At 60.3% G+C, this 56,710-nt stretch carries 49 protein-coding genes, 1 tRNA gene and 1 pseudogene (2 of these 51 only partly in view); 36 read left to right on the top strand and 15 right to left on the bottom strand.

What is annotated here, in order from left to right; all coding sequences use genetic code 11:
- The 3 genes from AC0J6G_RS14215 to AC0J6G_RS14205 form a co-directional block, all read left to right on the top strand.
- On the top strand, positions 1-226 hold the final stretch of the coding sequence (locus AC0J6G_RS14215) for a retropepsin-like aspartic protease family protein (RefSeq protein ID WP_475248734.1). 299 nt of this gene lie to the left of the window's left edge; the window shows 226 of its 525 coding nt (coding positions 300-525); the start codon falls outside the window, past its left edge; its stop codon occupies positions 224-226.
- Positions 227-233: 7 nt separating this feature from the next.
- Complete coding sequence (gene parC, locus AC0J6G_RS14210; RefSeq protein WP_475248732.1) at positions 234-2,492, top strand: DNA topoisomerase IV subunit A; 2,259 nt, start codon at positions 234-236, stop codon at positions 2,490-2,492.
- Between the two features lie 159 nt (positions 2,493-2,651).
- Positions 2,652-3,350 carry a PqiC family protein gene (locus AC0J6G_RS14205; protein WP_475248730.1) on the top strand — a complete coding sequence of 233 codons (699 nt, stop codon included), beginning with the start codon at positions 2,652-2,654 and terminating at the stop codon, positions 3,348-3,350.
- Positions 3,351-3,398: 48 nt separating this feature from the next.
- Here AC0J6G_RS14205 and AC0J6G_RS14200 read toward each other — a convergent pair whose 3' ends face one another.
- A complete protein-coding gene (locus tag AC0J6G_RS14200) occupies positions 3,399-4,946 on the bottom strand; it encodes an AhpA/YtjB family protein (protein WP_475248728.1) in 1,548 nt (515 codons plus the stop codon).
- A gap of 174 nt (positions 4,947-5,120) precedes the next feature.
- Between AC0J6G_RS14200 and serB the strand changes: the two genes are divergently transcribed.
- Positions 5,121-6,335: a phosphoserine phosphatase SerB gene (gene serB, locus AC0J6G_RS14195; protein WP_475248727.1), complete on the top strand. Its 1,215-nt coding sequence runs from the start codon at positions 5,121-5,123 to the stop codon at positions 6,333-6,335.
- Between the two features lie 53 nt (positions 6,336-6,388).
- Here serB and AC0J6G_RS14190 read toward each other — a convergent pair whose 3' ends face one another.
- The 5 genes from AC0J6G_RS14190 to AC0J6G_RS14170 form a co-directional block, all read right to left on the bottom strand.
- Positions 6,389-8,458: an EAL domain-containing protein gene (locus AC0J6G_RS14190; RefSeq protein ID WP_475248725.1), complete on the bottom strand. Its 2,070-nt coding sequence runs from the start codon at positions 8,456-8,458 to the stop codon at positions 6,389-6,391.
- A 64-nt stretch (positions 8,459-8,522) separates the two neighbouring features.
- Entirely contained in the window at positions 8,523-10,328 is a 1,806-nt protein-coding gene (locus AC0J6G_RS14185) for a molecular chaperone (protein WP_475248724.1), read from the bottom strand.
- Positions 10,329-10,559: 231 nt separating this feature from the next.
- The gene (gene asd / locus AC0J6G_RS14180) at positions 10,560-11,426 is read right to left on the bottom strand and encodes an archaetidylserine decarboxylase (RefSeq protein WP_475253768.1); all 867 of its coding nucleotides are present in this window, start codon (positions 11,424-11,426) and stop codon (positions 10,560-10,562) included.
- Between the two features lie 32 nt (positions 11,427-11,458).
- Positions 11,459-12,274 (bottom strand): rhodanese-like domain-containing protein, encoded by an 816-nt coding sequence (locus AC0J6G_RS14175; RefSeq protein ID WP_475248722.1) that lies wholly within the window; start codon positions 12,272-12,274, stop codon positions 11,459-11,461.
- Positions 12,275-12,319: 45 nt separating this feature from the next.
- Positions 12,320-13,834, bottom strand: a complete 1,515-nt coding sequence (locus tag AC0J6G_RS14170) for an HDOD domain-containing protein (RefSeq protein ID WP_475248720.1) — start codon at positions 13,832-13,834, stop codon at positions 12,320-12,322.
- A gap of 119 nt (positions 13,835-13,953) precedes the next feature.
- Here AC0J6G_RS14170 and motA point away from each other — a divergent pair, with 119 nt between their 5' ends.
- Positions 13,954-14,805 (top strand): flagellar motor stator protein MotA, encoded by an 852-nt coding sequence (gene motA / locus AC0J6G_RS14165; protein ID WP_475248718.1) that lies wholly within the window; start codon positions 13,954-13,956, stop codon positions 14,803-14,805.
- A gap of 8 nt (positions 14,806-14,813) precedes the next feature.
- Positions 14,814-15,818, top strand: a complete 1,005-nt coding sequence (gene motB / locus AC0J6G_RS14160; protein WP_475248716.1) for a flagellar motor protein MotB — start codon at positions 14,814-14,816, stop codon at positions 15,816-15,818.
- A gap of 107 nt (positions 15,819-15,925) precedes the next feature.
- On the opposite strand, the gene rsgA is transcribed toward motB, so the two are convergent.
- Positions 15,926-16,957: a small ribosomal subunit biogenesis GTPase RsgA gene (gene rsgA / locus AC0J6G_RS14155; protein ID WP_475248714.1), complete on the bottom strand. Its 1,032-nt coding sequence runs from the start codon at positions 16,955-16,957 to the stop codon at positions 15,926-15,928.
- Positions 16,958-17,076: 119 nt separating this feature from the next.
- Between rsgA and AC0J6G_RS14150 the strand changes: the two genes are divergently transcribed.
- Together AC0J6G_RS14150 and orn are read left to right on the top strand one after the other, a co-directional pair.
- A complete protein-coding gene (locus AC0J6G_RS14150; RefSeq protein WP_475248712.1) occupies positions 17,077-17,850 on the top strand; it encodes a methyltransferase domain-containing protein in 774 nt (257 codons plus the stop codon).
- Positions 17,851-18,070: 220 nt separating this feature from the next.
- Entirely contained in the window at positions 18,071-18,613 is a 543-nt protein-coding gene (orn, locus tag AC0J6G_RS14145) for an oligoribonuclease (RefSeq protein ID WP_475248710.1), read from the top strand.
- Between the two features lie 54 nt (positions 18,614-18,667).
- Here the strand turns inward: orn and queG are convergent, their stop codons facing one another.
- Positions 18,668-19,729, bottom strand: coding sequence for a tRNA epoxyqueuosine(34) reductase QueG (queG, locus tag AC0J6G_RS14140; protein WP_475248708.1), 1,062 nt, complete (start codon positions 19,727-19,729; stop codon positions 18,668-18,670).
- Between the two features lie 60 nt (positions 19,730-19,789).
- Between queG and AC0J6G_RS14135 the strand changes: the two genes are divergently transcribed.
- From AC0J6G_RS14135 to AC0J6G_RS14075, 13 genes and pseudogenes are all read left to right on the top strand, one after another.
- Positions 19,790-21,289, top strand: coding sequence for an NAD(P)H-hydrate dehydratase (locus AC0J6G_RS14135; protein ID WP_475248706.1), 1,500 nt, complete (start codon positions 19,790-19,792; stop codon positions 21,287-21,289).
- Positions 21,277-21,744 carry a tRNA (adenosine(37)-N6)-threonylcarbamoyltransferase complex ATPase subunit type 1 TsaE gene (tsaE, locus tag AC0J6G_RS14130; RefSeq protein WP_475248704.1) on the top strand — a complete coding sequence of 156 codons (468 nt, stop codon included), beginning with the start codon at positions 21,277-21,279 and terminating at the stop codon, positions 21,742-21,744. The genes AC0J6G_RS14135 and tsaE overlap by 13 nt, the downstream gene beginning before the upstream one ends.
- 7 nt (positions 21,745-21,751) lie before the next feature.
- Complete coding sequence (locus AC0J6G_RS14125; protein WP_475248702.1) at positions 21,752-23,182, top strand: N-acetylmuramoyl-L-alanine amidase; 1,431 nt, start codon at positions 21,752-21,754, stop codon at positions 23,180-23,182.
- The gene (gene mutL, locus AC0J6G_RS14120) at positions 23,179-25,056 is read left to right on the top strand and encodes a DNA mismatch repair endonuclease MutL (protein ID WP_475248700.1); all 1,878 of its coding nucleotides are present in this window, start codon (positions 23,179-23,181) and stop codon (positions 25,054-25,056) included. The genes AC0J6G_RS14125 and mutL overlap by 4 nt, the downstream gene beginning before the upstream one ends.
- 28 nt (positions 25,057-25,084) lie before the next feature.
- Complete coding sequence (gene miaA / locus AC0J6G_RS14115) at positions 25,085-26,062, top strand: tRNA (adenosine(37)-N6)-dimethylallyltransferase MiaA (RefSeq protein WP_475248698.1); 978 nt, start codon at positions 25,085-25,087, stop codon at positions 26,060-26,062.
- 101 nt (positions 26,063-26,163) lie between these two features.
- On the top strand, positions 26,164-26,424 hold the full coding sequence (gene hfq, locus AC0J6G_RS14110; RefSeq protein WP_274087234.1) for an RNA chaperone Hfq: 261 nt from the start codon (positions 26,164-26,166) through the stop codon (positions 26,422-26,424).
- A gap of 14 nt (positions 26,425-26,438) precedes the next feature.
- Positions 26,439-27,740, top strand: coding sequence for a ribosome rescue GTPase HflX (gene hflX, locus AC0J6G_RS14105; protein ID WP_475248695.1), 1,302 nt, complete (start codon positions 26,439-26,441; stop codon positions 27,738-27,740).
- A 96-nt stretch (positions 27,741-27,836) separates the two neighbouring features.
- Entirely contained in the window at positions 27,837-28,994 is a 1,158-nt protein-coding gene (gene hflK, locus AC0J6G_RS14100) for an FtsH protease activity modulator HflK (RefSeq protein WP_475248693.1), read from the top strand.
- Positions 28,994-29,863 carry a protease modulator HflC gene (gene hflC / locus AC0J6G_RS14095; RefSeq protein WP_475248691.1) on the top strand — a complete coding sequence of 290 codons (870 nt, stop codon included), beginning with the start codon at positions 28,994-28,996 and terminating at the stop codon, positions 29,861-29,863. The genes hflK and hflC overlap by 1 nt, the downstream gene beginning before the upstream one ends.
- A gap of 319 nt (positions 29,864-30,182) precedes the next feature.
- Positions 30,183-31,370: an ATP phosphoribosyltransferase regulatory subunit gene (locus AC0J6G_RS14090; RefSeq protein WP_475248689.1), complete on the top strand. Its 1,188-nt coding sequence runs from the start codon at positions 30,183-30,185 to the stop codon at positions 31,368-31,370.
- A gap of 64 nt (positions 31,371-31,434) precedes the next feature.
- A complete protein-coding gene (locus AC0J6G_RS14085; protein WP_090249662.1) occupies positions 31,435-32,730 on the top strand; it encodes an adenylosuccinate synthase in 1,296 nt (431 codons plus the stop codon).
- A 284-nt stretch (positions 32,731-33,014) separates the two neighbouring features.
- A pseudogene (locus AC0J6G_RS14080) lies at positions 33,015-33,944 on the top strand (HAMP domain-containing protein); the annotation flags it as partial.
- Positions 33,918-34,802, top strand: coding sequence for a methyl-accepting chemotaxis protein (locus AC0J6G_RS14075; RefSeq protein WP_475253766.1), 885 nt, complete (start codon positions 33,918-33,920; stop codon positions 34,800-34,802). The pseudogene AC0J6G_RS14080 and the gene AC0J6G_RS14075, both read left to right, overlap by 27 nt.
- Before the next feature lie 104 nt (positions 34,803-34,906).
- Here the strand turns inward: AC0J6G_RS14075 and AC0J6G_RS14070 are convergent.
- Positions 34,907-34,993, bottom strand: a tRNA-Leu gene (locus tag AC0J6G_RS14070).
- 215 nt (positions 34,994-35,208) lie between these two features.
- On the opposite strand from AC0J6G_RS14070, the gene rnr reads away from it, so the two are divergent.
- The 9 genes from rnr (at position 35,209) to AC0J6G_RS14025 (ending at position 46,010) form a co-directional block, all read left to right on the top strand.
- Positions 35,209-37,746, top strand: a complete 2,538-nt coding sequence (rnr, locus tag AC0J6G_RS14065; protein ID WP_475248687.1) for a ribonuclease R — start codon at positions 35,209-35,211, stop codon at positions 37,744-37,746.
- On the top strand, positions 37,743-38,498 hold the full coding sequence (rlmB, locus tag AC0J6G_RS14060) for a 23S rRNA (guanosine(2251)-2'-O)-methyltransferase RlmB (protein ID WP_475248685.1): 756 nt from the start codon (positions 37,743-37,745) through the stop codon (positions 38,496-38,498). The genes rnr and rlmB overlap by 4 nt, the downstream gene beginning before the upstream one ends.
- Positions 38,499-38,746: 248 nt before the next feature.
- Entirely contained in the window at positions 38,747-39,169 is a 423-nt protein-coding gene (rpsF, locus tag AC0J6G_RS14055) for a 30S ribosomal protein S6 (protein WP_475248683.1), read from the top strand.
- A gap of 28 nt (positions 39,170-39,197) precedes the next feature.
- Entirely contained in the window at positions 39,198-39,428 is a 231-nt protein-coding gene (rpsR, locus tag AC0J6G_RS14050) for a 30S ribosomal protein S18 (RefSeq protein WP_069519637.1), read from the top strand.
- A 36-nt stretch (positions 39,429-39,464) separates the two neighbouring features.
- The gene (locus AC0J6G_RS14045) at positions 39,465-40,358 is read left to right on the top strand and encodes a hypothetical protein (protein ID WP_475248681.1); all 894 of its coding nucleotides are present in this window, start codon (positions 39,465-39,467) and stop codon (positions 40,356-40,358) included.
- A gap of 21 nt (positions 40,359-40,379) precedes the next feature.
- Positions 40,380-40,826 carry a 50S ribosomal protein L9 gene (rplI, locus tag AC0J6G_RS14040; protein ID WP_475248679.1) on the top strand — a complete coding sequence of 149 codons (447 nt, stop codon included), beginning with the start codon at positions 40,380-40,382 and terminating at the stop codon, positions 40,824-40,826.
- A 112-nt stretch (positions 40,827-40,938) separates the two neighbouring features.
- Complete coding sequence (gene dnaB / locus AC0J6G_RS14035; protein WP_475248677.1) at positions 40,939-42,333, top strand: replicative DNA helicase; 1,395 nt, start codon at positions 40,939-40,941, stop codon at positions 42,331-42,333.
- 102 nt (positions 42,334-42,435) lie between these two features.
- Positions 42,436-43,515, top strand: a complete 1,080-nt coding sequence (gene alr / locus AC0J6G_RS14030; RefSeq protein ID WP_475248676.1) for an alanine racemase — start codon at positions 42,436-42,438, stop codon at positions 43,513-43,515.
- Between the two features lie 179 nt (positions 43,516-43,694).
- Complete coding sequence (locus AC0J6G_RS14025) at positions 43,695-46,010, top strand: YgiQ family radical SAM protein (protein WP_475253764.1); 2,316 nt, start codon at positions 43,695-43,697, stop codon at positions 46,008-46,010.
- Between the two features lie 207 nt (positions 46,011-46,217).
- On the opposite strand, the gene AC0J6G_RS14020 is transcribed toward AC0J6G_RS14025, so the two are convergent.
- The 4 genes from AC0J6G_RS14020 to AC0J6G_RS14005 form a co-directional block, all read right to left on the bottom strand.
- Positions 46,218-47,483: an Hsp70 family protein gene (locus tag AC0J6G_RS14020; protein WP_475248674.1), complete on the bottom strand. Its 1,266-nt coding sequence runs from the start codon at positions 47,481-47,483 to the stop codon at positions 46,218-46,220.
- A gap of 159 nt (positions 47,484-47,642) precedes the next feature.
- Positions 47,643-48,584, bottom strand: coding sequence for a lysylphosphatidylglycerol synthase transmembrane domain-containing protein (locus tag AC0J6G_RS14015; RefSeq protein WP_475248672.1), 942 nt, complete (start codon positions 48,582-48,584; stop codon positions 47,643-47,645).
- Positions 48,585-48,740: 156 nt separating this feature from the next.
- Positions 48,741-49,178 (bottom strand): YqaA family protein, encoded by a 438-nt coding sequence (locus tag AC0J6G_RS14010; protein ID WP_475248670.1) that lies wholly within the window; start codon positions 49,176-49,178, stop codon positions 48,741-48,743.
- A 43-nt stretch (positions 49,179-49,221) separates the two neighbouring features.
- Positions 49,222-49,950, bottom strand: coding sequence for a VC0807 family protein (locus tag AC0J6G_RS14005; RefSeq protein WP_475253762.1), 729 nt, complete (start codon positions 49,948-49,950; stop codon positions 49,222-49,224).
- A gap of 327 nt (positions 49,951-50,277) precedes the next feature.
- Here AC0J6G_RS14005 and AC0J6G_RS14000 point away from each other — a divergent pair, with 327 nt between their 5' ends.
- The 5 genes from AC0J6G_RS14000 (at position 50,278) to AC0J6G_RS13980 (ending at position 54,491) form a co-directional block, all read left to right on the top strand.
- A complete protein-coding gene (locus AC0J6G_RS14000) occupies positions 50,278-51,222 on the top strand; it encodes a substrate-binding domain-containing protein (RefSeq protein ID WP_475248668.1) in 945 nt (314 codons plus the stop codon).
- A gap of 104 nt (positions 51,223-51,326) precedes the next feature.
- The gene (locus AC0J6G_RS13995; protein ID WP_475248666.1) at positions 51,327-52,088 is read left to right on the top strand and encodes a substrate-binding periplasmic protein; all 762 of its coding nucleotides are present in this window, start codon (positions 51,327-51,329) and stop codon (positions 52,086-52,088) included.
- A 63-nt stretch (positions 52,089-52,151) separates the two neighbouring features.
- The gene (locus tag AC0J6G_RS13990; RefSeq protein WP_475248664.1) at positions 52,152-53,147 is read left to right on the top strand and encodes a type II secretion system F family protein; all 996 of its coding nucleotides are present in this window, start codon (positions 52,152-52,154) and stop codon (positions 53,145-53,147) included.
- 134 nt (positions 53,148-53,281) lie between these two features.
- On the top strand, positions 53,282-54,145 hold the full coding sequence (locus AC0J6G_RS13985) for an isocitrate lyase/PEP mutase family protein (RefSeq protein WP_475248663.1): 864 nt from the start codon (positions 53,282-53,284) through the stop codon (positions 54,143-54,145).
- Positions 54,146-54,224: 79 nt separating this feature from the next.
- Complete coding sequence (locus AC0J6G_RS13980) at positions 54,225-54,491, top strand: DksA/TraR family C4-type zinc finger protein (RefSeq protein WP_475248661.1); 267 nt, start codon at positions 54,225-54,227, stop codon at positions 54,489-54,491.
- A gap of 31 nt (positions 54,492-54,522) precedes the next feature.
- On the opposite strand, the gene AC0J6G_RS13975 is transcribed toward AC0J6G_RS13980, so the two are convergent.
- Positions 54,523-55,260: a hypothetical protein gene (locus AC0J6G_RS13975; protein WP_475248659.1), complete on the bottom strand. Its 738-nt coding sequence runs from the start codon at positions 55,258-55,260 to the stop codon at positions 54,523-54,525.
- 209 nt (positions 55,261-55,469) lie between these two features.
- On the opposite strand from AC0J6G_RS13975, the gene AC0J6G_RS13970 reads away from it, so the two are divergent.
- Positions 55,470-56,303: a substrate-binding periplasmic protein gene (locus AC0J6G_RS13970; protein ID WP_475248658.1), complete on the top strand. Its 834-nt coding sequence runs from the start codon at positions 55,470-55,472 to the stop codon at positions 56,301-56,303.
- A gap of 1 nt (position 56,304) precedes the next feature.
- Here AC0J6G_RS13970 and ureC read toward each other — a convergent pair whose 3' ends face one another.
- Positions 56,305-56,710: the end of an urease subunit alpha gene (gene ureC / locus AC0J6G_RS13965; RefSeq protein ID WP_475248656.1), read on the bottom strand. 1,295 nt of this gene lie beyond the right edge of the window; the window shows 406 of its 1,701 coding nt (coding positions 1,296-1,701); the start codon falls outside the window, past its right edge; its stop codon occupies positions 56,305-56,307.

The following is a 56,710-nucleotide window of genomic DNA, read 5'->3' as shown; positions in this document are numbered from 1 at the left end:
GGCTGGCGCAGCGATCACCATCAGCACCGCCAATGGCCGCGCTACGGCCCATCGCACCCGGCTTGAGCGTTTGCAGCTGGGCGATATTGTGCTAACCGACGTAGAGGCTTTGATCGCCCCCGGCATGGGCGGCGATGACGTATTGCTGGGCATGAGTGCCCTGAAACAACTCGAATTTACCCAGCGCGGCGGCACCTTGATGCTGCGCCAATCCACCTTGCAATGAGGCACGCATGAGCGAATCCCTCGATTTGAGCCTGGACGGTGTTGAACGCCGTTCCCTTGCCGATTTTACCGAGCAGGCTTACCTCAATTACTCCATGTACGTGATCATGGACCGCGCGCTGCCGCATATCGGCGACGGCCTCAAGCCCGTGCAGCGGCGCATTATCTACGCCATGAGCGAGCTGGGCCTGGACGCCGACTCCAAGCATAAGAAGTCGGCGCGTACCGTTGGTGACGTGCTCGGTAAGTTCCACCCGCACGGTGACAGCGCCTGCTACGAAGCCATGGTGTTGATGGCGCAGCCGTTCAGCTACCGCTACACCCTGGTCGACGGCCAGGGCAACTGGGGTGCGCCGGATGATCCCAAGTCCTTCGCCGCCATGCGTTACACCGAAGCGCGGCTGTCGCGGTATGCCGAGGTGCTGCTGACCGAGTTGGGCCAGGGCACAGTCGACTGGGTGCCGAACTTCGACGGCACCCTGAACGAGCCAGCCACGCTGCCGGCGCGCCTGCCCAATTTGCTGCTCAATGGCACCACCGGCATTGCCGTGGGCATGGCCACCGACGTGCCGCCGCATAACCTGCGCGAAGTGGCAGCGGCCTGTATTCGCCTGCTGGATGAGCCGAGTGCCACCGTCGAGCAGCTCTGTGAGCACATTATCGGCCCGGATTACCCGACCGAGGCGGAGATCATCACCCCGCGCAGCGATCTGCTGAAGATTTACCAAACCGGCAAGGGCTCAGTACGCATGCGTGCCGTGTACCGCGTTGAGGATGGCGATGTGGTGGTCACCGCGCTGCCGCATCAAGTTTCCGGGGCCAAGGTGCTGGAGCAAATTGCCGCGCAGATGCAGGCGAAGAAGCTGCCAATGGTCGCCGACCTGCGCGACGAGTCTGACCACGAGCACCCGTGCCGCATCGTCATCATTCCGCGTTCCAATCGGGTGGATGCCGACGAACTGATGCAGCACCTGTTTGCCACCACCGAGCTGGAATCCAGCTACCGGGTCAACACCAATGTCATCGGCCTGGACGGCAAACCGTCGGTAAAAGACCTGCGCACGTTGCTCACGGAGTGGTTGGTATTCCGGGTCAACACTGTGCGCCGCCGCCTGCAGTACCGCCTGGATAAAGTCGAGAAGCGCCTACACCTGTTGGACGGTTTGCTCACTGCGTTTCTCAACCTGGATGAAGTGATCCACATTATCCGCACCGAGGATCAGCCCAAGCCGGTGTTGATGGCGCGCTTTGGCCTGACCGATGTGCAGGCCGATTACATCCTCGACACCCGCCTGCGTCAGCTCGCGCGCCTTGAAGAGATGAAAATCCGTGGCGAGCAAGACGAGCTGGCCAAGGAGCGTGACAAGCTGCAGGCCTTGCTCGGCAGCGAAGCCAAGCTGAAGAAGCTGGTGCGCAAGGAAATCCTTGAGGACGCCGAAAGGTACGGTGACGACCGCCGTTCGCCCATCGTCGCCCGCGCCGAAGCCCGCGCGCTCAGTGAAACCGAGCTGCTGCCAACTGAACCGGTGACCGTGGTGATTTCGGAAAAAGGCTGGGTGCGCTGCGCTAAGGGCCACGACATCGACGCCACCGGCCTCTCATACAAGGCCGGCGATGGCTTCAAGACGTCCGCACCGGGCCGCTCTAATCAATACGCCGTATTTATCGACTCCACCGGACGCAGCTACTCGCTGGCCGCGCATTCGCTGCCATCCGCTCGTGGCCAGGGCGAACCGTTGACCGGCCGCCTGACGCCACCGCCGGGGGCGACTTTCGAGTGCGTGCTGCTGCCGGATGACAATGCGTTGTATGTGATTGCCTCCGATGCCGGCTACGGCTTTGTGGTTAAAGGTGAGGACCTGCAAGCGAAGAACAAGGCCGGCAAGGCACTGCTTAGCCTGCCTGCGGGTGCGCGCGTGGTGCCGCCCAAACCCTTGGCCAATCGCGAAGATGACTGGCTGGCCGCCGTGACCACCGAGGGGCGCTTGCTGGTATTCCCGGTGCGCGATCTGCCGCAACTGGGCAAAGGCAAAGGCAACAAGATCATCGGCATCCCGGGTGAGCGGGTCGCCTCGCGCGAGGAATACCTCACCGACTTGGCGGTGCTACCCGTGGGCAGCACCCTGGTGTTGCAGGCAGGCAAGCGCACTCTGTCGCTCAAAGCGGATGACCTGGAACACTACAAGGGCGAGCGCGGCCGGCGTGGTAACAAACTGCCGCGCGGCTTCCAGCGTGTGGATAGCCTGGTGGTTGAGGCCCAAGGCTAAGCATCAAGCCCGGTCTCGGATACAGGCCGCCGCCGCGCTACGCTGGAGTCACGCGCGCCTTTCAAGGATGATACGCGGCCGCAAGGCGGATCGATTGATGCGATCCGCCTGCACCTCCTTGGTATGCACGCCGGCAGACTCGCCGGTTGGATGAGTAAGATGACCGTACTGCGTTTCCCCGGTGCTCTGCTGCTGGCCGGCGTGCTCGGCTTGTCAGGTTGCGCCCACTATCAGCAAGTGCCGCTGTACCAGCTCGACAGTGGCGATCTGCACCTGCCCACCGCTGAGCAGGGCATTGCCGTGTTAATTGGGCCGGTACAAATTGCCGATTACCTGCAGCGTGAGGTGCTTCTGCAGCGTCAGGCCGATGGCAGCCTGACCTCAGCCGAGGAGGGGCGTTGGGCAGGTAGCTTGGCGGCGGATATTGATCAGCAGGTGTTGCGTCAGCTGGCGTCGCACCTGGACAGCCAGCGCTTGGTGCTGGCGCCTGCGACGGCCGGGTTTGTACCGCAGATGCGCGTGAGCCTGTCGATTAGCCGCCTGGATTCCGGCCCGCAGCGCCCAGCTGTGCTGGAAGCGCAGTGGCGCCTGGCTGGGGCTGACGGCAAGCTGCTTGACGGGCGTTTGGTGCACCTGGAAGAGGCGCACAACGGCAGTGTCGTCGATCAAGTGCGCGCGCAGAGTCTGGTGCTGCAGCAGTTGGTTGAGCAATTGGCCGTCGCCGTTAAAACGCAGGCCAAGCCCGTAACTCCTGCACCCGCTCGTAAACCAGCGCCGATAAAGCCTGCGCCGTCCAGCGCGCCGCGTATCCCGGTGGTTGAGCCGTTACGTAACGAGGGTGAAGTATTCCGCTTCTAGTGCTTAAGCCGTAGCGCCTTCTGGAGCAATGCCATCAGGCGCGGGTGCTCAATGACTGTCGTGCATATGCGCCAGTTGGCGCTCCAGCAATGACGGGTACGGCTCCAGCAAGCGTTCTACGCAGCAGGCGCCCTGTGGGCTGGCGATGGCGCGGATGCGAGCGCGCTGGCGGATCAGCGGGTCGTCCGCAATGCTGCGCTCGACCAGTAGCAAGTTGCGACTGTGCAGTGACAGCGCCAGGGCGCTTTGCGCCGTCTCACTGAGCAGCAGGTCTCCCTGGCTGAGGTTGCTGAGGTTCTCACCCAGCGTTAGGCCCAGCTGCAGTTGCAGGGTGATGCCGCTGTCCGCCACTTCAATTTGCAGGGCATGACCGAGTGCACGCATCAGCTCACCGCAGCAAATGGCGTGGGTCAGGTAGTCCTCGCCGCATTCAAGCTGATGGAACAGCATCAGGCTGCTGCCATCACTGAGGGTATGCAGCTCACCTTGGTACAGGCTGGCAGCGCGGTCGAGGCAGCCGCGGTAGCGCTGCAGTAATTCCATCAGGCGCGCGCGGGGCAGACGGCGCAGTTGCTCTTGTGCACCCAGCTGGATCGCCAGAACGGCGCTAGGCAATGGCCGTTGGACGACCGGCGCCGCGACTGGAGCTGGCGCGGGTTCGTGTTCCTGCTCGGTGTTGTCGCGCAGTTCGGAAAACGGATCATCCAGTGCGCTGTCTGCATCGTGTTCGGTGTTGCTGTACAGGGGCTCAGGCGCGACTTCATCTGCATCGAAGCGTTCATCGTGCAGGTTACGCACCGTGAAGTCTGGCTCTGTGTCGAGCGGCTCATCGAAGTAATCGCCGGTGTCTTCTGCTGCCGGTTCATCTTCGTAGAGCGGTTCTTCTTCCGGCTGGGGCGGTTTTTCTGGGACCAGGCGAGCTTGTAGCTGGCGCGCTAAGTCGCCAATTTCGTCTTGGCGGGCAACGCCAGGCGCAGGGTCGTCCGGGTCGCGCAGCCAGACCCGCAGCTGCAGCAGCGGGGTGGAGATATGCCGCCCCAAGCGCATGCTGAGGGACAGGGCCAGCGCCAGCAAAATCAGGCTGAGAATGCCCATGCTCTGCAGGCTGATGGTCATCGGCTGCTGAAACTGCTGCATATCCAGGCTGATGCGCAACTGCCCGGCAATCACCTCCTGAAAGGTGATTGGGGTGGAATACAGCCCTTCGGTTTCCCCGAGCATGCTTTGGCTGGGCCGTGAGCCCGCCTCGGCGAGGATGCGATTGTCCACGCTGTAGATGGCCGCGTGGGCCACCAGCGGGTTTTTCACCAGGTTGTTCAGCAGCACGTTGAGGCTGAGGATGTCATTGGACACCAACAGCTCGGTGGCCGAGCTGGCGGTCTGGGTAATCAGGCTGGTGCCCAGGGCTTCGGCCTGCTGCTGCATCGCATGCTTGAACTGCATGCCAATCACCCAGCCATAGATGACCAGGGCCAGGGCTACCAGCAACAGGCTGTGGCTGACGATGCGCAGCGCCAGCGGAATGCGCCGTTGACGCAGGGCCTGGAACAGCAGCAGGAAGAAATTATCGGGCTTTACGGGGGCGGGCCGGTTCACAGAGCTCGGCTCATGTCGACTGTAGGTGGCGCGCAGTATAGCGGCGCCTCCGCGGTGGGCAAAGCGCTGTGCGTGGCTGTTTGCCGTTGAAAATGGGTAGAATGTGCGCCTTTTCTACGGCCTGTGATCTGTTCAGCAGGCCGCTGCCCCTGACACTGTCCCGGAGAGTGAGCCTTGCGCGAAATCGTCCTGATCAATATCACCGGCGAAGACCGTCCCGGTTTAACGGCCGCCATCACTGGGGTACTGGCCCAGGGCGGGGTGAATATCCTCGATATTGGCCAGGCGGTGATCCATGACACCTTGTCATTCGGCATTCTGGTCGAGATTCCCGATACCGAGCGCGCCTCCTCGGTGCTCAAGGACATCCTCTTTACCGCCTACAAGCTCGATCAGCAGGTGCGCTTTACTCCGGTCTCCGAGGCGGATTACCAGCAGTGGGTCAGCGGCCAGGGCAAAGCCCGCCATATTGTCACCCTGTTGACGCGCAAGGTCACGGCCGAACAGCTGCAGCGGGTCAGTGCGATTACCGCGCGGTATGAGCTGAATATCGACCATATCGACCGCCTCTCCGGGCGCATGCCGCTCGATATGCCGGCCGAGCAGGGCAAGGGCTGCATCGAGTTCTCGGTGCGCGGTGAGCCGGCCGATCCGGCGGCCTTGCGCGCCGAATTCCTCAGCGTGGCGCAGGAGTTGAATGTCGACATCGCTTTCCAGCGCGATTCGCTGTTCCGGCGTAATCGTCGCCTGGCGGTGTTCGACATGGATTCGACGCTGATTGAGGCCGAAGTGATCGATGAGCTGGCCAAGGCGGCGGGCGTCGGTGAGCAGGTGTCGGCAATTACCGAGCGGGCGATGCGCGGTGAGCTAGATTTTGCCGCCAGCTTCCGCGAGCGTCTGGCGCTGCTCAAGGGGCTGCCGGAAACCGTACTGGCCGATATCGGCGCCTCGCTGCGCCTGACTGAAGGCGCGGAAACCCTGTTCAGCGAGCTGCGCCGCCTGGGCTACAAAACCGCGATCCTCTCCGGCGGCTTTACCTACTTTGCCAAGCAGTTGCAGGCCAAGCTGGGTATCGATTACGTATTTGCCAACGAACTGCAGATTGTCGATGGCCTGGTCACCGGCGTTGCAGTCGAGCCGATTGTCGATGCGCAGCGCAAAGCGGATCTGTTGCGCGAGCTGGCGGCCAAGGAAGGTTTACGTCTGGAGCAGACTATCGCCGTGGGCGATGGCGCTAATGATCTGCCGATGCTGGCGATTGCTGGGTTGGGTGTGGCCTTTCGGGCCAAGCCGCTGGTCAAGCAGTCGGCCAAACAGGCAATTTCGACCTTGGGTCTAGACGGCATCCTCTACCTGCTCGGCTTTCGAGATCGCGACGGGCAGGAGTAAACATCAGGCAAACAAAAGCCGCCCTCGGGCGGCTTTTTGCTGTCTGCGTGTCCTTACTCGTCGTCGGCTGCGAAGTCGTAATCCATCGACTGGCTCGGGCCCTGCAGGTAGTGACCTTGGATGTAGTTGACTCCGGCCTGCCAGAGCGTAGCCAGCACACTCGCGGTCTCAACGAAGGGCACGATGGTCAGCTTGGCTTGGGCATGCAGGCTGGCGAGCAGGGTTTTCAGCGCTTCCTGGTTCTCCGCACTGCTTAGGTCCTGGGAGAAGGAGCTGTCGACTTTGACGAAGTCGACATGCAGGTGCTTGAGCGTATTGAACGGGTTGAGTGAGCAGCCGAATTGCGTCAGCGCAGTTTTGCAATGCAGCTCGTTGAGACCCTGAGTGATCGCCTTGGCCTGTTTCAAGTAGGCAATCGCATCCGGCTCGTTGAACTGGAACACCAGCGAGTCAGAGGGCAGGCGTGCCGCTTTGAGGGCGACGCTGAGCCACGGCAGCAGGGTTTGATCCTGCAGGCTGGCGCTGGACAGGTGCACGAACAGGCGGGTGTTGTGGCCTTTGCTGCGGTGGTCGGCGAGTAATTTGATCGAGTTGAGAATCACCCAGCGGTCAATCTTCTCGGCCAGCCCTGCATCTTTGGCGGCACTGAACAGCTCTTTCGGTGGAATTTCCTCACCCTGCGGGCTGATCAGGCGCAGCAGCGCCTCATAGTGTTCAAAGTTGTCGCCGCGCAGGCTGATGATCGGTTGGAACAGCAGGCGGAAGCTGTTTTTCTCCAGCGCTTGTTGGATCATCGCCGCGATGTTGCCGCGGCTTGCGGCAGCGGCCAGCTCATCGGCGGGGTTGAACAGCTTGATGGCGTTGCCGTCACTCAGTTCGTCTGCGCAGCGGTGGGCGCGGTCAACCACGTCCTGAGCCTTGGTGGTTTTCTCGTTGAGTCCGGCAACCCCAATCGATAGGGTGCTTTGTACGGTGCGGCCGCTGACATCGAACAGGTAGCCGTCGACCTTCTTCAGCAGGCTTTCCAGCTGCTCGACGGTGCTTTCAGGGCTGACGCCGGCTTTTAATACGGTAAAGACATCATCACCAAAGCGTGCCAGCTGTGCGTCGGCGCCGAAATGCGCGCGCAGCAGGTTGGCCAGGTCGGTGAGGAGGATGTCGATGCCTGCCAGGCCAATGTCGGCAAGCAGGCTGGCATAGCGGTCGACGCGGATATAAGCCAGCGTGGAGGGTTGCCCCGCGTTCACTGCGCGCTCGGCGGCGCTGTCCATCAACTCAAGAAAATGGGTGCGGTTAAACAGGCCGGTGACCAGGTCCTGGCTGCTGATTTCGCGCAGTTTTTCTTCCAGTTCGGCGTTGCCTGTTTCGGCACGAATCACCACCTGGATGCACGGTTCGCTGTCGTAGGTGGCTGGGGAGAAGCTCATTTGCGCGGGGAAACTCTGACCGTTGGCCTTGACCCCTCTGCAGTTCAGTTCGGCGTGGCCTTCGGCGCTATGGTAATGCTTCAGGAAGTCCTTGAAGCTGGCCTGATCGGCGCTGCTGATCAGGTCGATCATCGGCATGCCTTCCAGCTCGTCGGCATCCACGTAGGCGAACAGCTCAAGGTAGGCACGGTTGGCATAGATGTGCATGCCGTCGTGGACGTAGGTGATGGCGTCAACGGAGCTTTCGAGGAGCAGTTGGCAGCGTTTTTCTGCTTCACGCAGCGCTACTTCACAGGCGCGGCGGGCGCGGCGTTCTTCCAGGTTGGCCAGTTCGCGTTTGGCCACCAGCACCAGGCGCTCGTCTTCACCTTGCGGCAATGCATCCTGGGCGCCGAGCATCAGCGCTTCGGTGATGCTGTCGGAGTCGTTGTCAGCGAGCAGCTGAATAACCGGAATGTCTTTGGCCTGGCGCCGGATCGCTCCAATCGCTTCGCTGGGCGCGAGCTGTTCGCTGCTCGGTGCGCAGATCAGCAGATCCCAGCTTTGTTGTAAGGCTTCGTTGAGGTCGTCGCTGGAGCTTAGGCGATGTACGCGGGTGGCCCGGCCCGCATTACGGAACAGGCTGACCAGGCGCTCGGCCTCGTTTTGTGAGTCTTCGAGTATCAGCAGCCGTATGGTTTTTTTTTCGATGGCCATGGTCTGGTATCAGAGCTGCGCCAAACGGGCGCGAAAAGGCGACAAAAGGAAGTGCGTCGGGAATCTACAGCGACTTCCAAAGTGAGTCAAAGTCTTCCTCCCCGCCTGGCATGCGGCTTTTCGGCGCTGTGACAGGTTGCTCGTGTTCACTGCCGACCTGTTCAACGCTGCGGTATTCGAACTGGTTGAAACTGCCGGTGCTGGTTTGCCGGCGGCTGAGTACCGCACGATGTTCGTTGCCATTTAGGTTGATGCTGACCTTGTTGCCTTCCTGGAACGGCAGCCGCGCGGTGATCAGGCTGGCGGGTCGCGAAATAGCGCTGATTTCCGGCAGCAGCAGCGCGCGCAGATACTGGCTGTTCTGTTCGGCTTTGCGCACCAGTTGCAAGCCGCAAGCCTGGGCGTGCGGAGCAATCAGCTCAATGCCCATTTGCGTACCGCCACCCCGTACCTGACGGATCCAGCGCACCACGGCAATGCTCCAGCCTTGTTGTGGCAGGCCTTGTACGCCGAGCAATTCGCCGGCCTGAAGTTGGCTGGGCACGTCTTTGGGCCATGACAGGCAGTAGCCGCCCGGGCTGATGTTGACGATCATCACGTCAAATACCGGGTAGCTCTCCGCACCATTACTGGCTGTATTGGCGCCTGTGGTATCAGGTTTGTTGTACTCAATTTCCTCGAAGGGCAGGCCGTTTTCCCAGAGGTTGCTCTTCTGCGCATCAAAGGCGTTCGACCAGATGTCGGGTGCGCCCGTGTCAGCCTTAAATACCGCTGTGTTGGTGGTGACGGGCAGCTGCAGCACTTCATTGAACGGGCGCTTGCCGGCGAGGTAGAAATGCAGAGCGCTCATGCCGATGCACAGGGTTAATGACCCCTGGCCCTGGCTGCGCTGGAATGTGCGCTCGGCGATGTCGCCCCAGGCCGCCGCCAGGTGCTGCAGCATGTCGTGGCTGAAATCCTCTGGGACGTTCAGGCGCGACTGGGCCAGGTCTTCGGTGGGCAGCAGCAGATGTTCCTTGATGGCGTCTACCAACTGGCTGGGGTCGATACCGACCGCATGGTGCAGCTGGTTCTGCTGGAGCAGGGAAATATAGCGGGGCGGACCATCCAGTTGCGGGGCCAGCGCGAACAGACTGGAGGGCGCATCGCCGGCTTGCAAGGTGACGAGCGCACTCCAGGGTTCGAGCGTTGCGGCCAGGCGTGCAATAGCACTCTGGCGCATCTGGTTGCAGCGCGCGCAACCGAGGAGCAGGGCGACCAAGTAGCTTTGTTCGGTGCTCAGACCTTGAGTGCGCAAGGCTTGGTCGTCACGAATAACGGTCTTGTGCAGCCCGCGCGCAAGGGCAATTTGGTAGAGCTGGTGCAGTTCCAGCCAAAGCCCTTCGGGAACCGGGCAGTACAGCTGGCTAGCGCGAATCAGCGGGCCGCACAGGCTGTGCGTGGCGCGCTGCAGGGCGATGGCCAGCAACTGCTGGCGCTCACGGGCCGGTTGGGCCGCCATGCGCGCGACTATCAGTTTGTAACCGACGGCCAGGTGGTTCTGCAGGGCCTGGCAGAGGTTGGCGACTTTACGGGGGCGCTCATCCAGCACGATGGCCTGGTTGAGGAAATGTTTTTCCAGTTGCTTGCAGACGAAATAGATTTCCGGGCGAAGGATTTCCAGCAGTTGCAGGCGATTTTCTGAAGGCGTCAGCAGCTGGTTGAGTTCGACTAACGCTTGGTACAGCTGGCGTGCCGTTTCGCCAATATTGGCCTTGGGCAGACCGTCGACCCATTTTTTCAGATCACGAGGGCTGGCTTCGCAGAATGACAGGCTTTGCTTGTCTGGCGTAGTGACGCGCAGCAGCAAGTGAGAATTCTGTTTATCCATCTAAATGGGGGGCTCCAGCACGCGGGCAATACAAATGACGATAGAAATTATGGTTCGACTCTAGCAGCATCTTACGTACCTCGCAGCCATGGTCTTGGTCGTATTGCCCCGCCAGTGCCGATACGTTAATCGGCTGGAAGTCATTGTTGTGACTGGTTTTCATGAGCAGAGGTTCACTCTGCTCAGGTGTTCCGGCACTGATCGTGGCGCGGGTAAGCCGGCTGGGGTTGTTTAGGCGCGCGGGGAGGCGAGGCACTGGCCCATTTGTACCGGGCTGTTCGCGGTCAGCGTTTCGGCCCACTGCACTTGCTCCGGGCCAAACAGCACGATGGCCGTGGAGCCCAGCTTGAATCGGCCCAATTCGGCGCCTTTTTCCAGGCTGATCGGCGCACGTGCGGCGTCGTCATACTTGAAGGTCTTCAGTGTGCGCTTGGGTGGTGTTACCAAGCCCGCCCAGACTGTTTCAATCGAGGCCACGATCATCGCGCCAACCAGCACCACGGCCATCGGGCCACGCTCGGTGTCGAACAGGCAGACCACGCGCTCGTTGCGGGCAAACAGTTCAGGCACGTTTTCTGCCGTGGTCTGGTTAACCGAGAACAGCCGGCCCGGCACGTAAACCATCTCCTTCAGGGTGCCGGCCAGCGGCATGTGCACGCGGTGGTAGTCCTTGGGCGAGAGGTAGATGGTGGCGAAGTCACCGCCCATAAAGGCCGCGGCGCGCTCAGTGTCGCCGCCCAGCAGCTCAATTACGCTGAAGCTGTGGCCCTTGGCCTGAAATACTCGGCCTTGTTCGATTTTGCCCAGCTGGCTGACCGCGCCATCGGCCGGGCTGAGCACCGCGCCAGGCGTGCTGTCGAGCGGGCGCGCGCCGTCTTTCAACGCGCGGGTGAAGAAGTCATTGAAGTGGGCAAAGGCGGTCAGGTCTTCGACCTGGGCTTCGCTCATATTGACCTGGTACTGCTTGGCGAACCAGCCGATCAGGCGATTCTTGAACCAGCCGGCGCGGCATTCGGCGGCGCAGCCGATCAGGCGCGAGAGCAGGTGGTGCGGCAGCACGTACTGGCTGAGGATAAACAGACGATCTTTCATGGGTATTCCTTAAACGTGGCAGGCGGTCTGGCGTGTGCTTAACGCTCGACCGGGGTGTCCGGGTGGTTGCCCCACTCGCCCCAGGAGCCGGCGTAGGCTTTCACCCGCGGGTAGCCGAGTATCTTGGCGACCAGGTAGGTAAAACCGGAGCGGTGATGGGTTTGGCAGTGGGTGATGATTTCTTTATCTGCGGTGATGCCGAGGCTGTTGAGTTGTGCCTGGATGTCCTGACGAATGCGCAGCGCACGCGCCGGGTCCATGCCCGCAGTCCATTCGAAGTTGATGGCGCCGGGGATGTGCCCGGCTTTTTGCGCCAGGGCTTTCTCGCCGCTGTATTCACCTGGCGCGCGGGCATCCCAGATGGCTAGGTCGGCAGCGCCGAGGCGGCTTTGCAGGTATTCGCGCGTCGCGGTCGGCGCGCTGTGCAGCTGCAACGCGATCGCTTTTACGCCCGCTTCTGGCACTGCGGTGCTGAGTTCGCGCTCCTCTGCGAGCCAGGCGTGCAGGCCACCGTCCAAGTAGTGATAGCGCCCGTGGCCGATCACATCCAGCAGCCAGATAAAACGCCCGGCCCAGCCGCCGCCTTCATCGTCATACAGCACATACACGGCGTCGGGGTTGTGCCCCAGCTCGCCGAATAGCTGTTCAAGCTGAGTCTGCTCCGGCAGCAAACCGGGGGCCGGTGGCTGGCCCCGTTGGGTGCGCTTGGGGTCGACAAAGCGGGCGCCTGGGATGTGTCCGGCGGCATAGCGGGCACTGCTGGTCAGGTCAACCAGGATGAGCTCGGGCGCATCTAGGCGGCTGGCCAGTTGGGCAGGTTCGATCAGCAAGGGCAACTCAGCGAAGGCGGTCATGCCAGGCCTCTTTTGACGGTAGGGGGACAGATTGTAGCGGAAAGCCTAGCGGCCGCGGTTGGCAAAGCTGGCCAGGGCCCGCTCAATGCATTGCACGGTTTTGCCGAAGCCCTGCACGCTGACATCGCTCAGCATGTGGCCGCCTTGGTCGGCGAAGATCAGCATGACCACGCGGTTGTTGCTGGCAATCGAGCGAATCAGCAGGTGTTCGCTGGGGAACAGGCTTTTCAGCGAGCCCGGCAGCATGGCAGAAAACTGCGCAATGTTGGCGGGGGTCAGCGTGAGCTGCGCCGGTGCACTGAGCAGGCGGCGCAGCACCTGGCTTTGTTGCGGGTCAAGGCTGAGGCTGGCGGCGGCTTTGTCCAGGCCGCTCTGCTGTTGGGCGATCAAACGGGTGTGGTTGCGATCCGCCAGCAGGATCAGTACACGCTGCATGCCGCAGGCCTGGAGTGCCTGATTGGCGCAGGCGGTGAGCTGCAGCACATTGGTGAACGCGCTGGGCTGTGCCAGCAGCTGCGCGCATTGTTGGCGCCACGCACTGACGACGGCGGGCTTGGGCGGTTCGACGACAGCTTGCAAGTGCCGCTCCTGCCACGGCCAGAGCAGCGCCTCGGCAGGATGCCAGAGGTCGGTAGCGGGCAGTTGGCGGGCGCTGCTAACAGCATTCTGGTGCAGTAACTGCTGCACGCTGTCGAGCGGCAGTTGCAGAAATAGGCCGGCCAGACGCTGCCAGCGCAGGCTATGTTGGCTGTTCCAGGCATAGTGCGCGGAGAGCGCCATGCCGTTGGCCAGCAGGATGCTATTGGCTGGCTGAGTCAACCAGCGGCGCAGGTTGCTGTCGGCGTCTAGGTATTGCTGTTGGTGCAATGGGTGCTCATTGTCGCGGGCGATATGCAGCGCTTTAACCAATAGGCGTCGGTCATTGACCAGCAAGCGGTAACCTTGGGTTATCCCTTCCGGTAAACGCCACTGCTCGCTGAGTGCGAGGCAAAGCTTGAGCAGGGGCACGCCCAGCAGTTCCTTTTCGACCTTGCCTGCTGCCTCGCCCTTGACCAGCACCCGTTGCTCCCACACCTCGAACAGCTCGGGGTGGGCTGCGAGCAGGGTCCAGATCGGCGCGAGAAACAACAGGCTGCCCCAGTGTACTTCCTGCCACAGCCGCGCCAGCCGCCCGGCAAACAGACCATTGGCCTGATGGCTGGCATGTTGGCTGATCAGCTGGATTTGCCTGAGGCCTTTGGGCAGTTCCTGTTCGGCTAAGGCGGGCAGGCGGCTGAGCAGGTCTTCGGTGCGTTTGATGCCAAGGCGACTGATCGCAGCTTCAAGGCTTTCGGCTTGTTCGCTGAGCCCGCTGCTTTTGCGGTTGGCCTCGCGCAGTACGCTGAGCGCCAGCGCCGGGCACTCCTGCATTAAATCCGCCAGCTCGCGCATTGAGCGATTACTGTCCGCGAGGGCGCGGCGCAGCTTCTGCAGGCTATCGCTGGAAGCAGGCAATAGCTGGCTGTCCAGCTGCTTGAGCCAGTCAGTCATCGTGCGCGGATAGTGGATAGGCTTTGGCATGCGGGTTGAGACAAGCTGGCTTTTGACCTTAACTGGCTATAGTCTCGCGCAAAACTTCCGATAAATAGAAGGGTTGTTTTGCAAAGCCCCTTTCTACCCTCTCTGGCAAGTCTCTTTCTATGGCAAAAATCATTGGCATCATTGTTGTATTCGCCAGCGTGTTGGGCGGTTTTATCCTCTCCGGTGGCCAGTTTATGGCGTTGGTTCACCCCTTCGAGATTCTGATTATCGGTGGCGCTGCACTCGGGGCTTTCCTCCAGGCCAACCCTGGCAGCGCGTTTATGCATGTGTTCAAGAAGTCGCTGAGCATGTTCGGCTCGCGCTTTACCCATGCCTACTATCTCGAAGTGCTCAAGCTGCTTTATGAAATTCTCAATAAAAGCCGCCGCGAAGGCATGATGGCCATCGAGGCCGATGTCGAAGACCCGGCTGCTAGCCCGATTTTCAGCAAGTACCCCGGCATCCTTAAAGATCAAAAGATGACCTCTTTCATCTGCGATTACCTGCGCATCATGTCCTCCGGCAACATGGCACCGCATGAGCTTGAAGGGCTGTTCGATATGGAAATCTCCAGCCTCAAGGAAGACATCGAACACCCGGCGCACGCCGTGGCCAAAGTGGCCGACGGCATGCCTGCGATGGGGATCGTGGCGGCGGTACTGGGTATCGTGATCACCATGTCGATTCTTGCCGAAGCGGACAACGCCGAGATTGGTCAGAAGGTGGGTACGGCGCTGGTGGGTACGTTCTTCGGGATTCTGGCGTCCTATGGCTTCTTCGGGCCGCTTGCTGCGGCACTGGAGCATGACGCCAAGGAAGAACTGAACGTGTACGAGGCGATTAAGGCCGGCCTGGTGGCCTCGGCTTCGGGCATGCCGCCGTCATTGGCCGTGGAGTTTTCTCGCAAGGTGTTATTCCCTGCGCACCGTCCGAGCTTCGCAGAGCTTGAACAGGCCATGCGCGGGAGCTAAGACACAGCATGGAAAATAACCAGCCGATCATCGTCAAGCGCGTTAAAAAGGTTGCCGGCGGCCACCACGGTGGTGCCTGGAAAATTGCCTTTGCTGACTTTGCCACGGCGATGATGGCGTTCTTTCTGGTGATGTGGCTGATGACCTCGGCCACGCCAGAGCAGAAAAAACTCATCTCCGGCTACTTCCAAGACCCCGTTGGCTTTTCCGAAAGCGCCAGTCCCTATGTGATAGACCTCGGCGGTACGCCAACACCTGCGCCTGATAAAACCCTCAACGATGTGCCGCAGGATGAGAAAACGCCGGCCGAAGATGTTCAGGCCGACGTCGATAAGTTGCAGGCTGAGTCCATTGCCGAAGAAGTTGAGCGCGAGCGCTTGGAGCTGTTGCTGCAGGAGCTGCAAAACAAAGTTGAAGACAATCCTCAACTGCAGAACTTCAAGGATCAAATTCTCTTTGAGATCACCCAGGATGGTCTGCGTATCCAGATCATGGATGCTGAAAATCGGCCGATGTTTGCCTCTGGGAGCGCGCAACTGCGCCCATATTTCGAAGATATTCTGCTGGCCTTGACCGACACCATCGCCGCGGTGCCGAACAAGATCAGCGTCAGCGGCCATACCGACGCCGCGCCCTTTGTCGGGCGTGGCGGGTATGGCAACTGGGAGCTGTCGGCTGATCGCGCCAATGCGGCGCGGCGCGTGCTGATTGCCGGTGGTTATGACGACGAGCAGGTGGCGCGCGTGGTGGGTTTTGCGTCTTCGGCGTTGTTTGACCGGGAAACACCGCTGAATCCAGTCAATCGGCGCATCGATATTGTTGTGCTGACGAAGAAAGCCCAGCGCGCCATCGAGGGCGACGCCGCTACCGGTACTGTGCCGGCAGCGTCTGAGGCTGCGCCCGGTGTGCCAGATGCCGTCGTGCCGGCTGAGCCGCTCCCCGATGCGCAACTGCGTGAGCGCCTGAATATTTTTGAGGAAGGTGTACTGCAGTTCGATCAGCCGCCGGAGTGAGTGGCTACTGGCAAAAGGCCGCGATGAGTCGCGGCCTTTTTTGTTGATGGCCTGCGATCCCTGCGGGCCGTCGTGGCGGGCCGTTAAAAATCGCTCCCGGCGTTTTTTCAGTACTCAGCTTCTGGCAGGCTGGCCAGGATTTGCCGATAACTGGCCATGCGCTGAGGGTGCAGGCGACCGTCTTCCAAGGCCTTGAGGAGGGCGCAGCCCGGCTCGCGGTCATGTTTGCAGTCGCGAAAGCGGCATTGCCCGATCAGCTCATGGAACTCGATAAAGCCCGCTTCAACATCATCACGGCTGACATGCACCAAGCCAAATTCGCGAATACCGGGTGAGTCAATCAGCTCGCCGCCGCCGGGGAAGTGGAACAGGCGTGCGGTCGTCGTGGTATGAGTGCCTAAGCCGGACTGTTCCGAAAGCGGCCCAACGCGGGTGTCAACATCGGGTAGCAGGCTGTTTACCAGCGAGGATTTACCCACGCCGGATTGCCCCACAAACACACTGACATGCCCGTCAAGCTGCTGCTTGAGCTGCTCCATGCCATCGCCCTGATGCGCCGATACTTCCAGCAGCTGATAACCCAGCTGGCGGTAAACGCCGAGCATGGCGTTAAGGGCTACGCCGTTTTGCTCATCAATCAGGTCGGCTTTATTCAACAGCAACAGCGGGCGAATGCCGGCGTGCTCAGCCGCGACCAAGTAGCGGTCAATCAGGTTGGCGTGCGGCTCGGGCAGCGGTGCAAAGACGATAACGAGCAGGTTGACGTTGGCGGCCACCGGCTTCAGCTGGCCGCGCGTGTCCGGACGGCACAGCTCGGTGCTGCGCGGCAGTTGCGCGACGATCACGCCAATGCCCTGATTGCCGGCGCGCCATACCACTTGATCGCCGGTGACCATGGTCGGCAGGTTGGCGCGCAGGTGGCAACGGAATACCTGGCCGGCCAGCTCGCCAACCAGCGCTTCAACTTCGACCTGTACGCCAAAGTGGGCGATGACCAGGCCCGTTTGCTCTGGGCCCAAATCGCCGCCTTCAAGAATTTGTACGGCCTGCGATTCGCGCTTGGCGGCGCGGGCGGCACGTTCGCCCTGGATTTTTTCGATACGCCAGTTTTGCCGGCGGTTGAGTTGGCGTTTGGCCATGAGTCTTCCGAGAGTTGAATTGCGCAATAAACGGTCGCGAGTCTAGCACGGGCTGCCAATTGAGCTGCTGGCGCAGCTAAACTGCGGCGCAACATTAATCGAACACTTCTGGAGTGTGCATGCGGCGCGTTGTCCGGCAATACCCGGCGTTATTGGCCCTGTGCGCGCAGTTCGGTGCGACGCTGTTGGTCGGCCTGGTGCTGTACATAGCCGTGCACGTGGCACCTTGGCGACCCACCTGGCTGGCTGTCGGCCTGACGCAAGGCGCGCTGGCGGCCGGCCTGGCGCGCTACCTGGGCTTGTCGCGCTGGTGGTGTTGGCTAAACCTGCTATTCGTCCCTGCGTTGCTGCTGAGTAATGGCGCGCCACTGCCGTCCTGGGTGTTTCTCGGTGGGTTCGTGCTGGTGCTCTTGCTCAACTGGAACAGTCTGGGTGAGCGGGTGCCGTTGTACCTGACGGGCACTGGCACTCGGCAATATCTGACGAGCGTGCTCAAAGAGCAGCCCGCGCATTTTCGCTTTGTGGACTTAGGCTGTGGTCCTGCTGGGATGCTGTTGAGCCTGGCCCGGCAGTTCCCGCAGGCGCAGTTTGTTGGCGTGGAGACGGCGCCACTGTCTTTTGCCATCGCGTGGCTACGGGCTTTGGGGCGGCATAACTGCCAGGTTCGTTATGAAAACCTCTGGCGCACCGACCTGTCGGCATTCGACGTGGTGTATTGCTTTCTCTCTCCTGCGCCGATGCCAGCGCTATGGGCCAAGGCCTGTACACAGATGCCGGTTGGCAGTCTGTTGATCAGCAACACCTTTGAGGTGCCCGGCCAGCCGGCGGATCAGCAGATCGAGTTGGGCGACTGGCGCAAGTCGTGCTTACTGCTGTGGCGCATGCGTGGCTGATGTATTCGCTACCGGCCATTGCAGTCTGCAGTGAGCGACGGCTGGGTGAGGCCGCGTCGCCGAGAAAGTGCAGTGTGCGAGTTGTGCGCGGGCACTACTCGGTTCACTCGCCCGCGCGGGCCGCGCCGAAGCGCGTTGGCTGCCAGCAGCTTGCTTATAGTCGAGCGCAGTAGTTTTTCGGCGGCCTGTTAAACTGTCAGCCTTAGCCGAGGAGCCGCGCATGCAGAACGCCAACAACCTGATCTGGATCGACCTGGAAATGACCGGTTTGGAGCCTGAAACTGACGTCATCATCGAGATGGCCACCATCGTTACCGACAGCAACCTCAACATCCTCGCTGAAGGTCCGGTGATTGCCGTGCACCAGAGTGACGAGCTGCTCGCCGGCATGGATGAGTGGAACACCCGTACCCACGGTGGCAGTGGCCTGACCCAGCGTGTGCGCGAAAGCACCATCGGCCCGGCCGAAGCGGAGGCTATGACCATTGCCTTTCTTGAACAGTGGGTGCCGAAAGGTACGTCGCCGATCTGCGGCAATAGCGTCGGTCAGGATCGGCGCTTTCTGTGTAAGTACATGCAGAATTTGGATGCCTACTTCCATTACCGCGTCCTGGATGTGTCGACCCTGAAGATCCTGGCTGGGCTATGGGCGCCGCAGGTCAAGGAATCGTTCAAGAAGCAAGGCACGCACCAGGCGCTGGATGATATCCGTGAGTCCATCGCCGAGTTGCAGCACTACCGCCAGCACTTTCTTAAAGTGTGAAGCTGAAAAAAGCCCGCTACTGCGGGCTTTTTTGTGCGCATTCAACTGTGTGCGCTACAAGCCGTGGCGGGCCAGCGCCCATTCGACATGCTCACGCACCAACTCGGATGGGTGTTCGCGCCGCGCCTTGAGCGCCTCCAGTACTGGGATGCTGGAGGGCGCATTACCTAGGCCCACTGCCAGGTTGCGCAGCCAGCGCTCATAACCGGCACGGCGCAGCGGCGAGCCTTCAGTGCGGCTGAGAAACGCCTCTTCACTCCAGCTAAACAGCTCAGCCAGCTCGGCGTTATCCAAGCGGTGGCGCGGCTGGAAGTCGCTCTGTTCAGTGGGTTTGGCGAAGCGGTTCCATGGGCAAACCATCTGGCAGTCATCGCAGCCGAACACTCGGTTGCCAATGGGCGCGCGCAGCTCGACGGGAATGGAGCCCTTGAGCTCGATGGTCAGGTAGGAAATGCAGCGCCGCGCATCCAGCACGTAAGGGCCGACAAACGCGGCGGTGGGGCAGATATCCATGCAGGCCGTGCAGCGCCCGCAATGTTCGCTGGCGTGGGGCGGGTCCACCGGCAGCGGCAGGTCAACGAACAGCTCGCCGAGGAAGAAGTAGCTGCCGGCTTTGCGATTGAGCACCAGGGTGTTCTTGCCGATCCAGCCGAGGCCTGCCTGTTCGGCGATGGCCTTCTCCAGCACGGGTGCGCTGTCGACAAAGGCGCGAAAGCCGAACGGGCCGATCTGCTGCTGGATGCGCTCGGCCAGCTGCTGCAGGCGTTTGCGGATCAGCTTGTGGTAGTCGCGGCCCAAGGCGTAGCGCGACACGTAGGCTTTCTCAGGCTGAGCGAGGCGCTGGGCCATCTGGGTGTCGCCGGGCAGGTAGTCCATACGCAGTGACACCACGCGCAGGGTGCCGGGCACCAGTTCGTCCGGATGTGAACGTTTGCTGCCGTGGGCGGCCATATAGTCCATCTCGCCCTGATAGCCCGCGTCCAGCCAGCGCTGCAGGTGCGCCTCATGTTCGCCCAGTTGTACATGGGTAATCCCAACCTGCTGAAAGCCCAGCTCGCGGCCCCAGTTTTTGATCGACTGGGCAAGGGCGGCAAGGTCAAGTGCATCACTGTTCATACGAAGGCGGGTAACCGGGGCGGAGGTGGGTATAATTCTGCCAGACATCGGAGCCCACGCATGCCGCATTCGCCTGACAATTTCCCCCTGCCGCTGTACAGCGCTGCGCAAATGCGTGAGCTGGACGCGCGGCTGATTGCTGCCGGCACGCCGGGTTTCGAGCTGATGAGTCGCGCCGCGCATGCCATCTGGCGGGCTTTGCGTCGACACTGGCCGGGCGCGGGCGTGCTGACAGTGTTGGCCGGGCGCGGCAACAATGCCGGTGACGGTTATCTGGTGGCGGCCCTGGCGCTGCGTGCGGGTTGGCGTGTGCAGGTGCTGGCGGTCGGTGATTTAGCGCAGTTGCAGGGCGATGCTGCCTTGGCCCGTGATCAGGCGCTGGCCGCCGGTGTGTCGGTGCAGCCCTGGGGTGAATGCGCCGAGCTGCAAGGCGTGGTGCTCGATGCCCTGCTCGGTACGGGGCTGCAAGGCCCGGTGCGCGAGCCGTATGCCCAGGCCATTCGCTTGTTAAATGCCAGTGAGCTGCCGGTGTTGGCGGTGGACATTCCGTCCGGGCTTTGTGCTGACACCGGTCAAGTGCTGGGTGTTACTGTGCGTGCGCAACTAACCGTGACCCTGATTGGTCTTAAGCTGGGCCTGTTTGCCGGGCAGTCAGCGGATTATTTGGGTGAATTGCAGTTTGACGATCTCCAGGCCGATGTGGCGCTGGTCGCGGCTCAAGCCTTTACCGCGCAGCGCCTGACCCTGGCAAGCTTGCCGCAGTTGCCGGCGCGTTCGCGCAGCGTACACAAGGGCCAGTTGGGCCATGTGCTAGTCGTGGGGGGCGATCGTGGTTTTGCCGGGGCTGGCTTGCTGGCGGCACAAAGCGCGCTGCGCGCCGGTGCTGGCTTGGTCAGCCTGGCGACCCGTGGCGAGCATCTGTCTGCGGCGCAGGCGCGTCTACCCGAGGTCATGGCTGCCGGTGTTGCGTCGGCTAATCAGCTCATGGCATTGGGTGAGGCTGCCAGCGTCTGGGTGGTGGGGCCTGGTCTCGGTCAGGATGCATGGGGGCGTAGCTTGTTATCGGCGGCGGCGGTCAGTCGCGCTGCGCAGGTGTGGGATGCTGACGCGCTCAACCTGCTGGCGCGAGGCCTGGTCCGGCTACCGCCTTCGACAGTGCTGACGCCGCATCCAGGCGAAGCGGCGCGGCTACTGGGTGTCAGTACCGCTGAGGTGCAGGCGGATCGTCCCGCCTCGGCGCGCGCCCTGGCGCAGCGCTACCAAACCGTTTGTGTGTTGAAAGGGGCGGGCACCTTGGTCGCCGAGTCGAACGGCGGCTTGTGGCTATGTGATCGCGGCCATCCGGTCATGGCAGGGGCCGGGCTGGGCGATGTGCTGGCCGGGCTTGTCGGTGCATTGTTGGCCCAGGGGCTGCCAGCGTTGGCGGCGGCTCAGCTGTCGGTCTACCTGCATGCTTGTGCCGGTGAGCGCTTGGCCTTGCAGGGCCGAGGTTTGGTAGCCAGTGAGTTGTGTGCGGTTATTCGTGAGTTATTGCAGGAGCAGTCTGCGTGTCTGAATTAAAGCTGTTTGCCGCTGATGAAGAAGCGATGCTGGCACTGGGGGCGGGTATCGCCAAGGTAACCGGCGGTGTGGGTGTGATTTATCTGCATGGCGATCTTGGGGCCGGCAAAACCACCCTCTCGCGCGGAATTATTCGTGGTCTTGGGCATGCTGGTGCAGTGAAAAGCCCGACCTTTACCCTCGTAGAGCCCTACGAAGTTGGCACTTTGCGCGCCTTCCATTTCGACCTATACCGCTTGGTGGATCCCGAAGAGCTGGAGTACATGGGGGTACGCGATTACTTCGATGGTGCGTCCTTGTGTTTAGTGGAATGGCCGGAGCGCGGCGCAGGCGTTTTGCCAAAGGCCGACATGGACATTACCATTAGCCCGCATAACGCAGGTCGGGCACTGCGTTTGCAGGCACACAGCGCGCAAGGCGCAGCTTGGTGTGCGGCCTTGGCCATCGAAGCATGAATATTAAATGGGGTTGGTTATGCGCATAGGCGCGCGTTTCATCGTAATTGGAGTGGCATTGGTGGGGTTGGTCGCCGATGTAATGGCCGCTTCGGATGTGCGCAGCGTGCGGCTGTGGCGAGCACCGGATAACACTCGTCTGGTGTTTGACTTGTCCGGCCCTGTGCAACACAGCGTTTTCCAGCTTTCTGCGCCTAATCGTATCGTTATTGATGTAAATGGCGCCAAGTTGGCCACTCAGCTTGAGCAGTTGGTTTTGAGTAATACCCCTATTACCGGGATGCGCTCGGCGCAGCGCACCCCCGAAGACCTGCGCGTGGTGATTGACCTGTCGTCAGCCGTCACGCCCAAAAGCTTTACCCTGGCGCCCAATCAGCAATACGGCCATCGACTGGTGGTTGACCTGTTTGACCAAGACGCTGGCGCCGCGCCACGCCTGCCGACCACCACGGTCGCCAGCGCGCCTCAGGTGCCGGTAACACCAACCCAGGCGCCGCCCAAGTTAACGCCTGTACCTAATGGCAAGCGCGACATCGTCATTGCCATCGATGCAGGGCACGGCGGCGAAGACCCCGGCGCACTATCGCCGGTCAAAGGTCAGTATGAAAAGCACGTGACTCTGGCGATTTCCAAAGAGCTGCAACGGCAGATCAATGCCGAAAAGGGTTTTCGCGCCGAGCTGGTGCGTACCGGCGACTATTTTATTCCGCTGCGTAAGCGCACCGAGATCGCCCGCAAAAAGGGCGCTGATCTGTTCGTTTCCATTCACGCTGATGCGGCGCCACGTGCGGCAGCCTTTGGTGCATCGGTGTATGCGCTGTCCGATCGCGGCGCCACCTCGGAAACTGCGCGCTGGTTGGCGGACTCGGAAAACCAGTCAGACCTGATCGGTGGCGCCGGTAACGTCAGCCTGGATGATAAAGACCGGATGCTCGCCGGTGTGTTGCTCGATCTTTCGATGACCGCCTCGCTGTCGTCCAGCCTGAACGTAGGTAATAAGGTGTTGGGCAATATGGGCCGGGTCACGCCGTTGCATAAACGGCGGGTGGAGCAGGCCGGCTTTATGGTGCTGAAGTCGCCAGATATTCCGTCGATCCTGGTAGAGACCGGGTTTATCTCCAACCCCAATGAAGCCCGCAAGCTGTCCAGTGCCAGCCATCAGCAGGCACTGGCGCGCTCGATTGTCACGGGTGTGCGGCAGTTCTTCCATGAAAACCCACCGCCCGGCACTCACGTCGCCTGGTTGCGTGATAACGGCAAAATTACCCTCGGCCCGCGTGAGCATGTGGTCAGTTCCGGCGAAAGCCTGGCGCTGATTGCTCAGCGTTATCAGGTCAGCCTGGTTGTACTGCGCAATGCCAATTCGCTGAAAAGCGATGTGATCAAGGTCGGCCAGCGCTTGCAGATCCCCGCGACTGCTCTGGCTGCGCAGCCATGAGTGACGCCGCACGTATCCAGCTGCTCAGCCCGCGGCTGGCGAACCAGATTGCTGCCGGTGAAGTGGTCGAACGCCCGGCCTCGGTCATCAAAGAACTGCTGGAAAATAGCCTGGACTCCGGTGCCAAGCGCATCGAAGTGGATGTTGAGCAGGGTGGTGTCAAGCTGCTCAAGGTGCGTGACAACGGCAGTGGCATCTCCTCGGATGACCTGCCGCTGGCGCTGGCGCGTCACGCCACCAGTAAAATCCGTGAACTGGAAGACCTGGAGCAGGTGATGAGCCTGGGCTTTCGTGGCGAGGCCCTGGCGTCGATCAGCTCGGTCGCTCGCCTGACCCTGACCTCACGCACCGCCGATGCTGAACAGGCTTGGCAGGTAGAGACCGAAGGTCGCGACATGCAGCCGCGCGTTCAGCCCGCTGCGCACCCTGTTGGTACCTCGGTGGAGGTGCGCGACCTGTTCTTCAACACCCCAGCACGGCGCAAGTTTCTCAAGACCGAAAAAACCGAATTCGATCACCTGCAGGAAGTGATCAAACGCCTGGCCCTGGCGCGTTTCGATGTAGCTTTCCATCTGCGTCATAACGGTAAAACCGTGCTGGGTCTGCATGAGGCGCCGGATGAGCAGAGCCGCGCACGGCGGGTGGCGTCGGTCTGCGGCCCAGCATTTCTCGAGCAGGCGTTGCCGATTGATATTGAGCGCAATGGCCTGCATCTGTGGGGCTGGGTTGGCTTGCCGACTTTTTCCCGCAGTCAGGCGGACTTGCAGTACTTCTACGTGAACGGGCGTATGGTGCGCGACAAGCTGGTCGCCCACGCAGTGCGTCAGGCTTACCGCGACGTGTTGTTCAACGGTCGTCATCCGACCTTCGTGCTGTTTTTGGAAATCGACCCCTCGGTGGTCGATGTCAACGTGCACCCGACCAAGCATGAAGTGCGCTTCCGTGACGGGCGCATGGTCCATGACTTCCTTTACGGCACCTTGCATCGCGCATTAGGCGAGGTGCGTCCGAAAGATCAGCTGGCAGCCCCAGCGACGGTCAACGAGATGCTGCGCCCCACCGGTCAGGCGGCGGGTGAGTTTGGCCCGCAGGGGGAAATCGGCCTGGCTGCCAGCTTGCTAAAGCCTGCGCCCGCCGCCTCGGTGTGGCGCTCGCCGGGTGCGGGCTATCAGGGCGCTCGTCCTGAGGCGGCCTTGTCGGCAGCAGAAGCCCAGGGCGCTTATCGTGAGTTCTTCTCACCGATGGCCACTGCGCCGGCTCCTGCAGGGCTGCCGGATGCACAGGGCGACATTCCCCCTCTGGGCTATGCCATTGCTCAGCTCAAAGGCATCTACATCCTGGCTGAGAACGTTCAAGGGCTGGTGGTGGTGGACATGCACGCCGCCCATGAACGCATCACTTACGAGCGGCTTAAGGTGGCCATGGCCAGCGAAGGCCTGCGCGGCCAGCCGTTGCTGGTGCCGGAGTCGATTGCCGTCAGCCAGCGTGAAGCGGACTGCGCCGAAGAACATGCCGAGTGGTTCCAGCGGCTTGGCTTTGAGTTGCAGCGTTTGGGCCCGGAAACCCTGGCGATTCGGCAGATCCCTGCATTGCTCAAGCAGGCCGAAGCCACTCGTCTGGTGCAGGATGTGCTTGGTGACTTACTCGAATACGGCACCACTGACCGCATTCAGGCACACCTCAACGAGCTGCTCGGCACCATGGCGTGCCACGGCGCTGTGCGCGCCAACCGACGTCTCACGCTGCCGGAAATGAATGCCTTGCTGCGTGATATGGAGCACACCGAACGCAGTGGTCAATGCAATCATGGGCGTCCAACCTGGACGCAGATGGGCATGGACGACCTCGATAAGCTGTTCCTGCGCGGCCGCTAAGCGTCGCGCCATTTAGAGGTTTTTCAGCATGTCCGAGCGCCTGCCTCCGGCGATTTTTCTGATGGGCCCAACTGCGGCCGGTAAAACCGATCTGGCTATCGAGTTGGCGCGGGTGCTGCCCTGCGAGTTGATTAGCGTGGATTCGGCGCTGATTTACCGCGGTATGGACATCGGCACGGCCAAGCCGGATAAGGCGACATTGGCCGAGTTTCCACATCGTTTGATCGATATCCGTGACCCGGCTGAGAGCTACTCGGCGGCAGAGTTTCGTAGCGACGCGTTGGCGGCGATGGCTGAGATCACAGCGCGTGGGCGCATCCCGCTGCTGGTCGGCGGCACCATGATGTATTTCAAAGCATTGCTCGAGGGCTTGGCGCAGATGCCTAGCGCTGATGCAGCGCTGCGAGCTACGCTGGAGGCGCGTGCGCAGCATGAGGGTTGGAGGGTGTTGCATGCTGAGTTGCATGCGGTCGATCCTGAGTCAGCGGCGCGTATTCACCCCAATGACCCGCAGCGTCTGATTCGCGCTCTTGAGGTCTACCATGTGAGTGGCGAAAGCATGACGGCCCATCGCCTGCGCCAGGCGGCAGAAAATACTGCGGGCGGCGCATCGGCGGGCAGTCAATTCCCCTATACTGTCGCGCAACTGGCCATTGCCCCGGCGCAAAGGCAGCTGTTGCATGAGCGAATTGCCCTGCGATTTCGTTTGATGTTGGAACAGGGGTTGGTTGCCGAGGTCGAAGGTCTGCGTCAGCGAAGTGACTTACACGTTGGCTTGCCGTCTATACGGGCGGTAGGTTACCGGCAAGTCTGGGATTACCTGGATGGCAACTTTGACGCTGAGCAGATGCAGGAGCGCGGCATTATCGCCACGCGCCAGCTGGCCAAGCGACAGTTCACCTGGTTGCGTGGCTGGCCACAGGATGTGCATTGGCTTGGCAGTGCTGACTGTGACAATCTGCCGCGTGCCTTGAAATACTTGGCAGCGGTCTCCATATTGAACTGAGACCTTGCCGTTGGCCGTCTATCCTTGGGGGTATGACGGCCTTAAGCCGTTTACTGACTTACTAAAATTACTGAAAATTGATCCTTAAAGGAGTGCGGCACATGTCAAAAGGGCATTCGCTACAAGACCCTTACCTGAATACCTTGCGTAAGGAACGCGTCCCCGTTTCTATTTATCTGGTCAACGGCATCAAGCTGCAAGGCCAGATCGAATCGTTTGACCAGTTTGTGATTCTGCTGAAAAACACCGTCAGCCAAATGGTTTACAAGCATGCAATTTCCACTGTGGTGCCTAGCCGCCCGGTGCGTTTGCCGAGTGCGAGTGAAACCGAGCAAGCTGAAGCTGAGCTGGGTAACGCTTAATTTAGGAGGCTGCATTGTTCTTCGAGCGCCATGAAGGTGGAGATCGGGCCATTTTGGTTCATCTGGACGGCCAAAATCCTGAGGTGCGCGAAGATCCGCAGGAGTTTCAGGAGCTAGCGCTTTCCGCTGGCGCTGAAACTGTCGCGTTTTTCAGTATCCCAAGCAATCGGCTTACAGCTAAGTACCTGATCGGCAGCGGCAAGGTTGAAGAGTTACGTGACCAGGTCAAAGCCTGTGAAGCTGACCTGGTTATCTTCAATCATGTGCTAACGCCCAGCCAGGAGCGCAACCTTGAGCGCGCGTTCGAGTGTCGCGTGCTCGATCGTACGGGGCTGATCCTCGATATTTTCGCCCAGCGGGCGCGTACCCATGAAGGCAAGTTGCAGGTCGAGCTGGCCCAACTCGATCACATGAGTACGCGGTTGGTGCGCGGCTGGACCCACCTTGAGCGGCAAAAAGGTGGTGTCGGCCTGCGCGGCCCGGGTGAGACGCAGTTAGAAACCGACCGTCGCCTGTTGCGCGTGCGCATTCGCCAGATCAAGCAGAAGCTTGAAAAGGTGCGTAGCCAGCGCGAGCAAGCGCGGCGCGGTCGCCAGCGTGCCGATATACCTTCGGTATCACTGGTGGGCTACACCAACGCCGGCAAATCCACCCTGTTCAACGCTTTGACCACCTCCGACGTTTACGCGGCCGACCAGTTGTTCGCCACCCTTGATCCTACTTTGCGTCGTCTGGAGCTGGATGACCTGGGGCCGATTGTCTTGGCGGATACCGTAGGGTTTATCCGGCATTTGCCGCATAAGCTGGTCGAAGCCTTTCGCGCGACGCTTGAGGAGTCGAGCAATTCCGACCTGCTGCTGCACGTGATCGATGCTCATGAGCCCGAGCGTGATCAGCAGATTGAGCAAGTGTTGGCGGTGCTGGGTGAGATTGGTGCGCAGGACCTGCCGATGCTTGAGGTGTACAACAAGCTCGATTTGCTTGAGGGCGTTGAGCCGCAAATTCAGCGCGACGCTAACGGCAAGCCGCAGCGGGTCTGGCTGTCGGCGCGTGATGGGCGTGGTTTGCCGCTGTTGCGTCAGGCCATTGCTGAGCTGTTGGGGCATGACCTGTTTGTCGGTACATTGCAGTTGCCGCAGGAGCTTGCTCGTATGCGTGCTCAGTTTTATGCGTTAGGCGTAGTGCAGGGCGAGTCTTATAGTGACGATGGCAGCAGTCTGTTGGCCGTGCGTTTGCCGCGTATTGAGTTGAATCGACTGGCCAGTCGCGAGGGGCTCAAGCCGCAGGAATTTATCGAGCAACACACTTTGCAATAAAGCCTGCGCCAGCGACTTTGCCGCTGGCAGCATGCATTCTGTAGCATTGGCGGACGCGTCGTGAGCGCGTCTTTGCTTTATCAGATGGAGAGCGCTATGGCTTGGAATGAGCCGGGTGGCAACTCGAATAATCAGGACCCATGGGGTGGCCGTAAAAACGGTGATCGCAAGGGGCCGCCGGATATCGACGAGGCCTTCCGCAAGCTGCAGGAGAGCCTGAATGGGTTGTTCGGTGGCGGTAAGAAACGAGGCAGTGATTCAAGCTCGGGCAGCGGTGGCGGCTTTGGTCTGCTGCTAGTGGGCCTTGGGCTGTTGGCTGCGGTTTGGCTGTACAGCGCGATCTACGTCGTCGACGAGCAGGAGCAAGCCGTGGTGCTGCGCTTCGGCAAGTACTACGAAACGGTCGGCCCAGGTCTGAATATTTATTTCCCGCCGATTGATCGTAAGTTCCAGGAAAACGTCACCCGCGAGCGTGCTTACAGCAAGCAGGGGCAGATGTTGACTGAAGACGAGAACATCATCGAAGTGCCGCTGACCGTGCAGTATCGGGTTAGCAACTTGCAGGATTTCGTCCTCAACGTTGATCAGCCGGAAGTCAGCCTGCAGCATGCGACCGACAGTGCTGTGCGTCACGTAGTGGGTTCGACCGAGATGGATCAGGTGCTCACCGAGGGTCGTGAGTTGATGGCCAGTGAGGTCAAGGACCGCTTGCAGCGCTTCCTCGACAACTATCGCACCGGTATCACCGTTACTCAGGTTAACCTGCAAAGTGCGGCGGCGCCGCGTGAAGTGCAGGAAGCCTTCGATGACGTGATCCGCGCCCGTGAAGACGAGCAGCGTGAGAAGAATCAGGCGGAAACCTACGCCAATGGTGTGGTGCCGGAAGCCCGTGGCCAGGCGCAGCGCCTGATTGAGGACGCCAGTGGTTACCGTGACGAAGTGGTTTCCCGCGCCCAGGGTGAGGCGGATCGCTTTACGGCCTTGGTCACTGAGTACCGCAAGGCGCCGGAAGTCACGCGTGAGCGTCTGTATCTGGACACCATGCAAGAGCTGATGAGCAATACCAGCAAGGTGTTGGTGACTGGCGACAAGGGGCAGAACAACCTGCTTTATCTGCCGCTGGATAAGATGATTGATGGTCGCAGTTCGTCTGCGTCTAGCTCGATATCGGGTACTGCGGGTACTGCAGACGCGGGTTCTCGGGTAGCCATCGATCCGCGTCAGGTTGAGCTGCGTACAAGGGAGAGCCGTTGATGAGCAATAAATCGCTGATCGCCCTTATTGTTGGCGTCGTGCTGGCGATCGTCGCCTGGAACAGCTTCTATATCGTGGCGCAAACTGAGCGTGCGGTGCTGTTGCAGTTCGGTCGTATTGTCCAGCCCGATGTGCAGCCGGGCCTGCATGTGAAAATTCCTTACGTCAATCAGGTGCGTAAATTCGACGCGCGTCTGCTGACGTTGGATTCCACCAGTTCGCGTTTCCTCACCTTGGAAAAGAAAGCGTTGATGGTTGACGCCTTTGCCAAGTGGCGAGTACTGGATGCCGAGCGTTTCTACACCGCAACCTCCGGTATGAAGCAGATTGCCGACGAGCGTCTGGCACGTCGTCTTGAAGCATCGCTGCGTGACCAGTTCGGTAAGCGCACTCTGCATGAGTCTGTGTCCGGTGAGCGCGATGCGTTGATGGCTGATGTAACCGCTTCCTTGAACCGCGCAGCACAGAAGGAGCTGGGCATCGAGGTGGTGGATGTGCGCGTTAAGGCCATCGATCTGCCGAAAGAAGTAAACCGCAGCGTGTTCGACCGTATGAGCTCTGAGCGTGAGCGTGAGGCTCGTGAGCATCGCGCCAAGGGTAAGGAGCTGGCTGAAGGTATTCGTGCCGACGCCGATCGTCAGCGTCGCGTGTTGTTGGCTGATGCCTACCGTCAGGCTGAAGAGCTGCGTGGCGCGGGTGACGCTCAGGCTGCTGCGATTTACTCCAAAGCTTACGGCATGGACCAAGAGTTCTATTCGTTCTATCGCAGCCTAAGGGCTTATCGCGAGAGCTTCGCGGATAAGCGTGACGTGCTGGTGCTGGATCCGAGTAGCGACTTCTTCCGTTATTTGGAGAAGTCCAAGCCCTAAGTCATCGCCCCGGCGGGCAGCCGTCGGGGTGATCCTTATTGAAAACGTGGTATGATGCCGCAGCCGGGATAAGCCCGGCTTTTTTGCGTCTGTGGGAAGCATGTGGCGTCGGTGAGGCATCGCGTTCCGTCTCGCGCGGGTGCCTGAAGGCTTCGTCGCATTTATTTCGCAGCATGGGCGCAAAGGTTTTGACTACTGATGCAGTTGTCTGATTGATAGCTGCGTCTGCTGGGGTTGACCGGCATGCTGCCGGGAACAACTGTCCTTTATTGGTATTACTCAAGGCTTGTGCCGCCCGGTTCAAGAGGGGAATGGCGAAATGGCAACGGTAGACCGCTGGCTTCTGCCAGATGGCATCGAAGAAGTACTGCCGCCGTACGCGGGGCGTATTGAAGTGGCGCGCCGCCAGGTGTTGGATCTGTTCCAGCGCTGGGGCTATGAATTCGTGGTCACGCCGCATATCGAATACTTGGAGTCGCTGTTGACCGGCGCAGGCCAGGATCTCGACTTGCGTACCTTTAAAGTGACTGACCCGCTGTCCGGACGGCAGATGGGCTTTCGTGCAGACATTACGCCGCAGGTGGCGCGCATCGATGCGCATACCCTGCGTCGTGAGGGGCCGAGCCGCCTGTGCTACGCCGGTAGTGTGGTGCACGCCCAGCCGCGAGCGCTGACGACTTCGCGCAGCCCGATCCAGCTGGGTGCCGAGTTGTATGGTGATGCCAGTCCGGCCAGCGATGTGGAAGTGATCAGTCTGCTGGTCAATACCCTGGAGCTGGCTGCGGTGCCGGATGTGCACATGGACCTTGGCCATGTCGGCATCTATCGTGGCCTGGCGCGTGCGGCCAAATTGTCTGGTGAGGTCGAGCAGCAGCTGTTCGATGCGCTGCAGCGCAAGGCGATGGATGAGGTCGTTGAACTGACCGAAACGCTGCCGGATGACCTGTGCAAGATGCTGCGCGCGCTCAGCGAGTTGTGTGGCGGTCGTGAAGTGCTGGACCTGGCTCAGGCCTGTTTGGTCGATGCGCCGGACGATGTGCATGCGGCGCTGGATGACTTGATGGCGATTGCCGATGCGCTGAGCTTGCGCTACCCGGAATTACCGCTGTACTTCGATCTGGGCGAGCTGCGCGGCTATCACTACCACACCGGCGTAGTGTTCGCGGCCTTTGTCCCAGGGGTGGGTTATGCCATTGCCCAAGGCGGTCGCTATGACGACATCGGCGCTGATTTTGGTCGCGCGCGTCCGGCAACAGGCTTCTCCACAGACCTGAAAACCCTGGTAAGCCTGGGGCAGATGCAGTTGGGTGACGAGCCTGCCGGTATCTGGGCCCCGGATAATCATGATGTGTTTTTGTGGCAGGCGATTGTGCGCTTGCGCCAGGACGGTCAGCGCGTGGTTCAGGCGTTGCCTGGGCAGGTCGCGGCTGACGCCGAGGCTGCAGGTTGTGATCGTCAGTTGTTGTTGCGTGATGGCCGCTGGCAGTTGGCTGCGCTGACAGCCTGAGCGGTCGTGCGAAAAGTTTCCGTCGGCTATGGCCGGCATCCAGTTTGCGAAGAGGGTTAGTGTTATGGGTAAGAATGTCGTAGTCCTGGGTACCCAGTGGGGCGATGAAGGTAAAGGCAAGATCGTCGACCTGCTCACTGAACAGGCTGCAGCTGTTGTGCGTTATCAGGGTGGCCACAATGCTGGCCACACCCTGGTAATCGACGGCGAAAAAACCGTTCTGCACCTGATCCCCTCCGGCATCCTGCGCGAAAACGTGCAGTGCCTGATCGGCAACGGCGTGGTGGTTGCGCCTGATGCGCTGATGCGTGAAATCATCAAGCTGGAAGAGAAGGGTGTGCCGGTGCGTGAGCGTCTGCGTATCAGTCCGTCCTGCCCGCTGATCCTGCCGTACCACGTGGCCCTTGATCAGGCCCGTGAGAAAGCCCGTGGCGATGCCAAGATCGGCACCACCGGCCGTGGCATTGGCCCGGCTTACGAGGACAAGGTTGCGCGCCGCGGTCTGCGCATTGGCGACCTGTTCCACCGTGAGCGTTTCGCTGCCAAGCTCGGTGAGCTGCTGGATTACCACAACTTTGTATTGGTCAATTACTACAAAGAGCCGGCCATCGACTTCCAGAAGACGCTCGACGAGTGCATGGAATACGCCGAGCTGCTCAAGCCGATGATGACCGATGTGACCGCCGTGCTCCACGATATGCGTCGTGAGGGTAAGGACATCATGTTCGAAGGCGCGCAGGGTTCGCTGTTGGATATCGACCACGGCACCTACCCCTACGTCACCAGCTCCAACACCACGGCGGGCGGTATCGCCACCGGTTCCGGTTTTGGTCCGATGTACCTGGATTACATCCTCGGTATCACCAAGGCCTACACCACTCGTGTCGGTTCGGGCCCGTTCCCGACTGAGCTGTTCGACGAAACCGGCGCGTTCCTCGCCAAGCGTGGCCACGAGTTCGGCTCCACCACCGGTCGCGCGCGTCGTTGCGGTTGGTTTGATGCGGTGATCCTGCGTCGCGCCATCGAGATCAACAGCATCTCCGGCCTGTGCCTGACCAAGCTCGATGTGCTTGACGGTCTTGAGACCATCCGTATCTGCGTGGGCTACAAAGACCAGAACGGTGATGTGCTGGTTGATGCGCCGACGGATGCCGACAGCTACCTGGGGCTGCAGCCGGTTTACGAGGAGCTGCCAGGCTGGAGCGAGTCGACCCTGGGGGCGAAAACCCTGGAAGAGCTGCCAGCTGCGGCGCGTACCTACATCAAGCGTGTGGAAGAGCTGGTCGGTGCGCCGATTGATATCGTTTCTACCGGCCCGGATCGCAACGAGACTATTGTGTTGCGTCATCCGTTTGCCTGATAGTCACAGGCAGTGCACAAAGGGTCGCCAATTGGCGGCCCTTTGTTGTTTTTGGTCCGCGTAAAAATATCCGGGCTAGCCTTTATAAATCAGTTTCCCCGCCGCTATAGGCATTACTGTTGTCAGGAGTGTCTGCCGTGTTTGCCATTATTTCTGTGCTGCGTAGTCGTTTGTTGTTGCCGGTGTTTCTCGCGCTGGGCGTGGCCTTGCTGGTGCAGGTTGTCGTGGCGGTGGCGTTAACCCGTGCCACGGTGGCAACCCTTGAGGCGGATCTGGCCAAGGGTATGCAGGCCGATACGGCGCGCCTGGTGGATGAGTTGACTAAGGCGGGTGATGAGGTGCGCGGCGGGCTTGACAGCCTGTCCGCCAGCACTGAAGCGCAGTTGGCCAAAGGCCTTTCCGCCCGGCTTGCTGAGGAGCAAGTGCAGATTCGCGGGGTGCTGGACAGCAACCTCAAGCGTTCCGCGGATGAGTTGGCGCAGCTGTTGTCGGCTGTTGCGCCCAAGGCGATCTGGGACGCCGATGTGCCGGCGCTAACAGAGTTGGCGCGCGGTGCCCATCGCAATCCTGCAGTGTTGTTTGCGGTGTACCTCGATGCGCAAGGCGCGCGGCTGACGCGTCACCTCAATCGGCAGGATTCCCGCGTGCGTACGTTGATGGCCAAAGGCGAAGGTGACGGCGCGCTGGATAAGGTCTTGCAGGCTGCCGCCAATGATCCGGGTGTGTATATCGCTGAGGCGATGATCAGTCCGATGGGCTCGGATATTGGCAAGGTTCTTTTGGGTGTTTCCACTGCGTCGGTGGATGAGGAGCTGGCGAAGCTGGATCAGCGTTTCGTCAGCCTGATCGACAGCAGTGGGCAGTTGGTTTCCGACAGTTTGAGTGGCGCGGCCACCAGCAGTGCGGACGCCCTGGCTGCGCGGTTGAGCGTGGCGCGTGAGGCGGCCGGCGGCATGGAGCAGAGCAGTCGCGAGGTGGTGCAGCAAGCCGCAGCCGGTTTGCGCTGGAACATCAGTATGGGCCTGGTGGTGGTCGCGGTTTTGATTCTGCTGGTGTTGGCGTTGGTGCTGGGGCGGCGAGTGGTCAGCAAGCTGCATACATTGATTGCGGTGCTGAATGACTGGGCAGCGGGTGAGGGTGATTTGACTCGCCGGGTCGAGCTCAATAGTCGCGATGAGATCGGCGACATGGCCGCAGCAGTCAATCGCTTCGTTGCGAAGTTGCAGCCGATTGTGCGCGAGGCGGGGGAGGTGGCATCACTCACCGGGCAGGAAATCCGCAATCTGGCTTCGCGCAGTGCGGCGGCCGAGGCGGCGGCCGAGCGTCAGCGTGATGAAGTAGCGGGCAGTTTGCAGGCGCTGGCGGAAATGGCAGGCGAGGCGCAGGCGGAAAGCCAGGCCATGCGCGAGGCATTGCAGCGCGTTGGCGCTATTCGCCAGGCAGCAGATGACAATGCCGCCATTGCGCTGCGGGTGGGTGGCTCGATTGAAGAGCTGGTGTTGCGCGTCGAGACCGGCGCGGCAGTTATTGAGCGGCTGGCCAAGCAAAGTGAGCAAATCGAAGTGGTGCTGACCGTCATTCGCTCAATCGCCGAGCAAACCAATCTTCTTGCCCTGAATGCGGCCATTGAGGCGGCGCGGGCAGGCGAGAGTGGTCGTGGTTTTGCTGTGGTAGCGGATGAGGTGCGCGCGCTGGCCAGCAAGACGCAGCAATCCACTGGAGATATCCAGACCCATATCGGCGCACTGCAGCAGGGTGCGCGCGAGGCGGTTGAGGCGATTGGGCAGGCGGGCAAGCAGGCGGATCAAGGCTTGGCTGCATTGCGTGAAAGTGCGCGCGTGCAGCAGTCGGTACGTGAGGCGGTAGAGGAGGTGCATGGTGCTATCAATGCGGCGACCGAGGCGGCGGCGCACCAGGCTGAAGGGGCGGATGCCGTACGTGGGCGCGTTGAGGTGATCCATGTCGAGGCGCAGCGGGCGGCTGAAGCTGTAGCGGCGACGGCTAACAGTGGTCGCGTGCTGGATGGCCTGGCGAAGAAACTTAAATCCAGTTTGGGGCAGTTTCGCGTTTAAGCCTGATTCGGCGGGCATGTATGCATGCCCGCTGTATTGATTGCGTGGTGATGGATTAAATCGCAGGCAATAAAAAACCGAGCCAGCGGCTCGGTTTTTTGAATTGGTGCCCAGGAGAAGACTCGAACTTCCACGACCGTAAGGTCACCAGCACCTGAAGCTGGCGTGTCTACCAATTTCACCACCTGGGCATTGATTGCAAAACTTGCTTATTTGCTATCAACTACAACTTGGTTAACTTCGTTTCCCGTCGTTGTGGCGCGCATAATACGGATCGAGTTTTTACTTGTAAACCCCTGTTGTTAAAAAATTTTATTCTGTGTGCCGGGCTGACCTGGACAGTGGTTTCGCGCTTCAATAGGCACATGGCAAACCGAATTTGTGTAGATAAGGTGAATTACCTCTAATGGCCGATTGGCAATCCCTCGATCCCGAGGCCGCTCGTGAAGCGGAAAAATACGAAAACCCCATTCCAAGTCGCGAGCTGATCCTGCAGCACTTGTCTGACCGTGGCTCCCCGGCGAGCCGTGAAGAGCTGGCCGATGAGTTTGGCATGGCCACTGAAGAGCAGCTCGAAGCGCTGCGTCGTCGTCTGCGCGCTATGGAACGCGATGGTCAACTGATCTATACCCGTCGCGGCACCTATGCCCCGGTAGACAAGCTCGACCTTATTCTGGGTCGCGTCAGCGGGCATCGTGATGGCTTTGGCTTTCTGGTGCCGGATGACGGCAGTGATGATTTGTTCCTGAGCCCTGCGCAAATGCGTCTGGTGTTCGATGGCGACCGTGCGCTGGCGCGCGTGTCTGGCCTCGATCGTCGTGGTCGCCGTGAAGGCGCCGTGGTTGAAGTAATCTCCCGTGCTCATGAAAGCATCGTTGGTCGTTATTACGAAGAAAGCGGTGTTGGCTTTGTAGTCGCCGATAACCCGAAGATTCAGCAGGAAGTGCTGGTAACACCAGGGCGCAATGCCGGCGCCAAGCAAGGTCAGTTCGTTGAGGTAAAAATCACCCACTGGCCGACCACGCGTTTCCAGCCCCAGGGTGATGTGGTTGAAGTGGTGGGTAACTATATGGCGCCGGGCATGGAAATCGACGTTGCCCTGCGCAGCTACGATATTCCACATGTCTGGCCAGAGGCTGTAGAAAAAGAGGCGCGCAAACTCAAGCCGGAAGTCGAGGAGAAGGACAAAGAGAAGCGCATCGATTTGCGCCATCTGCCGTTCGTGACCATCGACGGTGAAGACGCTCGCGACTTCGATGACGCGGTGTATTGCGAGAAAAACGGCAGTAACTGGCGCTTGTTCTCCGGTGGCTGGAAGCTCTATGTAGCCATCGCCGACGTTTCCCATTATGTGAAGATCGACTCGGCGCTCGATGCTGAAGCGCAAGTACGCGGCAACTCGGTGTACTTCCCGGAGCGGGTTATCCCGATGCTGCCGGAAGAGTTATCCAACGGCCTCTGCTCGCTGAACCCGCATGTTGATCGCCTGGCCATGGTTTGCGAGGTCAGTATCTCGAAAACCGGCAAGATGACCGATTACCAGTTTTATGAGGCGGTGATCCATTCCCATGCCCGCCTGACCTACAACAAGGTCAGTGCGATGCTTGAGCAGCCCAAGAGCAGCGAAGGCAAGGAGCTGCGCAGCGAGTACAAAGAAGTGCTGCCGCACCTCAAGCAGCTCTATTCGCTGTACCAAGTGTTGCTGGCGGCGCGTCATGAGCGCGGCGCGATTGATTTTGAAACCCAGGAAACCCGGATTATTTTCGGTGCTGGGCGCAAGATCGCAGAAATTCGCCCAACTCAGCGCAACGACGCGCACAAGTTGATCGAGGAGTGCATGTTGGCTGCCAACGTGGCCACCGCCGCCTTTATGCAGAAGCATGAAATTCCGGCGCTGTACCGCGTGCATGATTGCCCGCCGCCAGAGCGTGTGGAAAAGCTCAAGGCATTCCTCACCGAGCTGGGCTTGTCACTGCATCGCGGTAAATCCAAAGACGGTCCAGCGCCGAAGGACTACCAGCTGCTGCTCGAGAGTATTCGTGACCGGCCGGATTATCACTTGATCCAGACCGTGATGCTGCGCTCGCTGAGTCAGGCAGTTTATAGCGCGGACAATCAGGGCCACTTCGGCCTGAATTACGAGGCGTACGCGCACTTCACCTCGCCCATTCGCCGCTACCCGGATCTGCTGATTCACCGGGCTATTCGCAGCGTGATTCGCTCTAAGCTTGATACGCCGCACGTCAAGCGTGCTGGCGCGACGATCATGCCGCGTGCGCGAATTTATCCATACGACGACGCCATCCTTGAACAGCTCGGCGAGCAGTGCTCGATGTCTGAGCGTCGTGCCGATGAAGCAACCCGCGATGTGGTGAACTGGCTCAAGTGCGAGTTTATGAAGGATCGCGTTGGTGAAACCTTCCCGGGTGTGATCACGGCTGTTACGGGTTTTGGTTTGTTCGTCGAGCTGAAAGATATTTATGTCGAAGGTCTGGTGCACGTCACCGCCTTGCCGGGCGATTACTACCACTTCGACCCCGTGCATCACCGCTTGGCGGGTGAGCGCAGTGGGCGCAGCTTCCGTTTGGGCGACAGCGTTGAGGTCAAGGTTATGCGTGTCGATCTCGACGAGCGCAAGATTGACTTTGAACTGGCTGAAGGTAAAACGGCCATGCCGGTCGGTCAGCGTCGCGGCGGTTTTGAGTCGGCGGCGGGTAAAACTGGTCGTCGTGGCGAGCGTGCCGCGCCAGGCAACACCGATGTAGAAAAGAGCCGCGCGCTGAAGAAGTCGCTGCTCAGTGATTCCAAGGGCAAAACCATTAAGAGCACGGCCAAGGGTGAGTCGGCTAAGCCGGCGAGCAAGGCGGGTGCGCATCGCAAAGGCGCCTCTGCTGGCGGTGCGGCGAGCACTGCGGGTCCGCGCAAGCGTAAGGCGAAGTCATGAGTCAGCTGGAAAAGATCTACGGCGTTCACGCGGTGGAGGCGCTTCTGCGTCATCACCCGAAGCGGGTTAAGCAAATTTGGTTGGCCGAAGGGCGCAATGATCCGCGGGTTCAAGTACTGCTGGCGCTGGCGGCGGATGCGCGAGTGGCTGTCGGTCAATGCGAGCGCCGCGAGATGGATGCCTGGGTCGAAGGTGGTGTGCATCAGGGCGTAGTCGCGGATGTCAGCCCCAGCCAGGTATGGGGTGAGGCGATGCTCGATGAGCTGCTTGACCGTACCGAGGGCGCGCCCTTGTTGCTGGTGCTTGATGGCGTGACCGATCCGCACAACCTCGGGGCCTGTCTGCGGACCGCTGATGCGGCCGGGGCGCTGGCCGTGATTGTGCCGAAGGACAAGTCGGCCACGCTCAACGCTACCGTGCGTAAAGTCGCTTGCGGTGCAGCTGAGGTGATTCCGCTTGTAGCGGTGACTAACCTGGCGCGCAGTCTGGAGAAACTTCAGCAGCGCGGCTTGTGGGTCGTCGGTACGGCCGGCGAGGCGGAGCAGGAGTTGTATGAGCATGACCTGACTGGGCCGACCGTGCTGATCATGGGGGCGGAAGGCAAGGGAATGCGCCGCCTGACCCGCGAGCATTGTGATTATCTGGTGAAGTTGCCGATGGCGGGCAGCGTCAGCAGTCTCAACGTCTCGGTTGCCACCGGTGTTTGCCTGTTTGAAGCTTTGCGTCAGCGCAAGGCTGTCAGTAAGAAGTAGCGCGTGTGCCGGGCGCTCAAGGGCGCTCGGTACTGTCGAGTCGCCGGTCTGGGTGTCTTGGGTTAGTGCTTAATTGTTCAAATAATCACCAGTTAACCTTGCGTGCGCCGGGGGGCTTCACTAGAATGCGGCCCCTTGCCGTGATGGCAGGCGTTTTCGCGCCTTTCTGTTTCAGCAAGACAAACAAGTGAAATTCACTCCTTGCCTGACCGCATTTCGCGGCAGGCTACAACCCGTAAGGAGCATTTATGCGTCATTACGAAATCATCTTTCTGGTTCACCCGGACCAGAGCGAGCAAGTCGGCGGCATGGTTGAGCGTTACACCAAGCTGATCGAAGAAGACGGCGGCAAGATTCACCGCCTGGAAGATTGGGGCCGTCGCCAGCTGGCTTACGCCATCAACAACGTCCACAAAGCTCACTACGTGATGCTTAACGTTGAGTGCACCGGTAAAGCCCTGGCTGAGCTGGAAGACAACTTCCGTTACAACGATGCCGTGATCCGTAACTTGGTCATCCGCCGCGACGAGGCCGTTACTGACCAGTCCGAGATGCTCAAGGCCGAAGAAAACCGCAGTGAGCGCCGTGAGCGTCGTGACCGTCCTGAAAACGCCGATTCTGCTGATGGCGATGACAGCGACAACAACGACAGCGACAACGCTGACGAGTAATCCACGGATCTATTGAGGAGCCACTCTCATGGCACGTTTCTTCCGTCGTCGTAAATTCTGCCGTTTCACCGCAGAAGAAGTGAAAGAGATCGATTTCAAAGATCTCAACACGCTGAAAGCTTACATCTCGGAAACCGGCAAGATCGTTCCTAGCCGTATTACCGGTACTAAGGCTCGTTATCAGCGTCAGCTGGCTACCGCTATCAAGCGCGCCCGCTTCCTGGCCCTGCTGCCTTACACCGACAGCCACGGCCGCTGAGACCGGATGTTCGACAAGAAGTAAGGGATAAATTGCATGCGCGCCTTAGCTGAATTCATTATGCGCGGTCGTATGCAGGCCACTCTCGTAGTGGTGGTATCTGCGGCATTGCCGCTGCTGTTCTGGTTAAGTGCTGCCGCTGGAAGCCTGGTGCTTCTGCGGCGCGGTTGGAGTGATGCCTTTGGTATCCTCGCCTGGGCCCTGCTGCCGGCTATTGGCTGGTGGTATTTTGGTGAGCCGCGCACCCTGTTGGTGTTGCTCGGTGCGCTGGGATTAGCGTTGTTGTTGCGCGCTAATCTGTCCTGGAATCGTGTGCTGCTGTGCAGTGTGGCATTGGGTCTGGTGTATGGGCTGGTTTTAGGCGCGGTGTTCCGCGAACCCATCGAAGCAATGGCGCTTGAGCTGCAAAAGCTGATGCCGCAAATGCTCGAAGGGGTCCACCAACAAATGTCGGTGGATGAGCGAGCGCGTCTGGATAGCCTGATTGCACCGGTACTGACTGGATTGATCGCGGCATTGTTGCAAATAGTCAGCCTGTTGAGCCTGATGCTTGGGCGCTTCTGGCAGGCGCAGTTGTATAACCCGGGTGGTTTTGGCCGCGAGTTTCGCGCGTTACGCCTCCCACCACCGCTGGCGATGTTGCTGCTGGTTGGCATGCTGTTAGGGCCCAATTTGGGGCCGCAAATGGCCATGTTGACGCCGTTGTGCAGTGTGCCGCTGGCGTTTGCGGGCATCGCCCTGTTGCATGGGATGGTGGCGCAAGGTCGGTTGGGCAAGTTCTGGCTGGTTGGGTTGTACATCACGTTGTTGCTGTTTATGCAGCTGACTTATCCGTTACTGGTGGTTTTGGCCATTGTCGACAGTCTGTTTGATTTTCGTGGTCGCTTTGAGCGCAAACAAGGCTCGGGCCCCGCGAACGGTGAAGGTTAAAAGTTAAGAGGTTATTACCAAATGGAACTGATCCTGCTGGAAAAAATCGCCAACCTGGGCAACCTGGGCGATAAAGTGAATGTTAAGTCCGGTTACGGTCGTAACTTCCTGCTGCCGAAAGGCAAAGCCACCGCCGCTACTCCTGCAAACGTTGCTGCGTTTGAAGCACGTCGCGCCGAGCTGGAAAAACTGGCTGCTGAGAAGAAAGCGTACGCTGAATCTCGCTCTGCTCAGTTGGCTGAACTGGAAGTCACCATCACCGCTACTGCGGGCGATGAAGGCAAACTGTTCGGTTCTATCGGTACTCACGACATCGCTGAAGCCCTGACCGCCTCTGGCGTTGAAGTGGCCAAAGCTGAAGTGCGTCTGCCGAACGGCACTATTCGCCAGCTTGGCGAATACGACGTAGCCGTGCACCTGCACAGCGACGTTGAAGCAACCGTTAGGGTTGTTGTTGTAGCCGCCTAACGGCTGCTCAACGGGCTTGCACTTAGGTGCTGGCCCGCTAACATCGGGCACGGCATTGCGAAAGTGATGCCGTGCCCTTTGTTTTTCAAACACAGATTTTTCCCAGAGCCTTATGAACGACATCAGCTTACCCGAACAGTACGACCTGCAAACCTCCGCCCTGAAGGTGCCGCCGCACTCGATCGAGGCTGAGCAAGCCGTACTCGGCGGTTTGATGCTCGATAACAATGCCTGGGAGCGGGTGCTTGATGCGGTGTCCGATGGTGATTTCTATCGGCATGACCACCGCCTGATCTTCCGCGCAGTTTTTAAGCTGGCCGAACGCAACCACCCGTTTGACGTGGTGACCGTGTCCGAGCAACTGGACCAAGAAGGGCAGCTGTCGCAAGTCGGCGGGCTGGCCTACCTTGGCGAGTTGGCGAAGAACATTCCCTCGGTGGCCAACATCAAGGCCTATGCGCAGATCATTCGTGAGCGCGCCACGCTGCGCCAGTTGATCGGCATTAGCGGCGAGATCGCTGACAGCGCTTATATGCCGCAAGGCCGTACCGGCGCTGAGATTCTTGATGAGGCCGAGCGCCTGATTTTCCAGATCGCCGAAGCGCGGCCGAAGACCGGTGGCCCAGTTGGGATTAACGACATTCTGGTCAAAGCCATCGACCGAATCGACACCCTGTTTAACACCGGCGATGCCATCACTGGGCTGTCCACAGGCTTTAACGAGCTGGACGACCTGACCAGTGGTTTGCAGCCGGCCGACCTGATTATCGTCGCCGGCCGTCCGTCGATGGGTAAGACCACGTTCGCCATGAACCTGGTGGAAAACGCCCTGATGCGCAGCGACAAGGTGGTGATGGTGTACTCGTTGGAGATGCCTTCTGACTCCATCGTCATGCGTATGCTGGCCTCCCTCGGGCGTATCGATCAGACCAAGGTGCGTGCCGGTCGCCTGGAGGATGACGATTGGCCACGCCTGACGTCGGCGGTCAACCTGCTCAACGACCGCAAGCTGTTTATCGATGATACCGCCGGTATCTCACCCTCGGAGATGCGCGCGCGCACCCGTCGTTTGGCCCGTGAGCACGGCGAGATCGGTCTGATCATGGTCGACTACCTGCAGCTGATGCAGATTCCTGGCTCCAGCGGTGACAGCCGAGTCAACGAGATTTCCGAAATCTCCCGCTCGCTCAAAGCCTTGGCCAAGGAATTCAATTGCCCGGTTATCGCCCTGTCGCAGCTTAACCGCGGCCTGGAGCAGCGCCCGAACAAACGCCCGATCAACTCCGACTTGCGTGAGTCCGGGGCCATCGAGCAGGACGCCGACATCATCATGTTCGTCTACCGCGACGAGGTGTATCACCCCGAAACCGAATACAAAGGGGTTGCCGAGATCATCATTGGCAAGCAGCGTAACGGCCCCTTGGGCACTGCACGGCTGGCGTTCCTTGGTAAGTATTCACGCTTTGAGAATCTGGCGCCGGGCAGTTATCAGTTCGACGAGGACTGACGTTATCGCGCTGTAGTGCAGCGTCTTAACGAGCCAGATCAATAAAAACAGGCGGCCAGTGGTTAAACTGGCCGCCTGTTTTTATTTAAGGACACCGCTCTCATGCGCCCGCTTGTTGCCACCATCGACCTCTCCGCCATTGTTCATAACTATGCCGTGGCCAAACGCTGCGCGCCGGGGCGGCAAGCGTTTGCGGTGGTCAAGGCCAATGCATACGGCCACGGCGTGCGCGAGGTGGTAACGGCCCTGCACGATGTGGCGGACGGCTTTGCCGTGGCCTGCCTGGAGGAGGCCGCCGAGGTACGTGCCCTGCATGCTGAGGCGCGAATCCTGTTGTTGGAAGGCTGCTTTGCCGCCGACGACTATCAGTTCGCCGCGCAGCTGGGGTTGGATGTGGTGTTGCACAGCGAGCTGCAGGCGCAACAGCTGCTCGCGGCCACCTTAAGCCAGCCTGTGAATGTCTGGTTGAAACTCGACAGCGGCATGCATCGGCTGGGCTTTAACGCAGCCACGCTGCGTGAGTGGCACGCGCATTTGCAGGGCGCTGCGCAGGTCGGCGAGCTGAATCTTATTAGCCACTTTGCCTGTGCGGATGAGCGTGGCAACGAAATGACCGAGCAGCAGTTGGAGCAGTTTCTGGATCTGCTGGACCTGGACTTTGCCCAGCGCTCACTGGCTAATTCGGCCGCCATTCTGACGATCCCGGCAGCGCACATGGATTGGTTGCGCCCCGGCATCATGCTGTACGGCGCGACGCCATTTGCTGACCTCACGGCGATAGCGCTGGGTGTGCGCCCGGCCATGAGCCTGACAGCGCAGCTGATTGCCTGCCGGGATGTGGCGGTGGGAGAAACGGTTGGCTACGGCGGCAGCTGGCGCGCTGAGCGGCCGTCGCGTATCGGCACCGTCAGTTGTGGTTATGCTGATGGTTATCCGCGGCATGCGCCACCGGGTACGCCGCTGATTGTGCGGGGCCAGCGCGTGGCACTGGTCGGGCGAGTGTCGATGGATATGTTGGCGGTTGATCTGACAGATTTGCCCGCCGCAACTGTCGGCGATGAAGTGGAGTTGTGGGGGGCGCAGTTACCGGTCGATGACGTGGCGCAGGCTGCCGGCACCATCGGCTACGAGCTGCTCAGCAAAGTCACGGCGCGAGTGCCGCGCCGCTATCGGCAAAGCTGAGTCGGCGAACTTGCTGTGCGCCGTCCTGTCCGGCGCACGTGTTGGCGCCCATGGCGCACTAGGGCTGTGTCAACGCCATTAAACCCAGCGTTTGAGTCGGGTTTGGTTAAATTTTGTGCTATATTCCGCGGCCGCGATTTTCCATCCCTGTTCGCCTACACCGGTCACTTTCCATGTCCATGCAAACCGCCAAGCCGTTATTCGATTATCCAAAGTACTGGGCCGAGTGTTTCGGGCCTGCGCCTTTCCTGCCGATGAGTCGGGAAGAGATGGATCAGCTTGGCTGGGACAGCTGCGACATCATCATCGTCACCGGTGATGCCTACGTGGATCATCCGTCGTTCGGCATGGCGATTATCGGCCGGCTGCTGGAGTCGCAAGGCTTTCGCGTCGGCATCATCGCCCAGCCCAACTGGCAGTCGAAAGACGACTTTATGAAGCTCGGCGAGCCGAACCTGTTCTTCGGCGTCGCGGCCGGCAACATGGACTCGATGATCAACCGTTACACCGCCGACAAGAAAATCCGTTCCGACGACGCCTACACCCCCGGCGGCCTGGCCGGTAAGCGTCCGGACCGCGCCAGCCTGGTGTACAGCCAGCGCTGCAAAGAAGCCTACAAAAACGTGCCGATCGTCCTCGGCGGTATTGAAGCATCCCTGCGCCGTATTGCGCATTACGACTACTGGCAGGACCGGGTGCGTAACTCGATCCTGATCGACGCCAGCGCCGACATTCTGCTGTACGGCAACGCCGAGCGCGCCATTGTCGAAGTGGCCCAGCGCCTGTCCTACGGTCACAAGATCGAGGACATCACCGATGTGCGCGGCACCGCGTTTATACGCCGCGATACACCTCAGGGCTGGTACGAGGTGGATTCCACGCGCATCGACCGGCCGGGTAAGGTCGACAAGATCATCAACCCGTACGTGAACACCCAGGACACCGAAGCCTGCGCCATCGAGCAGAGCAAAGGGCCGCTGGAAGACCCGAACGAGCCCAAGATCGTGCAATTGCTCGCCAGCCCGCGCATGACTCGCGATAAGACGGTGATCCGCCTGCCGTCCATGGAAAAAGTGCGCAACGACCCCGTCCTGTACGCTCACGCCAACCGCGTGCTGCACCTTGAAACCAACCCGGGCAACGCCCGCGCGCTGGTGCAGAAACATGGCGAAGTGGATGTGTGGTTCAACCCGCCACCCATCCCGATGACCACCGAAGAGATGGACTACGTGTTCGGCATGCCTTATCAGCGTGTGCCGCACCCGACGTATGGCAAGGAGAAAATTCCGGCCTACGAGATGATCCGCTTCTCGGTCAACATCATGCGCGGCTGCTTCGGCGGCTGCACCTTCTGCTCGATTACCGAGCACGAAGGCCGCATCATCCAGAACCGTTCGGAAGAGTCGATCATCCGCGAGATCGAAGAAATCCGCGACAAGGTGCCGGGCTTTACCGGGGTGATTTCCGACCTCGGCGGGCCAACCGCGAACATGTACCGCATTGCCTGTAAAAGCCCGGAAATCGAATCCGCGTGCCGCAAGCCTTCGTGCGTGTTCCCCGGCATTTGTCCGAACCTGAACACCGATCACTCGGCCTTGATTCAGCTCTATCGCAGCGCCCGCGCTTTGCCTGGCGTGAAGAAGATTCTGATTGCTTCCGGCCTGCGCTATGACCTCGCCGTCGAGTCGCCGGAGTATGTGAAGGAGCTGGTCACCCACCACGTCGGTGGCTACCTGAAAATCGCCCCGGAGCACACCGAGGAAGGCCCGCTGAATCAGATGATGAAGCCGGGCATTGGCAGCTATGACAAGTTCAAGCGCATGTTCGAGAAGTACTCGAAAGAGGCGGGCAAAGAGCAGTACCTGATCCCGTACTTTATCGCTGCGCACCCCGGCACCACTGACGAAGATATGATGAACCTCGCGCTGTGGCTCAAGGGTAATGGCTTCCGCGCCGACCAGGTGCAGGCTTTCTACCCGTCGCCAATGGCCACGGCCACGGCCATGTACCACTCGGGTAAAAACCCGCTGCGCAAGGTTAGCTACAAGAGCGACGGCGTCGCCATCGTTAAAAGCGAAGAGCAGCGCCGCCTGCACAAGGCCTTCCTGCGTTACCACGACCCGAAAGGCTGGCCGATGCTGCGTGAGGCGCTGACTCGCATGGGCCGCGCCGATCTGATCGGGCCGGGCAAGAATCAGCTGATCCCGCTGCATCAGCCGGCGACTGACGGCTACCAGAGCGCACGCCGTAAGAACTCGACGCCAGCCGGTAGCCACAAAGTCGCCAAGGACGCCACCAAGAGCAAGCCAATGCTGACCCAGCACACTGGCTTGCCGCCGCGTGACACCGGCGCAGCAGGTGGCAACCCTTGGGACAAGCGCGAGCAGGCCAAAGCGGCTGCGCAGGCGCGTAACCAGCAGGCGGCCAAAGAGCGTTCCGACGCGGCCAAAGGCAAAGGTAAGAAACCGGTGAAGAAACCGGCTGTGCCGCGCTGATTGTGCGGAAATAAAAAACGCCAGCTTCGTGCTGGCGTTTTTGATGATGGCGCTTACGGTTTTGTCGCGGCTAAAGCGGAAAGTCGCCCGGTACCTCCCACAAGCGCATCGGGTCTGGTGGAAGCCCGTGTAGGGTAGATGACGCCTTTTTCATCCACCACCGTGCCGCCCGCGGTGGATGGATAAAGCGCCATTCACCCGACGGCTTCAGCCGTAGCGCTTCTGCGCCTCGATGGCCAAGCCGCTGCCGATGCTGCCAAAGGTGTTGCCTTCTACGTGTTGGGCGTTGGGTAGCATGGCCGCGACGCTCTGGCGCAGCGCCGGGATGCCGCTGGAGCCGCCGGTAAAGAACACCGTATCGACCTGCGCCACGCTGACGCCGGCATCGCTGAGCAGCTGGGTGACGCTGGCGCGCACGCGCTCCAGCAGCGGTTCGATGGCGCCTTCAAACAGCTCACGGGTCAATTCGGCGACCAGGCCATCTTCCAGGCGGCTAAGGTCGATGGGCCGCGCATCCTGCTCGGTTAGGGCAATCTTGCTTTCCTCTACCTGCATGGCCAGCCAGTGGCCGTCGCGGCGCTCAATCAGCTGCATTAGGCGATCGATCCCAGTTGGGTCGACGATGTCATAGCGCATGCTTTGCAGCTGGCGTTGCGACTGCGCCGAATAGACCGCGTTGATGGTGTGCCAGGTCGCCAGATTCAGGTGGGTGCTGGTGGGCATTGGCGCAGCGCTTTTCATTCGGCTGCCGTAGCCGAACAGCGGCATCACGCCGGCGAGCGAGAGTTGCTTGTCAAAGTCGGTACCGCCGATATGTACGCCACCGGTGGCGAGGATGTCAGTATGCCGGTCGGCGACGCTGCGGCGTTCAGGGGCCAAACGCACCAGGGAAAAGTCCGAAGTACCGCCGCCGATATCGACAATCAGCACCAGTTCTTCACGGTCGATGCCGGACTCGTAGTCGAAGGCGGCGGCAATCGGCTCGTATTGGAACGACACGTCCTTAAAGCCAAGCTTGTGCGCCACGGCCACCAGGGTGTTTTGCGCCTCCAGGTCGGCCACCGGATCGTCGTCGACGAAGAACACCGGGCGGCCCAGCACCACTTCCTCAAAGGGCCGGCCGGCGGCAGCTTCAGCGCGGTTTTTCAACTCGCCGATAAAGAAGCCGAGCAGGTCTTTGAACGGCAGGGCGCTGCCCAGCACCGTGGTTTCGCTTTTCAGCAATTTGCTGCCCAGCAAGCTTTTCAGCGAGCGCATCAGGCGACCTTCATAGCCTTCCAGGTATTCATGCAGAGCCAGGCGGCCATACACCGGTCGGCGCTCTTCCATATTGAAAAACACCACGGAGGGCAGGGTGATCTTGCCGTCTTCCAGCGGGATCAGCGTCTCGGCGTCGGGGCGTAGCCAGCCGACGGTGGAGTTGGAGGTGCCAAAGTCGATGCCGCAGGCGCGGGCGGGAGTGGAGAGAATCATGCGGCGCGCTGTTCCTGAAAAATGACCGGGAGTTTTTTGATGGCGCCTTGCGGTGCGCTCAACACAAAAAACGGCCGCGCATTCTATGCGAGTGCGCGGCGCAATGCTGCTCCGGTTATCCGGTCTTGAACGGGCTTTCTCAGGCTTGGCTTGCGGCGGCTAGTGCGAGCGGGTCTTACGGCTTTGCCACTGTGTCCACTCGAAGCCCAGTACCACCAGCAGCGACAGCGCGAATGGCAGCAACAGGTAGAAGCCGCGGAACACGATCAGCGCAGCAAGCACCTGCGCTGTCGGCAGTTCCGGCATGGCCGCGAGGAAGGTCACTTCCAGTACGCCCAGGCCACCGGGTGCGTGGGACAGCAGCGCCAGTGAGAACGAGGCGAGAAATACGCCAAACACCACCAAGTAGCCTGGGTTGTTTTCCGCTGGCAGAGCGAAATAGATAATCGCTGCGGCGCAGGCCAGCTCCAGCGGGCCGGCCAGCAGCTGCCGCCAAACAATGTGCAGGCGCGGGTATTCGACATGCAATTTGCCCCAGTGCCAGGGCTTGAACTGCCGCCATGAGCCGAGCACGTACAAGGCAACCAGTAGCAGCAGGGCGATGCCGATGATCACGGACACCAAGGGCGTTATGTCGGCCACGCGGTGGATCAGGGTCGGCTCCAGCACCAACACGCAGCCGCTGGCCAACAGGGTACCGAGGACGAAGGTGAAGGAGCAGAAGACGATCAGGATGCTGATTTCCTGCGGCGTCATGCCTTTGCTGCGGTAGGCGCGGTAGCGTACCAGGGCGCCGGAGAACACCGATGCCCCAATGTTGTGGGCCAGGGCATAGGTGGTGAAGGAGCACAGGCTGATAAAGCGCCAGTGGATATGTTTGCCCAAGTGAGTGAGGGCGATGCGGTCATACCAGGCCAGAGCGCTGTAAGCACCGAGGGTGGCGCCCGCTGCCAGCAGCCAGTCCAGGTGTGGAATGGCGCGCAGGCTGTCGGTGATTTCAGCCAGCGAGATGTTCTGCACCTGGTGATAAAGCAGGTAGCACGACAGCAGCACAGCTCCGAGACCCACCAGAGTCCAGATCAGATCGCTCCTTCTCATCACGGGTGACGCTCCACTGAAATCACTCCTTTAGTGCTTCACTCTGCACGGCGCATCACGCACGGTCAGGGTGAAGGTTGCGCAGTATCGCGAAGGTATGGCGGATGCTCAACCTCGGCCCTGCGTTGGCGTTACAGCATTTATTGCGCGTGGATGATCTCAGCTCCAGCCGAGGGTCAGGGCGATCAATACGGCGTAGCGGGCCGTTTTCGCCAGGCTGACAATCAGCAGGAAGATCCACAAGCGTTCGCGCATCACCCCGGCCATCAGGGTGAGCGGATCGCCGATCACCGGCACCCAACTCAGCAGCAGCGACCAGCGGCCATAGCGCGCGTAACCAAGTTGCGCTTGTTGCAGGCGTGCGTCGCTGACCGGGAACCAGGGTTTGTCGCGAAAGTGTTCGAGGTAACGGCCAAGTACCCAGTTGAGTAACGAGCCGAGGATGTTGCCTGCGCTGGCGACGGCCAGCAGCGCCCAAGGTGAATAGGCCCCGCTAAGTAGCAAGGCCACCAGCACGCTTTCCGACTGCAATGGCAGCAGCGTGGCGGCCCCCAGTGCAGAGATAAACAGGCCGAGATACGCGCTAAGGGTCAGCATTGGTTAGGCCTGGCGGGCATCTTTCGCGGCCTGCCGACCTGCCTCAGGACTGTTTTTCCTGCTCGGCATTGGCCATTACATCTTCCAGCTTGAGGCCTGTGAGGCCATGGATGGTGCGCCACAGGTAATAGAAGATGGCCATCAGCATGATCATCGAAGGAATCGCAATCATTGGGTAACTGAGCAGGTTCATCCGCCCCAGTTCGTCATTGAAGGCTGCACTGCCCGCTGGGCTGACGACAATCCACTTGGCCAGCACGTAGTTCATCGCCGAAGAAAAGAAGAAAGTGCCGCTCAGCCAGTAGGTGGCTTTGAGCAAGCGGTTTTCGAACTGGGCGGTATTGCCGGCGTGCTCCAGGCTCTCGTGGATCTTGTCGACGTTGAGCACTGTTTTGTTGAACAGCAGGGTGCGGATCAGCGGGTAACGGGTGCGCGTGGAGAGCAGCACGGCAATGCCGATAATCCCGGGAATGGCCGCTTCCTTGATCGCCAGCCACTGGTTATCCAGCTTGAGCAAGCCGATGCCGCCGGTCAGTAGCACACTGATCAGGCCAAGCAGGGCGATAAAGTTGAATTTGCGGTATTTCAGCAGCTCGAAACTGCCCCAGGCAAAGGGGAAGGCCAACGCCAGCATCAGGGCGCCGTCGGCACCGAGCCGGCTTTCGCTGCTGAGCTTCATCAGAATCAACGAGGGAATCACAATGCTGACCAGCAAATCGATCAGCGGGCGGGGTTTGTGTGCAGCTTGAGTGCTTGGTGTGGTGTCGGTCATGTCGTTCAGGGGGCAGGAAAGATGCGCGATCATCGCCTGCCTGAGCGGTGGCTACCAGCCCAGCTGTCGTCTTGACGCTGAAAAAATGGCCAAAGGCCATTTTTAACAACGCCCAGCCACGGCGCGAGTGGTGGGCCAGCGGGGGCCACGGGGCAAGGCAAACGGCTGCTGAGCCAATTGTGACGGGGTATTTTGGCGGATGGCCGGTCGCCTTGTTTCGGGCGTGAGGAAGCATCTGATACTAAAGTGATATCGATAACTCAGTGACTAAGCGTTAGGGTCGTTCGGTTTGGCGCCAGGCATGGCTCGGTTGTGGGAGTGATGTTGATGTACAGCCGTGGTCTGTCGAGATATTCGCTACTGCTATTGCTTGTAGTGGCCGGTTGGTCGACGCAGGTGCTGGCCAAAGACTGTGTGGGCGTGGTGGCGGCCAGCACCACACCCTTCTGGCTGCAGGTCGAAGCAGGGGCGCGGTTAGCGGCTAAAGAGCGTGGCGTGGACATGTATTTTCGCGGGCCTAGCCGTGAGGGGCAGGTAGAAACGCAGCTGCAGATGATCAATTGGGTGTTAAGGCATGGCTGCAAGGCGCTGGTGATTGCCCCGGGCGGTCCTGAAATTGCGCCGCGTGTACAGCAATTAGCCGCCAGCGGCGTAATCACCGTCTATCTCGATCGCGATTTGCCAGGCAGCCCAGTGCGTGGCGTGGTGGCCACCGATAACTTCAGCGCCGGGGTCCAAGCCGGGCAGATGTTAGCCGCCGCCCTTGGCGGGCAGGGCAATGTCGCGTTGTTGCGTCTGCGCGCCGATGTGTCTTCGACCACTGAGCGTGAGCGCGGCTTTCTTCAGGGCGCGCAAGAGGGCGGGCTGAACATTCTGGTTGATAGCTACATTGGCAGCGACAGTCAGGCGGCTTTGCTAGCGCTGCATAACCAGCTGGGGCAGCTGGCGGGTGTGTTCACCCCCAACAGCACCAGTTCGCGTGCCACGTTGGCTGCGCTGCGTCGGCTCGGTAAATCCGGTGAATTACTGCACATCGGCTTTGATGCCGACCAATCGCTGATCGCGGCGTTGCGCAAGGGCGAGATCTACAGCCTATTGATTCAACAAGCCCACAGCATGGGGTATCAAGCCGTGCAGTTGGCGGTGCAGGGGTTGCATGATCAGCTGCCGGCGCAGTCGGTTAGGGTGACGCTGCAGGTCAAGCAAGTCACCCGCGATAACCTGGTGCAATGGCTGGAGGCGGAGGCGCAAGAGCTGTCTGCCGGCCCTTAACCTTGTGCGCTGATTTGTCTTAACCCTGTGCTAAGAGCGGTGGCTGCTGTTGTCGCGCGCCCCCTTGCATCGGTACGCATTGTATATTTTTTAGGTAATGCCCAATGAGGTTGAAGGTTTGGCTTGGTGTGTTGTTGCTTGGCAGTTGTATGCCGGTGCTGGCGGCGGAGTTGCGCCTGTTTACTGAGGAGTATCGCCCGCTGAGCTACAGCGAGAACGGCAAGCTCACCGGTATGGCGGTGGAGGTGGTCGAGCGGTTGGTTGAGCAGACCGGGCAGGCGACTCATATCGAATTGCTGCCCTGGGCGCGAGGCTATTACCTGGCGCAGCGCGAGGCCAACGTTGGCTTGTTCTCCATGGTGCGTACCCCAGAGCGCGAGGCGCTGTTCCAATGGGTCGGCCCCATCGCGCAGGGCCGCACCAGTTTTTATCAGCGGCGTGGTGGCGGGCTGAATGTGCGTGGGCTGGAGGATCTTGAACGGTTCACGGCCTTGGTGGTGCCCAAGCACTGGTACTCCTACGACTACCTTCGCGAGCGAGGTATGAAGAACCTCTACGGCGTGCCGACACCGCAGCATATGGTCAAGATGTTCAAGCACGGCCGTATTCAGTTGTTGGTGGCGAACAACCTGACATTGGGTGACATGCTCGCGGAGCAGGGGATGCGCCGTGATGAGGTTGAACTGCAGTTCACCTTTATGGCCAACAACTCCTACATTGGCTTTTCCAAGCGCACAGACCCCGCCCTGGTAACGCGTTGGCAGCACGCCCTTAACCAACTGGCCCGTGACGGCAGCTTGCAGCGCATTCACCAACGCTGGTTTACAGAGTCCTCCAGCCTCCCGGATGTGCCGGCGATACCTTGAGCGCAAGTGTTGTGCGGATAAACCAAGCGTCTACCGATCAATCCCCTTTGAGTGAGGCCGCCCATGCCCACCCCGCGCCCGCTCATGCTTGATCTCGCCGCGCGTGCGCAGTTGTTTGCGCACCTGGCCGCGATGGAGACGGCCGGCGTGCCGGTTGAGCGTGCACTGCTCAGTTTGCAGGTGCCGGTGCCGGCCCGCGCCGCGTTAACCCGTCTGCAACAACAGCTTGCTGGCGGTAGCGATATGGCCAGTGCTGGCTGGCGCACTGGTTTTTTTACCGCGCTGGACTGCGCCCTGGTGCGGGCCGCTCAGGCCAGTGGCTGCCTGGCCGCGATTTACCAACGACTGGCTGAGCGTTACACGCACCGAGCACGGCAGCTTAGTGCATTGCGATCACGCTTGTGGTTGCCTGCGGGTGTCTTGGTCCTGGCGTTACTTATCCAGCCACTGCGCGGTTTAATGGGCGGCCAGTTGAGCGTGGCTGGCTATTTATGGGGCGTGCTGTGGCCGTTGCTGCTGGCGGCGCTCTATGGGCTGGGTGGCTGGTTTTATTGGCGCCGCGAGTACGCTTCGGCCCGCACCGCGTCACCCCTCGATAACGTGCTGGCGGCCTTACCGATATTCGGCCCCGCATTGTTACGCCGCAGCCTGCGCGATTTTTTCGACGCATTGGGTTTGATGCTGGAGGCGGGTATGCCAATGCTTGAAGCGTTGCCCAAAGCCTGTGCGGTCATTCGCCATGCGCCCTTGCGCCAGCGCTTCAGTCGTGTGCAGAGCGCTATAGGGGGTTGTCAGACCTTGGCGTCGGCATTAGCACTGCTGGATTTTCCGGGCCAGCGTTTGGCGCTGGGGGTGATTCGCAGCGGCGAGGCCAGTGGCACGCTCCCCGCCAGCCTACTCAACTACGCCAGTGTGGAAAGCCAAAAGCTGGATAGCCTGAGCGAGCAGGTGGCGACCTGGCTGCCACGCCTGCTGTACGTCGCCGTGATGCTATGGATGGCCTATGGCTTGCTCGCTGGAGCCGGCTTCACTGCACGTTTGCCCGCTGAGTTGCAGTGACGGGGCGGTGCAAGCGCTGATCATGAGCGGTCGCAGGTTTACGGCTGGTTATGTAGTTTTACTACATAGATGAATCTGTAGTTTTACTACATAATCGTTGGCCAAAAACCAATACAGAGCAATGGTGCACACCCATGCAAAGAGCCTCGCATCATGACCTTCGCGCACAATTTCGCGCGCTTCTCGCATCGAATAGCTGTTATCACACAGCTTCTGTGTTTGACCCCATGGCGGCGCGCATTGCCGCTGATCTCGGCTTCGAGGTTGGGATTCTGGGCGGTTCTGTAGCATCACTACAGGTTCTGGCCGCGCCGGACTTTGCCTTGATCACCCTCAGCGAGTTCGTTGAGCAGGCCACCCGCATCGGTCGCGTCAGCCGCTTGCCGGTGATCGCCGATGCTGACCATGGCTACGGCAATGCGCTAAACGTGATGCGCACCGTGGTTGAGCTGGAGCGTGCCGGGATCGCCGCGCTAACCATTGAGGACACCTTGCTACCGGCGCAGTTCGGGCGCAAATCCACTGACCTGATTAGCGTCGCCGAGGGGGTGGGCAAGATCCGCGCGGCACTCGAAGCGCGCGTCGACCCGGACCTGGCCATCATCGCCCGCACCAACGCGGGCGTGCTTGAGCTGGATGAGGTGATCAGCCGCACATTGGCCTATCAGGCCGCTGGTGCCGATGCGATCTGCATCGTCGGCGTCGAAGACTTTGAGCATTTGGAACAGATTGCCGCCGCCTTGAGCATTCCGCTGATGCTGGTCACCTACGGTAATCCCAAGCTGCGTGATAACGCCCGGCTGGCCAAGCTCGGCGTGCGGATTGTGGTCAACGGTCATGCGGCCTACTTTGCGGCCATCAAGGCCACCTACGACTGCCTGCGCGAGCAGCGCGGGGCGCAGTCCAGCGACCTCAGTGCGACTGAGCTGACGCACAGGTACACCCAGCCAGAGGATTACATCGTCTGGGCTGAAGAGTTTATGAACGTCAACGAATAGGCAACCGATCACCTGCTCTTGTAAATCAGCCCATCGATGTCCATATCTCTTACTTGATACAGGGCGTATGGAGGCGAATATGGCCGGTGGCTGGAGCAGTGACGGTGCGGTGCAAGAACAGATCGACAGCAGCCTTGAGGACGCCGTCCAGCGGGCGCGCAGCCAACTGCCCAGCGGCGAGAGCCTGAAACGCTGCGAGGCATGTGATATTGCCATTCCCGAGGCGCGGCGCCAGGCCGTACCTGGCGTGCGACTGTGTGTGGCCTGTCAAACGCTGGACGACCAACAGCAGCAGGCCAGCAGTGGCTATAACCGCCGTGCCAGCAAAGACAGTCAGTTGCGCTGATTGATGGCCTTGGGCGCGAACACTGCAGCCGTCAATGCTGCGCCGCCGAGGCCGTGGTAATCGCGCGGTTGAGGCGGGCCATCGTGTCCGCGGGTACATCGGTGCTGCACACGATGAAGCGTTGCAGGCCGGCCGGCATGTCGCTGAAGCGGTATTCGGCAATCTGGCTGAGATCGTCAGGGCTGTGCTCGCGCAGGTACTGCCAGTCTGCCTGGTCGGCCAGCATGTAGTTGATTCGATTGGCCGCGAGCATATGCATCATGCTCGTCGGGGATACGGTTACGCGCTGTATCTGGTTAGCGCTGCTGGCGATTTGCCGATCCAGGCTGGCGCCGTAAGACACCCCGTCGACCACTCCGAGGGAGAGCCTGGGGTCTGCCAGCAGGCTGGCGAGGCTGTCATGCGCCTTCACCAGCGGTAGTGCCACCGCGTTGACCAGCAGCATATGTGGAGGGTCAACATGCAAGGGCAGGCTGAACTGCGCGATCTGCTCGCGCTCTGGCAGCCGATACCAGCCAATTGAGCAGTAATTTTGTTTGCCGTTCTGGAAGTCCAGCCAGATACGTTTGGACGGGCGCTCGACGAATACGGCAGCAACCTTGGCGGCGGTGAATATACGCTTGGCGCGCAGCAGTAAAAAACCGCGCTCGTGACCGTCTTCCAGGTAGTGATAGGGCGCTTTATCGCGCCACGCCACGGTCAGCGTTTCGGCGGTTGCCAGCCCACTGGGCAGATAACAAACCAGGGCAAAAATCAGTAAGACCCTCATGCGAAGGTTCCTTGCAACTATTGATAGCAATATGTCCATCGCCAGCGGTCATGTGGGGCAATGCCGCGCAGTATTGCGTTGGCGCGATGCAGAGCGCAAACCCAAGCGTGTGTGCGAGCGCGGCTGAGCCAGATCGGCTGTGAATGGCAGCGCATTGCTCATCTACAATCTGCTGACTGGATGATGATCCGCGCTCAAGAGGCCCCCAGATGGCTGCCGTACTTCGCAACGTTCTGTTCATCGACTTCCTGCGCGTGACCTGCGCATTACGGTGCATATCGGGAGTGCGCCGCGCATTATTTTTGGCGCTGTGGCTGTCGGCCAGCCCCGGGGCCAGCGCGGCTGAATTACGCTTTTACAGCGAAGAAAGTCCGCCGCTGAACTTCACACGAGATGGCCAAGCCACAGGCTTTTCCAGCGATATTGTTCACCAGCTGAGCGTCCGTACCGGGGATGTTGCGCAGATTAAATTTGCTCCGTGGACGCGCGGTTATGCCAAAGCGCAGGAGGGGCCTAACGTGGGCCTGTTCACCATGGCGCGGATTGCCGAGAGGGAGCGTTTATTTCAGTGGGTTGGGCCGATTTCGGTGTCGTTGAATCGCTTTTACACCCGCAAAGGTTCAGGCCTGCAGATTGAAAGCCTGGCCGCCGCGCAAGCCCGGCAACTGGTTCTGCCGCGGCAGTGGTACAGCTATCAATATTTGGTGGATAAGGGCTTCAACAATATTTTTACAGTGACATCGGCGGAGCGAATGATGCAGATGTTTCGAAACGGCCGTGGCGACATCCTGGCGGTCAGTGATATTGCCTTACCCGCCTTTCTGGACATGGCAGGCATGACGCCCGATCAGGTCGAGCCGCAGTTGGTTTTTCTGCAGCATGAATCCTATCTGGCCTTCTCTCTGGCCACCGATCCGCTGCTGGTCGCCCGTTGGCAAGCGGCCTTGGATGAGATGAAGCGCGACGGTCGTTTTGCCGAGATATTTCAGCGCTGGTTCCCTGGCCGGGGCATGCCGCCCCGGCTGCTTGAGGTCAGCCCTTAGCTCAAAACAGAAAGTAGCGTTGCGCCATCGGCAGCACATCCGCCGGTTCGCACCAGAGCAGTTGGCCGTCGGCCTTGACCTGATAGTTCTGCGCATCCACTTCGATATTGGGTTGGTAGTCGTTGTGGATCAGGTCGCTCTTTTTCAGGGCGCGGCAGCCTTTGACCACGCCAATCTTCTTCTTCAGGCCCAACTGCTTTGGCACGCCCGCCTCGAAGGCTGCCTGGCTGATAAAGGTGAAACTGGTGGCGTGGCGGCTGCCGCCGTAGCTGGCGAACATCGGGCGGTAATGCACGGGCTGCGGCGTGGGGATCGAGGCGTTGGCGTCGCCCATCAGGCTGGCGGCAATCGCCCCACCCTTGAGAATCAGCGTCGGTTTCACGCCAAAGAACGCCGGTCGCCAGAGC

This window comes from Pseudomonas sp. TS_SC_3 (assembly GCF_056156225.1).
This window is presented reverse-complemented; position numbering and strand designations above follow the sequence as displayed.

What these genes read in the sequence shown, in the direction of transcription:
- parC (WP_475248732.1), top strand. Translation starts at nt 234, where the DNA reads ATGAGCGAATCCCTCGATTTGAGCCTGGACGGTGTTGAACGCCGTTCC.
- AC0J6G_RS14205 (WP_475248730.1), top strand. Translation starts at nt 2,652, where the DNA reads ATGACCGTACTGCGTTTCCCCGGTGCTCTGCTGCTGGCCGGCGTGCTC.
- AC0J6G_RS14190 (WP_475248725.1), bottom strand. Translation starts at nt 8,458, where the DNA reads ATGGCCATCGAAAAAAAAACCATACGGCTGCTGATACTCGAAGACTCA.
- AC0J6G_RS14185 (WP_475248724.1), bottom strand. Translation starts at nt 10,328, where the DNA reads ATGGATAAACAGAATTCTCACTTGCTGCTGCGCGTCACTACGCCAGAC.
- AC0J6G_RS14175 (WP_475248722.1), bottom strand. Translation starts at nt 12,274, where the DNA reads ATGACCGCCTTCGCTGAGTTGCCCTTGCTGATCGAACCTGCCCAACTG.
- AC0J6G_RS14170 (WP_475248720.1), bottom strand. Translation starts at nt 13,834, where the DNA reads ATGCCAAAGCCTATCCACTATCCGCGCACGATGACTGACTGGCTCAAG.
- motA (WP_475248718.1), top strand. Translation starts at nt 13,954, where the DNA reads ATGGCAAAAATCATTGGCATCATTGTTGTATTCGCCAGCGTGTTGGGC.
- motB (WP_475248716.1), top strand. Translation starts at nt 14,814, where the DNA reads ATGGAAAATAACCAGCCGATCATCGTCAAGCGCGTTAAAAAGGTTGCC.
- rsgA (WP_475248714.1), bottom strand. Translation starts at nt 16,957, where the DNA reads ATGGCCAAACGCCAACTCAACCGCCGGCAAAACTGGCGTATCGAAAAA.
- AC0J6G_RS14150 (WP_475248712.1), top strand. Translation starts at nt 17,077, where the DNA reads ATGCGGCGCGTTGTCCGGCAATACCCGGCGTTATTGGCCCTGTGCGCG.
- orn (WP_475248710.1), top strand. Translation starts at nt 18,071, where the DNA reads ATGCAGAACGCCAACAACCTGATCTGGATCGACCTGGAAATGACCGGT.
- queG (WP_475248708.1), bottom strand. Translation starts at nt 19,729, where the DNA reads ATGAACAGTGATGCACTTGACCTTGCCGCCCTTGCCCAGTCGATCAAA.
- AC0J6G_RS14135 (WP_475248706.1), top strand. Translation starts at nt 19,790, where the DNA reads ATGCCGCATTCGCCTGACAATTTCCCCCTGCCGCTGTACAGCGCTGCG.
- AC0J6G_RS14125 (WP_475248702.1), top strand. Translation starts at nt 21,752, where the DNA reads ATGGGGTTGGTTATGCGCATAGGCGCGCGTTTCATCGTAATTGGAGTG.
- mutL (WP_475248700.1), top strand. Translation starts at nt 23,179, where the DNA reads ATGAGTGACGCCGCACGTATCCAGCTGCTCAGCCCGCGGCTGGCGAAC.
- miaA (WP_475248698.1), top strand. Translation starts at nt 25,085, where the DNA reads ATGTCCGAGCGCCTGCCTCCGGCGATTTTTCTGATGGGCCCAACTGCG.
- hfq (WP_274087234.1), top strand. Translation starts at nt 26,164, where the DNA reads ATGTCAAAAGGGCATTCGCTACAAGACCCTTACCTGAATACCTTGCGT.
- hflK (WP_475248693.1), top strand. Translation starts at nt 27,837, where the DNA reads ATGGCTTGGAATGAGCCGGGTGGCAACTCGAATAATCAGGACCCATGG.
- hflC (WP_475248691.1), top strand. Translation starts at nt 28,994, where the DNA reads ATGAGCAATAAATCGCTGATCGCCCTTATTGTTGGCGTCGTGCTGGCG.
- AC0J6G_RS14090 (WP_475248689.1), top strand. Translation starts at nt 30,183, where the DNA reads ATGGCAACGGTAGACCGCTGGCTTCTGCCAGATGGCATCGAAGAAGTA.
- AC0J6G_RS14085 (WP_090249662.1), top strand. Translation starts at nt 31,435, where the DNA reads ATGGGTAAGAATGTCGTAGTCCTGGGTACCCAGTGGGGCGATGAAGGT.
- AC0J6G_RS14075 (WP_475253766.1), top strand. Translation starts at nt 33,918, where the DNA reads ATGGCCGCAGCAGTCAATCGCTTCGTTGCGAAGTTGCAGCCGATTGTG.
- rnr (WP_475248687.1), top strand. Translation starts at nt 35,209, where the DNA reads ATGGCCGATTGGCAATCCCTCGATCCCGAGGCCGCTCGTGAAGCGGAA.
- rlmB (WP_475248685.1), top strand. Translation starts at nt 37,743, where the DNA reads ATGAGTCAGCTGGAAAAGATCTACGGCGTTCACGCGGTGGAGGCGCTT.
- rpsF (WP_475248683.1), top strand. Translation starts at nt 38,747, where the DNA reads ATGCGTCATTACGAAATCATCTTTCTGGTTCACCCGGACCAGAGCGAG.
- rpsR (WP_069519637.1), top strand. Translation starts at nt 39,198, where the DNA reads ATGGCACGTTTCTTCCGTCGTCGTAAATTCTGCCGTTTCACCGCAGAA.
- AC0J6G_RS14045 (WP_475248681.1), top strand. Translation starts at nt 39,465, where the DNA reads ATGCGCGCCTTAGCTGAATTCATTATGCGCGGTCGTATGCAGGCCACT.
- rplI (WP_475248679.1), top strand. Translation starts at nt 40,380, where the DNA reads ATGGAACTGATCCTGCTGGAAAAAATCGCCAACCTGGGCAACCTGGGC.
- dnaB (WP_475248677.1), top strand. Translation starts at nt 40,939, where the DNA reads ATGAACGACATCAGCTTACCCGAACAGTACGACCTGCAAACCTCCGCC.
- alr (WP_475248676.1), top strand. Translation starts at nt 42,436, where the DNA reads ATGCGCCCGCTTGTTGCCACCATCGACCTCTCCGCCATTGTTCATAAC.
- AC0J6G_RS14025 (WP_475253764.1), top strand. Translation starts at nt 43,695, where the DNA reads ATGCAAACCGCCAAGCCGTTATTCGATTATCCAAAGTACTGGGCCGAG.
- AC0J6G_RS14020 (WP_475248674.1), bottom strand. Translation starts at nt 47,483, where the DNA reads ATGATTCTCTCCACTCCCGCCCGCGCCTGCGGCATCGACTTTGGCACC.
- AC0J6G_RS14010 (WP_475248670.1), bottom strand. Translation starts at nt 49,178, where the DNA reads ATGCTGACCCTTAGCGCGTATCTCGGCCTGTTTATCTCTGCACTGGGG.
- AC0J6G_RS14005 (WP_475253762.1), bottom strand. Translation starts at nt 49,950, where the DNA reads ATGACCGACACCACACCAAGCACTCAAGCTGCACACAAACCCCGCCCG.
- AC0J6G_RS14000 (WP_475248668.1), top strand. Translation starts at nt 50,278, where the DNA reads ATGTACAGCCGTGGTCTGTCGAGATATTCGCTACTGCTATTGCTTGTA.
- AC0J6G_RS13995 (WP_475248666.1), top strand. Translation starts at nt 51,327, where the DNA reads ATGAGGTTGAAGGTTTGGCTTGGTGTGTTGTTGCTTGGCAGTTGTATG.
- AC0J6G_RS13990 (WP_475248664.1), top strand. Translation starts at nt 52,152, where the DNA reads ATGCCCACCCCGCGCCCGCTCATGCTTGATCTCGCCGCGCGTGCGCAG.
- AC0J6G_RS13985 (WP_475248663.1), top strand. Translation starts at nt 53,282, where the DNA reads ATGCAAAGAGCCTCGCATCATGACCTTCGCGCACAATTTCGCGCGCTT.
- AC0J6G_RS13980 (WP_475248661.1), top strand. Translation starts at nt 54,225, where the DNA reads ATGGCCGGTGGCTGGAGCAGTGACGGTGCGGTGCAAGAACAGATCGAC.
- AC0J6G_RS13975 (WP_475248659.1), bottom strand. Translation starts at nt 55,260, where the DNA reads ATGAGGGTCTTACTGATTTTTGCCCTGGTTTGTTATCTGCCCAGTGGG.
- AC0J6G_RS13970 (WP_475248658.1), top strand. Translation starts at nt 55,470, where the DNA reads ATGGCTGCCGTACTTCGCAACGTTCTGTTCATCGACTTCCTGCGCGTG.